Source organism: Jiella avicenniae (genome assembly GCF_021390325.1).
Classification (GTDB): domain Bacteria; phylum Pseudomonadota; class Alphaproteobacteria; order Rhizobiales; family Rhizobiaceae; genus Jiella; species Jiella avicenniae.
Genome location: NZ_JAJUWU010000011.1, coordinates 55574 through 113244, shown reverse-complemented (window position 1 = coordinate 113244; position 57671 = coordinate 55574). Strand labels below are relative to the sequence as shown.

Below are 57671 nucleotides of genomic sequence, written 5' to 3'. Positions count from 1 at the left end.
GAGGCACGGCGCCGCGGCATCCACACCGAGGTGGTGGACGCGGCCGGCGGCTTCTTCCGCCTCACCCATGGCGGACGCACGGTGCTCTGCCGCGAGAGCCTGTCCGAACTGACCAGTGCCGTCGCCATGTCGATCTGCGACGACAAGACGGTGACCCGGCGCATGGTCGAAGCCGCGGGTGTGACCGTCCCCGAGCAGATTTCCGGCGACAGCGACGGCGCCGCGCTCTCGGCCTTTCTCGAAAAGCACGGCCAGGTCGTCGTGAAGCCCGCCCGCGGCGAGCAGGGGCGCGGCATTTCCGTCGGCATCGAGACGCTCGAAGACACGAAGACCGCCATCGAGGCGGCGCGGCAGCATTCGCCGAACGTCCTGGTCGAGGCCTGCTTTGCCGGCGACGACCTGCGACTCATCGTCATCGACTACCGCCTCGTCGCCGCGGCGCTGAGGAAGCCGCCGGTGATCACCGGCGACGGCCACTCCAGCGTCAGGGACCTGATCGAGCATCTGTCGCGCCGCCGTTCGGCCGCGACGGGCGGCGAGAGCAAGGTGCCGATGGACGCGGAGACCGAGCGCTGCGTGCGCCAGTCCGGCTACGCCATGGACGATACGCTGCCGGAGGGTGAGCGGATCACGGTCCGGAAGACCGCGAACCTCCACACCGGCGGCACGATTCACGACGTCACCGGGGATATTCACCCGGCGCTGGTCCAGGCGGCTGTTGCCGCCGCGAGGGCAATTGAGATACCGGTGACGGGCATCGACCTGATGATCAAATCGCCGGCACTGCCGGACTACGTGTTCATCGAGGCGAACGAGCGGCCGGGCCTGGCAAATCACGAACCGCAACCGACGGCGGAGCGATTCGTCGATCTGCTGTTCCCGCTGTCCGTGCCATTTTCAGTGAGAGCGGCCCGCACCAACCAGCGGAGATCGCTGAAGGAGGGCTGAGTGCCGAGGCTTACGATCGATACCGCGTATCTGACCGAGCAGCTGAAGACGCTCCTGAAAATTCCCTCCCCGACGGGCTACACCGACACCGTCGTCCGGCACGTCGCCAAGGAACTCGAACGGCTCGGCCTGAAGGTCGAACTGACCCGGCGGGGCGCCATCTCGGCGCTGCGCCAGGGCTCGCGGCGCGCTTCTGCCCGAGCCGTCGTCAGCCATCTCGACACGCTCGGCGCCCAGGTGAAGCGGATCAAGGAGAACGGCCGGCTGGAACTCGTGCCGATCGGCCACTGGTCGGCGCGTTTCGCCGAGGGCGCGCGCTGCATGATCTTTTCCGATGCCGGCACCTATCGGGGCACCATCCTGCCGCTGAAGGCCTCCGGACACACCTATAACGAGGAAGTCGATACGCTCCCCGTCGGCTGGGATTACGTCGAGCTGCGGGTCGATGCGCTGTCGCGCGACGCCGCCGAGATGGCGAGGCTCGGCATCGAGGTCGGCGACACGGTGGCGATCGATCCGCAGCCGGAATTCCTCGACAACGGCTACATCGTCTCGCGCCATCTCGACAACAAGGCCGGGGTCGCGGTGATGCTGGCGGCGATCAAGGCCATGGAGGATTCCGGCGCATCCACCCCGGTCGATACCCATTGGCTCTTCACCATCGCCGAGGAGGTCGGCGTCGGCGCGGCGTCGATCCTGACGCCCGACATCGCCTCGATGATCGCCGTCGACAACGGCACCTCGGCGCCGGGACAGAACTCGGCCGAGTTCGGCGTCACCATCGGCATGGCCGACCAGACCGGACCGTTCGACTACCACCTGACGAAGAAGCTGGTGCGCATCTGCCAGGACGAGGACATCCGCTACCAGAAGGACATCTTCCGCTACTACCGGTCGGATTCCGCCTCGGCGCTCGAAGCCGGCCACGACGTCCGGACCGCCCTCATCACCTTCGGCGTCGACGCCTCCCACGGCTACGAGCGCATCCACATGCACGCGCTGCGCTCGCTGTCGGAGTTGATCACCGCCTACCTGACCTCGCCGGTCGAGATCGAGCGCGACCGCAACTTCCATGCCGGGCTGAAGGGCTTCACCCGCCAGCCGGACGTGGAAGCCGCGCAGGAACTGGCGAGCGACACCGACCCCGCCGAGTAGGCGGCTGGCAGAGGGGCCGTCCGCCATGAGCTTCGACGACGTCCTCGCCATCCCCGGGCGGCTGTTGTGGAACCTCCTCGTCCTTCTCGGCGAGCTTTCGGCCGATCTCGTCGTCGCCGCCAAGGCCCACCCGATTCTGGCGGCCGTCGTCCTCCTGGTCTTCCTCGTCGCCCTCGTCCTGTCGCGCGGCGACGTCCTTCTCGTCCTCGTTCTCGGCTTCATCGCCGTCGCGGCGCTGATCGGCGCCGATCCGGTGGCCGAACTCGACAAGCGTCAGGCCTTCGCCACCCTGTCGATGCTGGCGATGCTGCTCATCGGGCTCGCCATGCGTCGCCAGCGCCTCATGCGCGAAGCGCTGGAGGACGAGATCGCCGCGCGCGAGGAGACGGTCGAGGAGGCCCGCCGGGCCGGCTGGCAGGCCGGGCTGAAATACCGCCCCGGCGAAGACGACACGCCACGCCTCGGCCCGCCGGAGTGATTTCAGAGCCGCGATCCCGGCACTGCCCGCTGTTGCGACGTTTTCGAGGGGGCGAAGGGGAAGCGGATGCGGATCGAGAACAGGTCGCCCTCGACCGTCCGCTCGATGGAACCCCGCAATTCACCGCGGATCGTCATGTCGATGAGCCTCGTGCCGAAGCCGGATTTCGCGGCCGGGAGATCGGGCTTGTCACCGCCCGTCTCCAGCCAGTCGATGAGGAGATCGCTGCCGTCCTGCCGCCATGCCACCGTCAGTGAGCCGGCCGGATCCGACAGCGCGCCGTATTTCATCGCATTGGTGGCGATCTCGTGGAAGGTCAGGCCGAGCGCCTGCGCCACGGTTTCGTCGACCTTGATCGCCGGCCCGTCGAGCCGATAGTCGCCGTGGTCATCGCCGAAGACCTGGGCGAGTTCGGTGGCCAGGAGGTCGCGCAGCTCGGCCTCGCTCCATTGCGAGCGGGCGAGCATTTCCTGCGCGGCGGCCATCGCCTGCAGCCGGGCCGAATAGCTTTCGACGAAGTCGTCCAGGCTCGTGGCTCGTCGTGCGGTCTGCCGCGCGATCGACAGCATGCGGGCGATCGAGTTCTTGATCCGGTGGTTCATCTCGCGAAGGTGCATGTCCTTCTGCGCGAGGCTCCGCTCGCTTTCCCGGTTGAGCGCTGCGACGGCCTCGAGCCGCCGCGCCTGCACCAGGGTGAGCAAAGCGAGGGTCGAGGCGAGGAAGAGGACGAATGCGGCGAGAAGCGCCGCCGGATAGTTCGAGCCCAACCGCTCGAACCGTTCGCTCGGTGTGATTTTCAGGAGCCAGCTGCGACCGGCGACGTCGATCCGCCGCTCGACCGACAGATCGGGCCCGCCCGGCGGCGGCGTGTCGGCCGACGCGAAGATCAGGTTGTCCGGCGCCGCCGTGCCGTCGAAGACCTCGACGTGGATCGGCAGGAGCGGCTGATCGAACAGGGCGGCCGACAGCATGTCGCCGATCCGGAAGGGCGCATAGACGAAGCCCGGCGTCTCTCCCACCGGCCCCGCCCCGGCCGCCCCGGCCGGCGCCAGCGGCAGATAGATCAGGAAACCGAACTGCCGGTTCTCGTCGATCTCCTGGACGAGGCGCACCGGCGCGGAGGCCACCGCGCCGCCGCTCTCGGCCGCCGCGTCGATCGCCTGGCGGCGGGTGGCGTCGGAATACATGTCGAAGCCAAGCGCGACCCGGTTGCGCTCGTCCTGCGGTTCGAGCAGCACGATCGGCGTTCGCACCGCCTCGTCAGTCGCAGGCGGCCAGACCTTCACGGGCCGTCCGTAGCGGGCGGTGAGATCCTCGCCCAGCGCGGCCGCCTCGGTGGGCCGGATCGTCAGCGCGAGGCCGATCCCCTGGATGCCGTCGAAACGTTCGGCGAGGTCGAGGCCGCCGACATAGCGACGGAACGCCTCGACCGGAACCTCCGGGCCGGCGACGGCGACGAAGGAGCGCGCGGCATAGAGCAGCGACAGATGCAGCTCGAGCCGTGATGAGACGCGGCCGACGGCATCGTTGGTGATCCGCGCGAAACGGCGGCGGTCGGCATCCTCGCGCGACATCCAAAGCTGCCCCGCCAGCGACAGGCCGATGGCCGCCGCCAGGGAAAACACCACCACGGAGAGGATCCGCTTCCTCAAAGAATCGCCATGCCTCCGCGCCGCCCGCAAGACGCGAGGCGGCCCGAATCTCATAGGCGATCATGCACTTGAGCGAAACGTCGAATGCCCGTTTTCAAGGTCGCCGTGACCTTCTTGCCGGCTGTTTGGGTGGCTAAGGAATTACCGTACCGCCTCGCCGCCGCCGCGAAGGGCAGTCAGCGCGCCGGCGACGGCGGTGAGCAGCCAGCCGGCGATCAGCATCGTCCCGCCGGTCGGCGCGGCATTGGCGAACAGCGAGGCGCCGGTGGCCGCGCGGGTGGCGAGGTCGCCGGAGAACAACACGACCCCGACGATCAGCGCGGCGCCGGAAAGACCGAGCAGCCGCGGTGCGCGGGAGAGAACCGCCGCCAGCCCGAGCAGCGCCGGTGCGTGGATCAGCGCCATGGAGGCGGCGATCGCCACGAAGCGGTCGTCGCCGGCGACATGGGCGGCCAGCGCCGCACCCGCGACGCCGGCTGCGCCGAACAGTCCGGCAAAGACGATGAAAAGTCCCGAAAGCACGCGCACTCCGCTCGCCGACATCGCCGCCTCAGCCCCGCCGGCCGGATTCGATGCCCGGCGGCACGGTGTCCGTCGCCGGCGTGTCGGATTCCCGGGTGGTGACGGCCATGCGCGGCATCTCGTCGAGCACCGAGCCGGGCCACAGCCTGTAGCCGACGGCATAGGACGCCTTGGCGAGGAGATGCGCCGACAGCGGGGCCGTCAGAAGGAAGAAGGCGATGGCCGCGATCGCCCGGAGAGCTTCGGGCCCGGAGTGGGAGACCAGCGCGAGCGCCAGGAGCATCATGCCCGAGCCGACGGAGCCTGCCTTCGAGGCGGCGTGCATGCGGGTGTAGAGATCCGGCAGGCGCAGGATGCCGAAGGCCGCGACCGCGGCAAAGGCGGAGCCGGCGACGATCAACAGGCCGGCGAGAATGGAAAGGGTGGCTGCGATCATCGGCTCTTGCCCGTTTCGACCGTGTTGCCTCTGGCTGCGAAGGGATCGTCGTCCATCTCCGTCACGCCCTGGCGCTCCGTGTCGTCGCCGGTCTTGCCGCGGGCGAGGATGAAGCGGGCGAAGGCGACGGTCGCCAAGAAGCCGACCAGGCCGAGGGCGATCGCCAGGTCGACATAGAGGGTGAAGCCGGTATCGATGCCGATGACCGCGATGAAGCCGATGGCGACCGAGGTCAGCATGTCGAGGCCGAGCACCCGGTCCGGCAGCGTCGGGCCTCTGATGATCCGCACCACCGTGAGCAGGAAGGCCAGCCCCAGCAGCACCAGCGACAGGTCGAGGCAGACGTCGAGGAAGAATTCGGCGAAGTCGGGATAATTCATCGGAACGCCTCGAGGATCTTGCGTTCGAAGCCGTTGGCGATGTCGGCCCGCGCGCCTTCGGGATCGGAACAGTCGATCGCATGGACGTAGAGGGTCGAGCGATCCTCCGAGACGTCGACCGAAAGCGTTCCGGGCGTCAGGGTGATGAGGTTGGCGAGAAGCGTGATCTCGAAGTCCCGGTCGACCTTGAGGCGATAGGCGAAGATGCCGGGGGTGAGATCCATGTCCCGCGAGAGCACCATCGCCGCGACGCGCCATGCCGACATCAGCAATTCCTTCAGGAAGAGCAGAAACAGCGAAAAGATCCGGCCGAGGCGGCCGAAATAGCCGCTCGTGCCGATCTCCCGGCGGATCAGATAGAGCGAGGCGGCGCCGAGCAGGAAGCCGAAGACGAGATTGAGAAAGGTGAAGGAGCCGCTGACGACGGTCCAGGTCAGCGCCAGGACGATGTTGATCAGGAACATGATCACGATCCGCCTCCGAAGACCGAGCCGACATAGGCCGCGGGATCGACGATGCCGCGGGCCGCGACGTCGGTGAGTTCCGTCAGCCACTGCGGCAGGATGCCGGCCGCGACGACGAAGACCGCCAGCATCAGGAGGGGCAGGAGCGACACGAGCGGCGCGGGCTCGCCCTCCGCCCGGAAGACGGCGTTCTCGGCATCGGCTTCCGGCGCAGCGGGCGCATTGCGCCAGAAGGCCAGCGCGAAGACCCGCGCGCTCGCCACCGTCATCAGGAAGCCGGTGAGAAGGATGATCGCGCCCAGCACCGGCAGCCCCGCCTGAAACGCGCCTCGGACCAGAATGACCTTCGGCCAGAAGCCGGAGAAGGGCGGCAGCCCGGAGACGGCCAGAAGGAAGACCAGCATCAGCGCCGCCAGCGCCGGTCTCGACCGCCACAGCCCGCCCATCACCCGCAGCGACGAGGAGCCGGCGATCCGCGCCGCGGTGCCGGCGGCGAGATAGAGCGCGGTCATCACCATGATCGAGTGGACGGCGTAGAACACGGCGCCCGACAGCCCGACGACCTGGCTCGTCGATCCCGGCAGAAGAGCAGCCGCCTCACCCGCCGCGGCATCCGTCGCCGCCGCCCCCGCAGAGGTCGCGACCATGCCGGCCGCCGCCCCGCCGCCGGGCTCGGTCAGGGCGAGGCCGGCGAAGATCGTGCCGATGCCGGCGATGACGAAGTAGTTGAGCAGGCGCCGCAGGTCGCTCTGCGCCAGGGCACCGAAGGCTCCGACCAGCATGGTCAGCGCCGCCACCCAGGCGATCAGCGTCGCGAGATCGGCATGCTGGGGCGGAAACAGCATCAGAAGGACGCGGATCAGCGCATAGACGCCGACCTTGGTGAGAAGCCCGGCGAACAGCGCCGACACGACGAAGCGCGGCGTGTGGTAGGAGGCCGGCAGCCAGAAGTTCAACGGAAAGGCGGCCGCCTTCATGCCGAAGGCGACGAGATAGAGGACGGCGATGGTCAAAAGCGCGCCGTCGTTCTCGAACCGCCCGGCCTTTTCGGCGATGTCGGCCATGTTGAGCGTGCCAAAGAGGCCGTAGAGATAGCCTGTGGTGACGAGGAAGAGCGTCGTCGCGACGAGGTTGAGAAAGCAGTATTTGGTCGCGCCGTCGAGCTGCTCGTGCTCCGAACCGAGGATCAGAAGCCCGAAGGAGCCGATCAGCAGAACCTCGAACCAGACATAGAGGTTGAAGACGTCGCCGGTGAGGAAGGCGCCGGACACCCCGCCCATCATCAGGAACAGGAAGGGAAAGAATCCGTAGCGCCGCTCGGTCCGACTGATCGAAAAGGTCGCGTAGATCGACGACGCCAGCGCCACGAACCCGGCCGTGGTGACGAACAGGGCGCCCAGCATGTCGACGGTGAAGGCGATGCCGAAGGGCGGCTGCCAGTCGCCCATCATCATCGTCCGAGGGCCGTCCGCCGCGACCTTCAGGAGCAGGAGGACGTCGGCGGCAAACAGGAGGCAGAAGCCCGGAATGGCGACGAAGGGATGCCAGTCGACGCGCTTTCGTATCATCAGCAGCCCGGCGCCGAAGAGCAGGCACAGCGCGACCGGCGCGACGACGAGGAAGTCCGCCGCCTGATAGGCGCCGTGGACCATCGCCTCGGCCTTCAGTGTCGCAAGTTCGGAAGAAGGTGCGGCCATGTCGCGATCAGTATCCCAGCGGCGGTGGGCCGTCTTCCTCGGGCTCGGCGACACGCATCTGGTCGGTGTCGTCGGTTCCGAGGTCCTGATAGGCCCGATAGGCGAGCACCAGGAGGAAGGCGAAGAAGGAGAAGGAGATGACGATCGCCGTCAGGATCAGCGCCTGGGGCAGCGGGTTGGCGACGTCGGAAAGCGGCGCCTCGGCCCCCTCCGGCACCAGCGGCGGCGCGACGGAGGTAATGCGTCCGGCGTTGAAGATCAGGATGTTCACCGCATTCGACAGAAGCACGACGCCGAGCAGCATGCGGATGATGTGCTTCGACAGGATGAGGTAGAGCGAGACGGCGAAGAGGCAGCCGACGACGAGGCTGAGAACGGTTTCCATCAGTCGCTCTCCCGTTCCTCGAGGGCGAGCGCGATCGACGAGATGCCCCCGACCACCACCAGATAGACGCCGATGTCGAAGAGCATCGGCGTCGACAGGGCGACCTCCGTGCCGAAGAATTTCGGGAAGATCCACAGACCCGTCATGAAGCCGCTCTTCGCAAAGACCGAGAAGATGCCGGCGCAGACGGCGGCGAACAGCCCGGCCGCGGCGATCGCCATGGGATGGAAGCCGAGCGCCCGGCGGACCGCCGCGACGCCGCAGGCGATGCCGTAGATCGCGAAGGCCGAGGCCGCGATCAGCCCGCCGATGAAGCCGCCGCCCGGATCGTTGTGGCCGCGCAGAAGCACGAAGATCGAGAACAGCACCATCAGCGCGGTGAGGTAGGGCGCCGTGAAGCGGAAGATGATCGTCCTCATGGCGTCGCCTCCGTTGGATCGGGTTGCGCCAGACCCTTCCTGCCGACCCGGACGCGGATCAGCGCCAGGACGGCGAGCCCCGTCGTCATCACCACGGCGATCTCTCCCATCGTGTCGACCCCGCGGAAGTCGACGATGATGACGTTGACGATGTTGTGGCCGTGGGCGATCGCGTAGCTGTAGCGCTCGAAGAAATCGGACAGGAGCGGATCGAAGGGCCGCTGCACCACCGACAGGAGAAACAGGCCGAAGCCCGCCCCGCCCGCGGCCGCCAGCGCGGCGTCGGGCAGCTTCTCGCGCATCGGCCGATGGTCGGCCGGCGAGAGCTTCAGCCTCGTCATCACGAGGGCGAGGATCACCACCGACAGCGTCTCGACCATGAACTGGGTGAAGGACAGATCCGGCGCGCCGAGCAGCATGAAGAGAAGCGCGGTGCCGAAGCCCTGGATGCCGAGGGAGACGATCGCCGTCAGGCGGTTCTTGGCGACCACCACGGCGACGATGCCGACGAGGATGAGCGCCACGACGAGCCACTCGTAAAAGCGCAGCTCCGGCATCTGCGGCTCGGCCGGCAGCGCGCCGCCGAGGATCATCGGCGCGAACAGGGCGGCGGTGATCACCATCACCGTGACGGTCATGTAGTAGTCGAGGCGGCCCGACTGGACGCGGCTGGTGATCCAGAAGGAAAACCGCAACAGGCCCCGCATCGCCTGGTCGAAGCCGTGATCGGGCCCCCAGCCGATCGCCGCGAGGGCCCCGCCCGTCGCCGCGCGGATGGCGTTCGAGGCGAGATAGATCACGATGCCGAGGGCGATCGTCGCCAGCGACAGGACGAAGGCGAGGTTGAGATGCGGCACCCAGGAGATCTCGATCTGCGCCGGGGCGCCGATCGCCGCACTCGCCATCGGGATCGAGAAGAGCTGGTGATAGGTCTCGTAGAACAGCGCCCCGAGGAGGCCGAGCACGCCGAGGACGAGCGGACCGAGCCAGATCGTCGGCGAGCCCTCGTGCGGATGGTGGATCGTCTCGGGCAACTTGCCGACGAAGGGCTTCAGCGCGACGATGAAGGCGGCGGCGAACATCAGCGCGTTGCCGAGGATCGCGGCGGCCATCAGCATGACGTGCCAGGCGTCGCCGTGCTCCAGCGCGTGATAGATCTCCTCCTTGGCGAGGAAGCCGACGAAGGGCGTGATGCCGCCCATCGACAGCGCGCAGAGAAGCGCCGCGGCGAAGGTGATCGGCATGTGCCTCGCCAGTCCGCCGAGCTTGCCGATCTCGCGGGTATGGGCGCCATGATCGACCGAGCCGGCGACCATGAACAGCCCGCCCTTGAACAGCGAATGGGCGATCAGATAGAGCACCGCGCCGATCAGTGCGTATTCGGTCGAAACGCCGATCAGCATGACCAGCAGCCCCAGCGAGGAGACGGTCGTGTAGGCGAGCGTGATCTTGATGTCCGTGGCGCGGACCGCCAGCAGCGCCCCCATGACCAGGGTGACGGCGCCGAAGAGCGGCAGCACCGTCGTCCACAGCGCCGTGTCGCCGAGCGCCGGCTGCATGCGCAGGAGCAGGTAGACGCCCGCCTTCACCATGGTCGCCGAATGGAGATAGGCCGAGACCGGCGTCGGCGCCTCCATGGCGTTGGGCAGCCACACGTGAAACGGCATCTGCGCCGACTTGGTGAAGGCGCCGGCGAGCACGAGAACGAAGATCGGCAGGTAATACGGACCGACCCGCAGGGCGTCGCCGGCGGCGAGGATCTCGCTCATCGAATTGAAGCCGGCGAGTTCGCGGATCAGGATGAAGCCGGCGAGCAGCGCGAGGCCGCCGCCGCCGGTGATCGCCAGCGCCTGGATGGCGCCGCGCCGCGCCCTCTCCCGCTCGTGGTCGAAGCCGATCAGCAGGAAGGAGGTGATCGAGGTCAGCTCCCAATAGACGAACAGGGTCATCAGGTCGTCGGCGAGGACGAGGCCGAGCATCGAGCCCATGAACATCAGGATGAAGGAGAAGAACCGTCCCTGGTCGCGGTGGCCGGCGAGATAGCCGCCGGAATAGAGCACGATCAGCGTGCCGATGCCGGTGATGAGAAGCCCGAAGGTCGAGGCGAGGCCGTCGATGCGGAAGGAGAAGCGGACGTCGAAGGCCGGGATCCACTCGTAGCCGAAGGAGACGACGCCGCCGCTGGTGACGGTCGGCAGGAAGGAGAAGAGGATGGCGAAAGCCGCCGCCGGCGCCAGCGCCAGGATCCAGCCCGCATAGGCCCCGAAGATCCGCTTCAGGATCGGCGCGAGCGCTGCGGCGATGAATGGCAGGGCAAGGGCCAGGGTTCCTCCGGTCGTCGCCTCGATTTCCGCCATCCGCCGCCCTTGTCCTTCCCCCGCGCTGGTCCGGCGCCCCGACCCCCGAGGCCCCGTCCCACGTTCTATATTAACCGGCAAAGCCGGGGGCAAGGACGGTGGCGACGCCGAGCGTCCGGTTTCCAGCGCTGCGACGAGGCCGGACTTGCGAAGCGCCGGCGGACGGCTTACCTGCGGAGCGGGCTCGTTCCGCGATTTGCCGGCAATTCTGCAAGGGTTTCGTCACCAATCTCTCGGCGGCTGCTCGCGACGGGTCGGCGGCTTTGGCATGGTGTCGGAAAAATCGCGACGATTGCGGCGCGATCCGGCCCGCCCCGCCTTTTCGACGACACGCCTGGAAGCCTCTCGAATATGAAACGTTTCGCTCATCCCGCCGAACTTCCCAAGCCGCCGCTCCCCGAGCAGCGCCCATCGAGCGATACGCGTCACGGCCGCCAGCGGCACGATCCCTATGCCTGGCTGCGGGCGGAGAACTGGCAGGAGGTGTTCAAGGACACCGGACTTCTCGACCCGACGATCCGCGCCCATCTCGAAGCGGAAAACGATTATCAAAAAGTCGTCATGAGCGGGACGGACGCCCTGCGCGAGGCGCTGGTCAGGGAAATGCGCGGGCGAATCAAGGAAGACGATTCCTCCGTTCCCGCCCCCGACGGCCCCTACGCCTACGGCATCGCCTATGAGGCCGGCGCCGAACATCCCCGCTTCATCCGCGTGGCGCGCGAGGGCGGGCCCGAGGAGGTTCTGCTCGATGCGCAGATCGAGGCGGCGGGGCGGCCCTACTTCTCCCTCGGCGGCGCCAGCCACTCCGTCGACCATCGCTGGCTCGCCTATGCCTATGACGACAAGGGTTCGGAGTTCTACACGCTCAAGATCCGCGATCTTCAGAGCGGCGAGGACCTTCCCGACGTCGTCGAGGATACCGGCGGCGGCGGCGTCTGGTCGGCACGGTCGAACGGCGTCTTCTATACGCGGCTCGATTCCAACCACCGGCCGAGCCGGGTGTTCTTCCACAGGCTCGGCGACGGCCCGGCCGACGACGCGCTGATCTACGAGGAAACCGATCCGGGCTTCTTCATGGGCGTCGGCAAGACCCAGTCCGGCGAGTTCGTGGTCATCGACATCCACGACCACGAGACGTCGGAATGCTGGCTGATCCCCGCCGCCAACCCGGCCGCCGAGCCGCGGCTTCTCGCCGAGCGCGAGACCGGCGTCGAATACGACGTCGACGAGGGCGGCGGCCGCCTCTACATCCGGACCAATGCCGACGGCGCCCACGACTACAAGATCGTCACCGCGCCGGTCGACTCCGTCGGCCGCAGCGAGTGGGCCGACTACGTCCCGCACGAGGACGGCCGGCTGGTCCTCGACCACTTCGTCCTGAAGAACCACCTGATCTGGCTGGAGCGTCGCGACGGCCTGCCGCGCATCGTCGTCAAACGCCTTTCGGACGGCGAGGAACACGCCGTCGACTTCGCCGAGGAGGCCTATTCCCTCGGCCTGTCGGGCACCTACGAGTTCGAGACGACGGCGATCCGCTTCACCTATTCCTCGCCGACGACCCCGTCGCAGACCTATGAATACGACGTCGAGACGCGCGAGCGGACGCTTCTGAAGACCCAGGAGGTCCCCACCGGCCACGATCCCGCGCGCTACGTCACCCGGCGGATCTTCGCCGCGGCGAAGGACGGCGAGAGCGTGCCGGTCACGCTCCTCTATGCCAAGGATACCCCGCTCGACGGCTCGGCGCCCTGCCTCCTCTATGGCTACGGCTCCTACGGCATCACCATCCCCGCGAGCTTCGGCACCAACATCCTGTCGCTGGTGGATCGCGGCTACGTCTATGCCATCGCCCACATCCGCGGCGGCAAGGACAAGGGCTTCCGCTGGTACGACGCCGGCCGCCGGCGCAACAAGGCGAACACCTTCACCGACTTCATCGCCGCCGCCGACCACCTCGTCGCCGAGCACTTCACCTCGCACGACCGCATCGTCGCCGAAGGCGGCTCGGCCGGCGGCATGCTGATGGGCGCCGTCGCCAACATGGCGCCGGAAAAGTTCGGCGGCATCGTCGCCGTCGTTCCCTTCGTCGACGTCCTCAACACCATGCTCGACGACACATTGCCGCTGACCCCGCCGGAATGGCCGGAATGGGGCAATCCCGTCCTGTCGGGCGAGGACTACGAGGTGATCGCCTCCTACTCGCCCTACGACAACGTCAAGCCGCAGGCCTATCCGCCGATCCTCGTCCTCGCCGGTCTGACCGACCCGCGGGTGACCTATTGGGAGCCGGCGAAATGGGTGGCGCGCCTGCGCGAGATGAAGACCGACGACAATCCGGTGCTGCTGAGGACCAACATGGATTCGGGCCATGCCGGCGCCTCGGGACGGTTCTCGAAGCTCGAGGAGATCGCCTATGTCTACGCCTTCGCGCTCAGGCTGATGGGGATCGTGGAGTAGTCCGAGCTTCGCGACCGGCGGGTCGCTTGCCGTCGGATTGGTAGACCACGGCTTCCGAGGGAACTCGGTTCACGATCGTTGCCCGATGATGATCACGGCGCGCGGCCCCTGGGCGCCGTCTTCGCGTCGTGCAGACGACGCCATTCCCGCATGTAGAGATCGCGCTCCTCGACGAGATCGCGCAGATCGATCTGCGGCGGCCTCGACAAGAAGCCAGCCTCGAAGAGGTGTCGACAGCAGGCCTGGGAATCGATGAGATGCGGGCTCATCAGGCCGCTGGTCGCAGGCAGCGGGTTGAGGGCGGCGTAGACGTAGAAGCTCTCATGGGACCCGAGCGCCTGGTCGATCGCCGGGAATGTCAAAGGGATCGCCGCGCCCCGGCAGAGATAGGCCACTTTCGCCGCCCGGCGGCAGAAAAGGACGTTGTGCATCGCCGAGCCGGTACAGCCGACGATCTCCCGGGCATTGGCGAATGCTGCAATCTGCTCCGCAAGTGTCGCCCGGGTCGGGTCGAGGACCGCGAATCCGTCCTTGCGCAGCGCGTTCTGCACGGTGAGTTCGCCGAAGACGACTCCCACACCCTGTCCTCGAGAGACATAGAGCTTTTCCGGGCCGGTCTGTGCCGTCGACCGCTCCGCGAGATGCTGGAACGGCAGGGTGAATGTGCGATGGATTCCGCCCCGCTCCATGGCCGCGGCATCCGGGACGATCAGAGAGCGGACCCGGACGCCTTCAGAACCGTTGAGGAAGACGGGCTTGATGCCGAGCAGCGAGAAGAAGCGCTGCGCATACTCGGGAATCTCCCGATCGATCGTCTGGAAGAGAACCGGCCCTTTGAACCGATTCAGCGCGACCCACCAGAGACGCGCGGTGCTCTCGATCATGAAATGTCCGAAATGCGGAAGAACGTAGCCGCCATAGACGGCTTCGGCGCATTCGTCGGTGCTCGCGGGCGGCAGTTCGTCATAGCTGCGGACGATCTGCCGGGTTCCGCCGCCTGCGGACCGTGTCAGACCGGTTGCCGCGATCATTTTGCCATCCGCGCGATACGCTCCTGCAGCCATTTCGAGCGGCCACCTCGAGTCGATCCTCGCTGGCGGCACGAAACAGTCTTGGTAGACCGACACACCAGGCTCAGGGGCGGGCACCTCAGACCGGACGCGCTTTGACTCCTGCTCCGTGACTGCTCCCACGGCATGCCTGACAGGCGCGACCGGGCGCGCTCCCCCGCGCGACCTGCGGCGAAGGCGGGAGAGAAAAGAGGGAGGCACGAGAGCGCGCGACGAAGACCACATGGATCAGGCCAAGCAGATCTACGGAAATGGTGCAAGAGGCCGCTGATGACACGGCCCCGTCAGAAGGCGGCCTCCTGCGGCTGAGACGCGGATTGCCACATCGCAGGCCTTCTCGTGACGCTCAGATGCCACGCCGACCGGTGTCAGATTCCGCTGCCCGGCCGGTTCGCTACTTTCGGGTGGCCTACTGCACCTTCAGCCCCATCACCGCGAAGCGCTCGTTCTCGTCCGTCCAGACCCGGTCGAGCTCCCAGCCCCCTTCCTCGGCCAGCGCCGCCAGTCCCTCGACGTCGTATTTGCGCGAGTTTTCCGTGTGGATCGTCTCGCCCGCTTCCATCGAGAATGCGCGTCCGTCGACCGAAAACGTCACGGGCTCGCGGGCCACGAGATGCATCTCGATCGCCGACGTGGCATCGTTCCAGCGCGCCTCGTGGCCGAAGCTTTCGACCGGAACGTCGCCGCCGAGTTCGCGGTTGATCCGCGTCAGGATGTTGAGGTCGAAGGCCGCCGTGACGCCGGCCGCGTCGTCATAGGCGGCGATCAGCGTCGGGATGTCCTTCTTCAGGTCGCAGCCGAGGACGGCGGCGCCCTCCGGCCCGACATGCCGGCGCATGCGCTTGAGGAAGGCGAGCGCTTCGGCCCGGTCGAGATTGCCGATGGTGGAGCCGGGAAAGAAGCCGCCCCGGCGTCCGGCCTCCGGCAGGTCGCCGGGGAGGTCGAACTCCGCGGTGAAGTCGGCCGTCACCGGCTCCACCGCCAGATCGGGAAAGCGCTGCCGGATCCGATCCGCCGAAGCGGCGAGGAAATCGCCGGAGATGTCGATCGGAACGTAGAGGCCCGGCCGGTCCAGCGCTTCGAGCACGATCTCGGTCTTGATCCCGGCGCCGGCGCCATATTCGAGGATCACCGCCTCGGGCCCGAACAGATCGGCGATCGCGCCGGCATTGTCTTCGAGAATGCCGGTCTCGGTGCGGGTCGGGTAATATTCCGGCGCTTTCGTGATCTCCTCGAAGAGTTCGGAGCCGCGATCATCGTAGAGCCAGCGGGCCGGCAGGGTCTTCCGCGGCTTCGAGAGGCCGGCCAGCGCGTCGCGGCGGAAGGCCTCGCGCTGCAGCGCCTCGGTGTCGGTCTTGTCGAGCATCTCAGGCGTCCTCCGCCAGGCGCAGCCCGGAAAACTGCCAGCGGGCATCGGGCGGGAAGAAGTTGCGGTAGGTGGCGCGGATGTGGCCTTCCGGCGTGACGCAGGAGCCGCCGCGCAGCACGAACTGGCCGCACATGAACTTGCCATTGTATTCGCCGACGGCGCCCTCGACCGGCTTGAAGCGCGGATAGGGCGAGAACGGGCTGCGGGTCCATTCCCAGACGTCGCCGAACATCTGGCGCAGCGCGCCGTCGCGGGCGGGGCCGGCCGGCTTCGGTCGCAGGCGCCCGGAACCGGCGAAATTGCCCTCCATCGACAGGCCCGCCGCCGCGTTCTCCCATTCGAACTCGCTCGGCAGCCGCTTGCCGGCCCATGTGGCGAAGGCGTCCGCCTCGAAATAGGACAGATGCGTCACCGGCGCGTTGCGATCGACCGGCTGGGCGCCGCGCAGCGTCATCGTCCACCATTCGCCGTCGCGCTGGAACCAGTAGAAGGGCTGCTCCCACTTGTTGGCGAGAATGTCCGCCCAGCCGGCCGACAGCCACAGCAGCGGGTTGCGATAGCCGCCGTCCTCGATGAAGGCGATGAACTCGCCATTGGTGACGAGCCGGTCCGCCAGCCGATAGGGATCGAGCAGCGCCCGGTGGCGCGGACCTTCGGAATCGAAGGCGAAGCCCTGCCCGTCATGGCCGATCTCGACGATCCCGCCGTCGAAGGAGACGAAGCGCGCCTCGCCGGGCTCGCGCCCGACGCCGAGCGGCTGCGGGTCGCGGTAGGCCGGCTTCAGCGGGCTCTGGGCGAAGAGATGCAGGATGTCGGTGAGGAGAAGCTCCTGATGCTGCTGCTCGTGATGACAGCCGAGCTCGACGAGTTCCGCGACCTCGGGCGAGGCGCCGCGCTCGAGCAGCGTCTCGACAGCCGCGTCGACATGGTCGCGATAGTCGAAGACGGTGTCGAGATGCGGCCGGGTGATCATGCCGCGGCGCGGCCGCGGCTGGCGCTCGCCGATCGTCTCGTAATAGGAGTTGAAGAGGTAGTTGAAGCTCTCGTCGAAGACCTCGTAGCCGGGAAGATTCGGCTTCAGCACCATGGTCTCGAAGAACCAGGTCGTATGGGCGAGATGCCATTTCGCCGGGCTGGCGTCGGGCATCGACTGCACCGTCGCATCGGCATCCGACAGCGGCGCGCCCAGTTCGCGGCTGGTCGCGCGCACATGGCGATAGCGCTCCGCGACGGGCGAGGCCTTCGTCAGGGGGCGGGGGGAAAGTGTCGACATATCGGACCTCCTCGGTCGATGGCTGCGTCGATGTCAGACCGCCGAAGTGTTTCACTTCACTGACGATCGCGTGGCAGCGGCACTTAGCCCCGCGCCCCGTCAGGGCAACGACGTTCACAAATGTTCTATCGTCGGGAAATCGGTCGCGTGACCGGATCGCCGCGGCCCGCGGAGCGCGGGGGCGCAGACGGGAGGCCGAGCGCCGTCAGCCGAGACGGTAGAATTCTGCGGCCGTGCCGCCGAGGACGCGGGCCCGGTCGGCCACGGAGAGATGCGACAGCAGCGAAACCGCCGTCTCGTGCCAGGCCGCGTATTCGCATCGGAGGCGGCAGACCGGCCAGTCCGAGCCCCACATCACCCGCTCCGCCCCGAAGACCTCGATGACGTGGTCGGAATAATAGGCGAGGTCCTCCCGCCGCCAGTCGTCCCTGGCTTCGGTAACGAGGCCCGAGAGCTTGCAAAGGGCGCCGGTGGCGCTGGCGAGGCGGGCGATGCCGCGGGCCCATTCGTCGAAGGATTCGGGGCTTTCGTCGGTGATCGTCGGCTTCAGGCAATGATCGAGAACGACCCGCATGGAGGGATAGCGGGCGAGCAGCGCGGAGAAATATTCGACGTGCCGGGGAAAGCCGAGGGCGTCGAAGGTCAGATCGAGGTCGCAGATCGCCCGGAACGCCCAGTCGAGTTCCGGCCGCAGCATCCATCCGTCGTCGGCGATGTCCTGGATCATCGGCCGCAATCCGAGAAACTTGGGGTGAGCGGCCAAGCGCCTGAGCGTGTCGATCTCCTCCGGCCGCTCGAAGTCGATCCAGCCGACCACCCCGGCGACGTGCTCGCTCGCATCGGCGAGGCCGAGAAGATATTCGGTCTCCGCCGTCGTCGGCGCCGCCTGGACGAGGACCGTGCGCTCGACGCCGGTCGCCGCCAGCGCCGGGGCGAGATCGGCCGGAAGATAGGGCCGCGACAGCACCGGATCGCCCGGCGGAAGCCAGCCGTAATCGCCGCGGGCGGGATGCCAGAAATGCTGGTGGGCGTCGATCTTCGTCAGTGTTCGCCCCTTCGTTTCCTCGGGTCGCTCGGGCCGGGCGAAGCGCGCCGGGCCGCGGTGGTCGACCGGGCCGCGTCCCGTCTTGTCGCGGGTCCGGCCGATGCCTTTGTGCCGCCGGACAGGCGAAGATGCAAGCGAACCGCCGCTGCGGCGGTCGGTGCAGGGCGCGCGGGAGGGCGTGCCGCCGACGAAGGCGGCCGCTACGCGCCGCCGTCCGTGGCCGGCACTCCGGCGAGCTGCCGCCACTCGGCCACCGATGCGGCGGCGGAAAGGGCGAGAAGCCGCGTGTCGCCGGAGACCGTCGTCAGGTCGAACCCCCAGCCGACGGCGCGCGCCGCATAGGCCGGCGAGCCGCAATGCAGCCCGGCCCGGATGCCGTTCGCCCTGGCGACGGCGGCGACGTGCTTGATGCTGGCGACCAGATCCGGATCCTCGGGGTCGAAGCCCGGGGCGAGCCGGCCGTCGCTCGTGCCGAGCGCCAGATCCGAAGGCCCGACATAGAGCCCGTCGATGCCCGGCGTCGCGGCGATCGCCTCGACGTTCCTCAGCCCGCTCTTCGTCTCGATCATGGCGAAGGCCAGAACCTCTTCATTGGCCGAGACGCCGTAGCCCGGATGGGCGACGGCCGCCCGCGTCGGACCGAAGCTGCGGGTGCCGCGCGGCGGGTAGCGCATGAAGCTGGCGAATTCGGCCGCCTCCTCGGCCGTGTCGATCATCGGGCAGATGATCGCCATGGCGCCGGCATCGAGCGCCTTCATGACGATGCCCGGCTCGCGCCAGGGCACCCGCACGATCGGCGTCACGGCCGAGCCGCGCATCGCCTGGAGCATCGGCAGGGCGCCGGAATAGTCGAGAGCGCCGTGCTGGAGGTCGATCGTCAGGCTGTCATAGCCCTGCCCCGCCATGATCTCGGCGACGAAGGGGCTGGCGATCGACAGCCAGCCGTTCACCGCCGGCCGGCCCTCCGCCCAGAGTGCCTTCAACCGGTTCCTGACCATCGCCGCTCTCCCTCTGTGTTACGAACCACTGCCCGCCCGGGCCGGCAACGGCACATCCGCCGGCCGCCAGCTCCGGCGCGCACCCGCGAAGATGGCGCGGTCCTGCCCGAACCGCCAGCGCCATTTGCATCGAGAGTGCCGCGAGCCCGGAGATCGGCGGACGAAACGAAGCATGCGGACGGGCCGCGGACCGACATTCGGCGGCTTCATGGCTCGCCTCATCAAAACCTGTGAACGTCGAGCCGGTCTATCCGATGGAGCCGGAAACGTTCGACGATGTCGCGGGCAGGCCAGACGCGACCGCCTCCGCCAGCACCTCCACCGGATGCGGCAGCCGGCCCGCCCCCATCCGCTTCGCCTGACAGCGGCAGGAAAACCCCGTCGCGAGCGCGGTGCCGGGGGCATGGCGGGCCAATTTCGGCTGCCACGACATGGCGAAGAGCTTTTTCGACATCTCCGCATTCGGTGCTTCGTGGCCGAAGAAGCCGGACATGCCGCAGCAGCCGGTGTCCTCGGGATCGAGGTCGAGGCCGAGATGGCGAAAGATCGCGAGCCACCGGCCGGTGGAGGCGGGGTCGGCGGTCTTGCCGGTGCAGTGCTGGAAAAGGGCGAAGGAGGCGCTGCCTTGGCCCGTGCGCGGCGCGATCCGTCCCACCGCGATTTCGGAGGCCAGGAACGCCTCGACGGAAACCACCGGCGACGGGGCCTTTCGCAGTTCGCGATATTCGTCGGCATGGAGGCAGTTGACCGCCGGCTCGATGCCGACGAGCGGCATGCCGCTCGTCACGAGCTCGGCCTCGCGGGCCAGCGCCCTTCGCGCCGTCGCCTCGAAGCGATCGAGCTTTCCGAGGACGTGGAGCGCCTTGCCGTTCGCCTGCGCCGCGACGCGGTGGACGCGGTAGCCGAGGGTTTCGAAGAGGGTTTCTGCCGCCTCGACGACGCCCCCGTCCCAGGTCGCGGTGAAGGTGTCCTCGATCAGGACCACGCCCGGCCGGTCGTCGCGGTCGTCGAGCCGGCGGCGCTCGCCGCGTGCAGGGCGGATGGCGGGAAGATCGACGAGATCGAGCGCCCGAAGCAGCGGCGCCGCGAGGCCGAGGCCGGCATTGGCGAGGCCGGGGAGCGCGCGCATGGCCGGCGCGAATGTCTCCATCGCCGCCAGAAGACGATGCCGCATCGGGCGGCGATGGGTCTCGTGCCAGTCCGACAGGAAGCGCGCGCGCATCGACGGAATGTCGACCTTCACCGGGCATTGCGAGGCGCAGGCCTTGCAGGCGAGGCAGGTCCGAAGGCTCGCGTGGAGGGCCGTCGCGATCTCGCCGTCGGGTAATGCGCCGTCCTCTCGCAGCCAGGCGCGCATCAGCGCGGCACGGCCCTTGGGCGATTGCAGACGGTCGCCCGTCGCCTTGTAGGACGGGCACATGGCGTCGAAGGCGTCGCGGCCGAAGCACTGGCCGTTGCCGTTGCACTTCACCGCCTTTTCGAAGCCGCCCAGCCGCGCGGGCGGGATCGTCGCGTCCATCGGCCCGCGAAACGGCACGGTGTCGATCCGCTCCAGCTTCCGATCGGGCGAAGGCGCGGCGATCTTGCCGGGGTTGAGGCGGTCGTCCGGGTCGAAGGCAGCCTTGATCCGGCACATGGCGGCATAGAGCCGGTCCCCGAGGATCTGCGGCCCGTACTGGCCGCGAAAACCCTTGCCGTGCTCGCCCCAGATCAGCCCGCCATGGCGCTGGGCGAGCGCCGCGACGGCGTCCGAGACGGGCTTGAGCTTGGCCGCATCCTCCGGAATCCGCATGTCGAGCGCCGGGCGCACATGGACGCAGCCGACGTCGGCGTGGCCGAACATGCCGTAGGCGAGGCCGTGCGCGTCGAGAAGGGCGCGGAAGCCTTCGACGAAGTCCGGCAGGACCTGCGGCGGCACGGCGGCGTCTTCCACGAAGGCGGTGCCCTGCCGGCTCGGATCCATCCGGCCGAGAAGGCCGACGCATTTCGACCGCAGCGACCAGAGCTGGGCGATGATCCGGGGCTCGCGGACGATGGTCTGGGTGACCGCGCTCGAAGGCGCTTGCGGCAAGGCCTCCAGCCGGGCGAGCGCGGCGGCGAGTTCCGCCCCGCTCCCCGCCTCGACCTCGACGAAGTTGAGGCCTTTCACCTCGCGGCCCGGCGGCGTCGCCAGCGTGCCGGCGATGTCGGCCCAGATCGGGTCGTCCTTGGCGAGCGAGAGGATGCGGTCGTCGATGAACTCGACGGCGGAGGGGTCGGCCTCGACGAGACGGCCGACGTCCCGCAGCGCCGCGATCACGTCGTCATAGCCGACCACCATCAGCGCCCGGTGCGGCGGCTTCTTCAGAAGCTTCAGCGTCAGCCGCTTGGTGAGCGCGAGCGAGCCTTCCGAACCGGCGAGCACCTTGGAAAGCCGGAAGCGGCCGTCCGCGTCGTTGAGTTCCTTGAGGTTGTAGCCGGTGAGGCCCCGGTTCATCACCGGAAAGACCCGTTCGATCTCGTCCGCCTCGTCGCGGACGATGTCGCGAAGCAGCCGATGCAACCGGCCGGGCAAGTCCTGCCGCGCGCAGACGGCGTCCAGCGCTCGGGCATCCAGCGGTTCGGCCCGCCAGTTCGAGCCGTCGGAGAGAGCGACCTCCATCGCCGCGATGTGGTCGGAGGTGCGGCCGTAATGGCGCGACCCCTTGCCCGAAGCGTCGGTCGCCGTCATGCCGCCGAGCGTCGCGCGCGAGGCGGTCGAGACGGCGGGCGCGAAGAAGAGGCCGTGCGGGGCGGCCGCGCGGTTCAATTCGTCGAGGATCACGCCCGGCTGCACGACCGCAAGGCCGCGCTCGGGATCGATGCTCTCGATCGCGCGCAGATGGCGCGAGCAGTCGACGACGACATGGGTGGTCAGCGACTGGCCGTTGGTGCCGGTGCCGCCGCCGCGCGCGACGACGGGCGTTTTCGTCCGGGCCGAGGCGCGCAGGATGCGGTTGAGATCGTCCGGCTCCCGCGGGAAGAGAACGGCGGCGGGAAGCAGCTCGTAGACCGAATTGTCCGTTGCCATCACCGTGCGGGTGGCGGCGTTCGTCGCGACGTCGCCGGTATAGGCTTCGTCGCCGAGCGCGGCGAGGAAGGCGGAGAGGCCCCGTGCTTCGCGGGCGAGCGGCCGGGTCACCTGCAGGTTCGTCACGAGGGCCTCAAGGATTCGCCGCTTCGCGCGAGCGGCCGGAACGATTGCTCACCCTCGATTAGCATGTCGTCCGGAGGAAGAAACAGTCGGCCGCCACGTCATGTCGGAATGCGGCCAGTCGGATCGATCCTTCGCGGCCCGAGCGGGAAAGGCCTCACCTGACTCCCGATCGAGGCAATATCGGCAGACTGGTTGGTGCCCGCTTGACGCGGGAAGCCGCCTGGGCGCAGTCGGGGTAGGCCCATCGCCGCTCTCCGCGACGGCTCCGGGAATTCCTGAAGAAAGGACGCGACCATGCCCTCCAGACCGCTCGATCGGATCACTGCGGAAACCATGAAGAATTGCGGCGTCGAGACCGCGCTCGCCGTCGAAGGCGGCATGAAAGTCGTCTCGCCCGTTACCGGCGAGGTCGTCGCCACGCTGAAGGCGCATGACGTCGCCGAGACCGAAGCGGCCATCGCCAAGGCCGGCGAAGCCTTCCGCAAGTGGCGCATGGTCCCCGGCCCGCGCCGCGGCGAGCTGGTGCGGCTCTTTGCCGAAGAGTTGCGCAACTCCAAGGACGATCTCGGCCGCATGGTTTCGATCGAGGCCGGCAAGTCGCCGTCCGAAGGCCTCGGCGAAGTGCAGGAAATGATCGACATCTGCGACTTCGCGGTCGGCCTGTCGCGCCAGCTCTACGGCCTCACCATCGCGACCGAGCGCCCTGGCCACCGGATGATGGAAACCTGGCACCCGCTCGGCGTCGTCGGCATCGTCACCGCCTTCAACTTCCCCTGCGCGCCCTGGTGCTGGAACTCGGCGCTCGCCCTCGTCTGCGGCGATCCGGTGATCTGGAAGCCGTCGGAAAAGACGCCGCTGACGGCGCTCGCCTGCCAGGCCGTCTTCGAGCGCGCGCTCGTCCGCTTCGGCGCGGATGCCCCGGATGGTCTCTCCCAGGTGCTGATCGGCGGCCCGGATGTGGGAGACGCGCTGGTGACGAGCGAAAAGGTCGCGCTGATCTCGGCCACCGGCTCGACCCGCATGGGCCGGATCGTCGGTCCGAAGGTCGCCGCCCGCTTCGGCAAGTGCATCCTCGAACTCGGCGGCAACAACGCCGGCATCGTCTGCCCGTCGGCCGATCTCGACATGGCTCTGCGGGCGATCGCCTTCGGCGCCATGGGCACCGCCGGCCAGCGCTGCACCACCATGCGCCGCCTCTTCGTCCACGAATCCGTCTACGACCAGCTCGTGCCGGCGCTGAAGAAGGCCTATGCCTCCGTCACCGTCGGAAATCCGCTGGAGGGTCAGGCGCTCGTCGGCCCGCTGATCGACGAGGCCGCATACGACGGCATGGTCGCGGCCCTCGGCGAGGTGAAGGATCTCGGCGGCGTCGTGCATGGCGGCGAGCGCGTCTCGGTCGGTCCCGACACCGCCTATTACGTCAAGCCGGCCATCGTCGAAATGCCGAGCCAGCAGGGTCCGGTGCTGCGCGAAACCTTCGCGCCGATCCTCTATGTGATGAAATATTCCGACTTCGACGCGGTGCTGGAGCTGCACAACGACGTCGGCGGCGGCCTCTCCTCCTCGATCTTCACGACCGACCTTCGCGAGATGGAGGTCTTCCTTTCGGCACGCGGCTCGGACTGCGGCATCGCCAACGTCAACATCGGCACCTCGGGCGCCGAGATCGGCGGGGCCTTCGGCGGCGAGAAGGAGACCGGCGGCGGCCGCGAGAGCGGTTCGGACGCCTGGCGCGCCTACATGCGCCGCGCCACCAACACCATCAACTACTCCAAGGACCTGCCGCTCGCCCAGGGCGTCAGCTTCGACATCGGCTGATCATGCTGGAGAACCCGAAATCGACCTTCCGGCCCGCCGAGCGTATCGCGTCGCTCGGCGTGTCGGAAATCCTCGCCATCGGCGCCGAGGCCCAACGACTGCGCGCCGCAGGCCGGGACGTCATCATCCTCGGCGCGGGCGAGCCGGATTTCGACACGCCCGACCACGTCAAACAGGCGGCCACGGCCGCCATGGCGGCGGGCGAGACGAAATATACGCCCCTGCCCGGCCACTTCCGCGTCTCCTACGCCACCTCCCGCGCCGAACTCGAAGAAGCGATCGGCCGTATCGAAGCCGGATGCGGGACGCTGACGTGGGCGACGACACCGTCCTGAAGGCCCTCTCGCGGCGGCCGGAGTCGGTCTCGGGCGAACCACCGCAAACGTCCTCATCCGATCGATGCCGCGCGGGCCGAGATGCCAGTGCTCGATCGGGCGGCCGGGATCGACGACGACCTCGGGATGGGTGATGAAAAACAACTCGCTCATGGCCAGGCGAAAATCGCGTCTCTTAGCTCTGCCGGATCGATGGCGGTACGATTCGATCGTGTGTGGAAGGATCTGCAGATTTGCCGATACGCCGCGGTCATGGCGAGTTGGTGGCTTTCGACATCACCGATTCCCCTTTCGGGCAACCATGACGGGAACGCGCATGGGCGTCGTCATCCGGGAGCCGGCGGCGTGCGATCCGGCCAGAAGCGGATGCCGGCTTTCGCGAGCCCGCCTCCGAGCGCCGCGACGGTGCCGTCGGCCCGCCAGCATGCGGCGCCGGTCATCGAACCGTCCTCGGAAAATTCGATCGCGTTCATTCCGCCGCCGACATGCGGCATCGGCTTGATCACGTGGCCGCGCCCGGCGAGCGCGGCTTCGAGCGGGCGAAGCGCCGGCTCGATCTCCAGCTCCTGGCCCTCGGTCCAGATCCGCGGCGCTTCGATGGCGCTCTGGAGATCCATCCGGTGGTCGATGAGATTGACGATCGCCTGAAAGGCCGAGGGGAAGATCCTGAGGCCACCGGGCAGGCCGAGCGCCCAGCGCAGCCGGCCTTCCTTCAGGATCATCATCGGCGCCATCGAGGTCGGCACGCGTTTTCCCGGCATCACCGACAGGGCCTTGCCGGGATGCGGGTCGAAATTCATCATGTAGTTGTTGGGGATGATGCCGGTGCCGGGCACGACGAACTTGGCGCCGAACAGCCCGTTGATCGTATGGGTGGCGCTGACGACGAAGCCGTCCCTGTCGGCGACGGTGACATGCGTCGTGTCGGCGGATTCGCGGCCGGCTGCCGGCGTCGTCGCCGGTCCGCCCTGCCGGCGCAGCCGCGCCTGGCAGAGCCGGGCATAGTCCTTGGAAATCAGCTTTTCGACGTCGATGTCGACGAAATCCGGATCGCCGCTCGCCGCCCGCCGATCCTCGAAGCCGATGCGGATCGCCTCGGCGATCAGATGCAGGCTTTCCAGCGTGCCGAAGCCCATCCCCGCGACGTCGTGGGGCTCGATGAGGTTGAGCATCTCGGCGATATGGACGCCGGACGAGGCCGGCGGCGGCGGCCCGACGATCTGGTGGCCGCGATAGCTGCCGGTGATCGCCTCGCGCTCGCGCGGCCGGTAGTTTCGCAGATCATCGAGGGTCAGCCAGCCGGCATCCTCGCCGCCGGTGGCGATGCGCTCGGCGAGCGCCGCGCCGAGTTCGCCGCCATGCAGCGCCGCCGCCCCCTCCTTCGCGACGAGCTTCAGCGTCTCGGCGAAGTCGCCCTGCACGAGCCGCTCGCCCGGTGAGAGCGGCGCACCGCCCGGCATCAGCAGCGCCGCGATCGGCTGGTCGCGGGAAAGGTCCGCGGCGTGTTCGCCGATCGCCCCGGCGAGATAATGGGTGATGGCGAAGCCGCGTTCGGCGATGCGGATCGCCGGCGCGACGACGTCGGCGAGCGGCAGCCGGCCGAAGCGGCGATGCGCATCGCACCAGCCGGCGAGATTGCCGGGCGCCGCCACCGCCGACGGGCCGAGGGCGCTGCGCCGGTCCTTCGTTTCCATATGGTCCGGCGGCGTGTCGGAGACCGGCGTGTAGATCTCCGGATGCGCCGCCGCGGGTGCATGGGCGAGCGCGTCGACGACGTGGTGGCGCCCGTCGGGCTCGCGCAGATGCATGATGCCGCCGCCGGCGATCCCGACCATCATCGGCTCGGCGACGCAGAGCGCGAAGAGCGCGCCGACCGCCGCATCGACGGCGGTGCCGCCGGCCGCGAGGATCTCGAAGCCCGCCGCGGTGCCGAGCGGATGGTTGGTGACGACCATGCCGCCCGATCCCGTCGCCGGCGTCTTGCTGGTCGAGAACAGACGATCACTCATGGGCAGGCAACCTTCGATGGATGGACGGAAGAGGAGGTTCCGGCGCGCGCCGGCGCCCTCATGACGGCAGCACCGCCATCAACTGCGGGATCGGCCGCAAGTGCCGCTGCAGGATGGCCAGCGCCTCCTCCGCGTCATGGGCGGAGAGCGCGTCGAGGAGTTCGCGATGTTCCCTGTCGATCAGGTCGGAATCGCCGAACTTCATCTGCAGCGACAGCATGCTGGCGCGGCCGAGGCTGGCATGCAGCCCCTCATAGGCCTTGGTGAGGACGCCGTTGCCGGCGGTCTCGACGATGCCGTGATGAAACTGCGTGTTGATCTCGACACTCGACAGGAGATCGTCGGGCGCGGCCGCCTCGCGGGTCTCGCAGATCGCGTAGAGCCGGGCGGGAATCGCCCGCCGGTCCTCGCAGATGCGCCGGATGGCGTGGCTCTCGATCATTCGGCGGACCTCCAGCAGGTCGCGCAGCTCCGAGCCGAGCAGCGGCCGGACCATGGCGCCGCGGCGAGGATGGATCTCGACGAAGCCTTCCGCCGCGAGTCGCGTCAGCGCCTCGCGCACCGGGGTGCGGGAGAGGCCGGTCAGATCGCAGGCCTGGCCCTCTTCGATGAAGCCGCCCGGCGGAAAGTCGCCGCCCAAAATTCCGGCGCGGATCGCCAGATAAGCACGCTGGCCTGCGGGTCTGGCAGCCGGCTCCCCCCTGCTCTCGCCCCGCCTCGCCGCCATCGTGGCCCTTTCGAACGCCCGTGTCGCCATATCGACCATTTGCTCATTCGTTGGTCAGTTGCCCGCCCTGCCCAGATTTTATCGGATGGGGGATTGCGGAGCGAACCCGACTGATGTGTTATACGCCAAGTATACACGAACGGGGCAGGACATAAATGGGCGAGGCAAGCTGGCGTATCGGCGTCGATTCCGGCGGCACCTTCACCGACGTGTGCCTGTTCGACGAGGTTTCCGGCGCGGTGCATGTCTGGAAAGTCTCCTCGACCCCGGACGATCCCAGCCGCGGCATCTTCGAGGGTGTCAGCCAGGGCATCGCGGAATCGGCCGGTGCGGCGGGTTCGCCCGCAGGCCCGATCGCCTATCTCGGCCATGGCACGACGGTCGCGACGAACGCCCTGATCACCCATCGCGGCGCCAGGGTCGGACTGATCACCACCGGCGGCTTTCGCGACCTCCTCGAGATCGGTCGCCAGAAGCGCCCCGACCTCTACGATCTCTTCGCCGAGAAGCCGCCGGTGCTGGTGCCGCGGTTCCTCCGCCGCGAGGTCGGCGAGCGGATCCTCCACACCGGCGCGGTCGAGACGCCGCTCGACGAGGCGGCGGTGCGCAGGGCCGCGAAAGCCTTCGCGCAGGAAGGCGTCACGGCGGTCGCCATCGCCTTTCTCTACGCCTTCGCCAATCCCGAGCACGAGCAGGCCGCCAAGGCGATCGTCGCCGAGGAGCTGCCCGACGCCTTCATCTGCGCGAGCCACGAGATCGCTCCGGAATTCCGCGAGTTCGAGCGGCTCTCCACGGCGACGGTCAACGCCTATCTCGGCCCGATCATGCAGCGCTACATCCGCCGGCTGACGACACGTCTCGCCGAACTCGGTCTCGCCGTCGCGCCGCATCTCACCCAGTCGAACGGCGGCGTCGTCGGCTTCGAGGCGGCGGCCGAGACACCGGTGCGCGCGGTGCTTTCCGGCCCGTCGACCGGCGTCGTCGCCGCCGAGGCGATCGGCAGCCGCTCGGGCCATCCGGACATCATCACCTTCGACATGGGCGGCACCTCCACCGACGTCGCGCTGATGACCGGCGGCAAGATCGCCGAGACCAACGAGAGCGTCGTCCACGGCTATCCGATCAAGGCGCCGATGCTCGACATCCACACCGTCGGCGCGGGCGGCGGCTCGATCGCCGCCATCGACAGCGGCGGCCTCCTGAAGGTCGGACCGCAGAGCGCCGGTGCCGATCCGGGGCCGGTCTGCTACGGCCGCGGCGCGACCGAGCCGACCGTCACCGACGCCAACATCGTCCTCCAAGTCCTCAACCCCACCCACCTCCTCGACGGGCGGATGGAGGTGCGGCGCGACCTCGCCGTCGAGGCCATCGGCAAGCTCGCCGAAGAGCTCGGCCTCGACGTGATGGAGACCGCCCAGGGGATCATCTCGGTGGTCACAGCCAACATGGCGCGGGCGATCCGGGTGATTTCCGTCCAGAAGGGCTACGACCCGCGCGACTACGCGCTGATGGCCTTCGGCGGCGCCGGCCCGCTGCATGCGGTGCGGCTGGCCGCGGAGCTCGACATCGCAAGGGTCGTCGTGCCGCGCAATCCCGGCATCCTCTGCGCCATGGGACTGCTGCTGACCGACCTTCGCGCCGACTTCTCCACGACCCGGCTGGTGCCCCTCGATGCGGCGCGGATCGGGGCGATCCGCGAGGCCGCGGCTGCGGTCGGGGCCGAGACCGAGCGCTGGTTCGAAGCCGAGAAGATCGCCCCCGAGGCCCGCCGCGCCAGACGAAGCGTCGATCTGCGCTACGAGGGCCAGAACTACGAACTGACCGTGCCGCTGCCCGCCGGCGAGATCACCGAAGCGAGCCTCGAGGCGCTGAAGGAGGAGTTCACCGCCGCCCACATCCGCATGTACGGCTTTGCGGCCGAGGGCGAGCGCATCCTCTGCGTCACCTTCCGGGCCGAGGCGCTCGGCCTCGTCCCCAAGGCCGAGCTGCCGGTTCGCCCGCTCGGCCCCGCAGACGCCTCCGGCGCGATCACCGGGCGGCGCGACATCTGGTTCCCCGAGACCGGTGGCTTCACCGACAGCGCGGTCTACGCCCGCACGGCGCTCCGCCCCGGCATGGCGTTCTCCGGCCCGGCCATCGTCGAGCAGATGGACACGACCACGCTGGTGCCGCCCGGGGTGAGCGTCACCGTCGACGGTCTCGACAACCTCATCCTGGAGCTGCCGCGATGACGCGCGAATCCGAAGCCGTCGATCCGATCACCGTCGAGGTGATCGGCGCGGCGCTCTCCTCGATCGTCGAGGAGACCGGCGAGGCGCTGGTGCGGGCCTCCTATTCGACCAACATCAAGGAGCGGCGCGACTGCTCCACCGCGCTGTTCGACCGCGACGGCAAGACGCTCTGCCAGGCCGAGCACATCCCGGTCCATCTCGGCAGCTTCCTCGACTTCATCCCGATGGTGCTCGCCGAACACGCGCCCGCCGAGATGCGGCCGGGCGACGTCTTCGTCGGCAACGACGCCTACAAGGGCGGCGGCACCCATCTGCCGGACATCGTCCTCGCCGAACCGATCTTCATCGACGGCGATCTCGTCGCCTGGACGGTCAACCTCGCCCACCACTCGGACTTCGTCGACCGCGCCCACGCCCACATCTACCAGGAGGGCCTGCGCATCCCGCCGATCCGGCTCTACCGGGCGGGCGAACTCCAGAAGGACGTGCAGGAGCTGATCCTCCTCAACTGCCAGGTCCCCAGAGAAAGGCTGTCGGACCTGCGCGCCCAGATGGCGGCGAACCGGGTCGGCGTCAGGCGCTTCACCGAACTCTGCTTGAAGCACGGCGTGTCGACGGTGCTGGAATCCGGCAAGGCGCTGCTCGATTATGCCGAGCGCAAGATGCGGGCGGGCATCGCCGCCCTGCCCGACGGGTCCTGGCGCTTCGAGGACGTCTTCGACACGCTCGACTTCGACGATCCGATCCCCCTGGCGGTGACGGTGACCATCGCGGGCGACGAGATCGCCCTCGCCTTCGAAGCGCCGCCGCAGGTGCGCTCGGGCATCAACATGACCCGTACCGCGCTGCTTGCGACGGTCTACTACATCGTCAAATCGGTGGTCGATCCGACCGTCCTGCCGAATGCCGGCCTCGCCCGACCGATCCGGGTCGAGGCGCCGGTCGGCAGCTTGCTCAACTGCAGCCATCCGGCAGCGGTCAACGGCCGCGTCCAGACCTGCCAGCGGGTCGCCGACCTGATTCTCGGGGCGCTGGCGCAGGCGGCACCGAAGAAGGTTTCGGCCTGCACGAACTCCACCTGTTCGGTCGCGGTCTTCTCCGGCACGCGCCAGAGCGGGCCGGACGCCGGCAGCTACTGGGTCTATCTCGAAACCATCGGCGGCGGCGGCGGCGCCCGGCCCGATGCCGACGGTCTCGACGGCATCCACGTCCATGCGACCAACACATCGAACCTGCCGGTCGAGGCGCTGGAGGTCGAATATCCGCTGATCCTCGAGCGCTACGAACTCGTCGACGGCTCCGGCGGCGCCGGCACCCGGCGCGGCGGCATGGGGCTGCGCCGGGTCTATCGGGCGACCGAGGACTGCCTCGTGCGCGTCGACATCTCGCGCATCCATTCGCGAAGCTGGGGGCTGTTCGGCGGCGAGCCCGGCGGCGGCGCGAGCTTCGCGCTGTCGCCGGGCGCCGCCCCCTTCGAGCGCGGCCTTGGAACGTTGCGCGCCGGCGAATGGCTCGAAATCGTCACCCCCGGCGGCGGCGGCTACGGTCCGGCGCGCGAGCGCAAAGCCGCAGATCTCGCGTCAGACCAGCGCGACGACCTCATCGCCGCGGAGTGACCGGGCGGCGACATCGACATCCCACGGCCCACCGACAGGCGGCCACGAGCACGGAGACAGCGAAATGACCATGCGTTTGACCCGCCGAAGCTTCCTTGCCACGAGTGCCGCCGGCGCCGCCCTGACGTTCGTCGGGCCGAGGACCCTGCGCGCCCAGACCAACGGCACGCTGCGCTTCGGCCTTTCCGCCTATCCGCCGAGCTTCGACGCCTGGGCGTCGTCCGGCTCGGCCGCCGGCACGGTCAAGCTGATGATGCATCGCGGCCTTCTCGGCTTCGGGCCCGACGGCAAGATGCGCGGCGAACTCGCCGAGAGCTTCTCGGTCGACGACGACGGCGTCTGGACCTTCAAGCTGCGCGACGCCAAGTGGCACGACGGTTCGCCCGTCACCGCCGAGGACGTCGCCTGGAACGTCGCGGAAGCCGCCAAGCCGGATTCCACCGCCTATTTCCGCGGCGAGTTCCAGTCGATCGTCAAGGTCGAGACGCCCGACGACAAGACCGTCCGGATGATCACCAAGGAGCCCTCGGCCGTCCTGCCGGGCTGGTTCGCCCATTTCAACATGCCGATGATCAAGAAGGGCGAAGCGCCGGACACCACGATGGGCGCCGGCCCGTTCAAGCTGGAGAAGACCGACCGCGGCGTCTCTTTGAGCCTCGTCGCCTTCGACGGCTACTACAAGGAAGGCCTGCCGAAGCTCGCCGGCGTCCAGGCGATCGTCTATGCCGACGAGAACCTGCGCGTCGCCGCCCTCGACGCCGGCGACGTCGATCTCATCGAATACGTGCCCTGGCAGGCGATGGAGCAGATCGAGGCGAACGACCGGCTGACCCTCGACGCCGTCGACGGGCCGTTCATGTATCTGACCTTCAACGCCGAGCACCCGCCCTTCGACGATCCGAAGGTGCGCCGCGCCATCGCCCATGCGATCAAGCGGGAGGACATCGTCGCCGCCGCCTTCTACGGCCGCGGCGGGCCGCTCGAACATCTGCCGCTGGCGGAAGGCTCGGAATACTACAACGCCGATCTCGCCAACGGCTGGAACTACGATCCGGACAAGGCCATGGCGCTTCTCGCCGAGGCGGGCCACCCGGACGGCTTCGAATGCAGCCTGCTGGCGACCTCCCAATACGGCATGCACCAGAGCACCGCCGAGGTCTGCCAGGCCTATCTGTCGATGGTCGGCATCAATGTCCGGCTCGACCTGCCGGAATGGGCGACCCGGGTCCAGAAGGGCAATCAGGGCCAGTACGACATGGCGGTGATGGGCACCACCGCCTCCAACAACGATCCCGACGGCATGACCCAGTTGGTCGACGGTTCGCTGCCGGCGAGCTTCGTGCGCAGCTACGGGCTGAAGACCCCGAAGCTGACCGAACTCCTCGCCAAGGGCCGCCAGACTTTCGACGAGGCCGAGCGCAAGGCGATCTACCACGAGATGGAGAAACAGGCGATCGAGGAGACGCCGATCGTCGGTCTCGCATGGCGGTCCCAGGGCTTCGCGATGAAGAAGACCGTCACCGGCTTCACCAACATGCCGGGACAGCTCTGCTTCTATTCGCCCGAGACGCTCGAAGAGACGGCGCTCGGCTGAGGGCCCGCCGATGCTCCGCTACATCACCTATCGGAGCCTCGTCGCGGTGTTCCTCGTCTGGATCGTCGTCACGCTGGTGTTCCTGCTCCTGCACCTCGTGCCGGGCGATCCGGCCGAGGTCCTGCTGAGCCAGGGCTCGACGGCGGCCGATCCGCAGGCGGTGGCCAATCTCAGGCAGCGGCTCGGCCTCGACGATCCGCTCTGGCTGCAATACGCCCACCACATCGGCGGCATCCTGACGGGCGACCTCGGCACCTCCTTCCGGGACGGCGCGCCCGTCGCCGGCCAGATCGTCCAGCGGCTGCCCCGCACCCTCGAGGTGATCGTCACGGCGGCGCTGATCGCGGTGCTCTTCGGGGTCCCCGCCGGGACGCTGGCGGCGGTGCGGGCCGGCGGATGGATCGACAACGTCATCTCGTTTCTCTCCTCGCTGGCGCTTTCGACCCCGGTCTTCGTGGTCGGTTCGGTGGTGATCCTGATCTTCGCCCAGGAACTCCGGCTCGTTCCCGCCGGCGGCTACGTGCCTTTCGCCGTCGACCCGGCCCGCCACGTCCTGCTGCTGCTGATGCCGGCGGGAACGGTGGCGCTCGCGCTGTGGGCGGTCGTCGCGCGGATGTCCCGCGGCTCGGTGCTCGACGTCCTCGAACGGGACTATGTCCGCACCGCCCGGGCGAAGGGGCTGAAACGCCGCAGGATCCTGCGGCGCCACGTCGTGCGCAACGCGATGATCCCGGTGCTGACCGTCCTCGGCCTCGAAATGGGCACGCTGATCGGCGGCACGGTGCTGGTCGAGTTCGTCTTCAACTGGCCGGGACTGTCGGGCTATCTCGTCAGCGCCGTCGATGCCCGCGACTATCCCGAGGTGGTCGGCATCGTCATGGTGATCTCGATCCTCTTCGTCTTCCTCAACCTCGTCGTCGACATCGTCTATGCGGTGCTCGATCCCCGCATCAGCCTCTCCCGGTGAGCCGATGCGCAAGCTGATCCTGCCCGTCTCGATCCTCGCCGTCATCCTGGCCCTGGTCGTCCTCGCGCCGGTGCTGCCACTCGCAGACGAGCGGGCGATGGACATTCCCCACCGCTTCGCCGGCCCGTCGATGGCGCACTGGCTCGGCCAGGACGAGTTCGGCCGCGACGTCCTCACCCGGCTGATCTACGGCGCCCGCGCCTCGCTTTCGATCGCCATCGGCTCGGCCCTGGCCGCCGCCCTGATCGGCACGGCGCTCGGGCTTCTCGGCGGCTATTTCCGCGGCATCGTCGAGATCTTCACCGTCCGCGCCGCCGAGATCGTCCTCTGCCTGCCGCCGCTCCTCCTGGCGCTCCTCGTCGTGACGATCTTCGGCGCCGGCTTCTGGCCGCTGATCCTGGCGCTGACCCTCCTCTACACGCCGAACTACGCCCGGGTGGTCTATGCCGCGACGCTGCAGGTGCGCGCTCTCGATTTCGTCACCGCCCAGCGGGCGCTCGGCACCCATCCGCTGCAGATCGTCGTGCGGACGATGCTGCCCAACGTGCTGCCGCCGCTGGTCGTGCAGATCTCGCTGGTGATCGCCTCCGCCATCGTCATCGAGAGCGGCCTCAGCTTTCTCGGCCTCGGCGTCGTTCCGCCGACGCCGTCCTGGGGGCTGATGATCCGCGCGGCCCGCGGCGCCATGGAGCAGGCGCCGCTCCTGCTTCTGTGGCCGTCGGTGGCGCTCGCCGGCACGATCCTGACCTTCAACCTCCTCTGCGACCGGCTGCAGAGCGTGCTCGACCCCCGCGCCGTGCCGGCCGGCGGCGCGATCTGGCTGCGGCGGCGAAGGACCGCCCCGCCGGCGCCGCGCACCGCCCCCGACGAGGACGCGCGAAACGACGCGCCCGCCGATCTCCTGTCGATCGCCGGCCTCACCATCGCGCTGGACAGGCCGGGCGGCATCGGCTCGGGCATGGAACTGGTGCGCGGCGTCGGTTTCGCCGTTCGCACCGGCGAGACGCTCGCTCTGGTCGGCGAGAGCGGCTCCGGCAAGACGCTGACCAGCCTCGCCGTCACCGGCCTTCTTCCCGACGTTCTCGGCGTCACCGGCGGCACGGCCACCTATCGGCGCCGCGACGGCGCGGTGGTCGACCTCCTCGCCCAAGACGAGGACGGCCACCGGCGCCTGCGCGGCGACGAGATCTCCATGGTCTTCCAGGACGCCAGCGCCGCGCTCAACCCCGTCCACCGCATCGGCGACCAGTTGACCGAGGTGATCCTCGCCCACCGGGCCATCGGCCGGGCGGCGGCGAAACGGGAAGCGGTCGAGCTTCTCGGCCGGGTCGGCATTCCCGATGCCGAGCGCCGGGCCCGCGCCTATCCGCACGAACTCTCCGGCGGCCAGCGCCAGCGCGCGATGATCGCGATCGCCGTCGCCAACCAGCCGAAGCTCCTCCTCGCCGACGAGCCGACGACGGCGCTCGACCCGACGATCCAGGCCCAGATCCTGGCGCTGATCGCCGGTCTGAAGCGCGACAATCCCGAGATGGGCGTCGTCTTCGTCACCCACAATCTCGCCGTCGTCGCCGAGATCGCCGACCGGGTCTGCGTCATGTATGCCGGCGAAGTGGTCGAGGAGGGGCCGGTCGCGACAGTCTTCGCCCGCCCCCGCCATCCCTATACCGCCGCCCTGATCGGCTCGGTCCCCGAGGGCGATGCCGAGCGCCTCGTCGCCATCCCGGGCACGGTGCCCGCTCCCGGCCACATGCCGCCCGGCTGCTCCTTCGCGCCGCGCTGCGACCATGCCGTCGCGGCCTGCCGCGAGGCGCCGCCGCCGGAGTTTTCGCCGGAGCCGGGCCGTCGCACCCGCTGCCTGCGCTTCGAGGAGGTCACATGACCGGCACGCCGCTCGTCGAGGCCGATCGCCTGTCGTGCAACTTTCCGATGCGCACCGGCCTGTTCGGCCGGCACAGGGACGTCTGGGCCGTCCGCGACGTCTCGCTCGCCGTGGAAAAAGGCGAGACCGTCGGCGTCGTCGGCGAATCCGGCTGCGGCAAGTCCACTCTCGGGCGCATGGTGCTCGGGCTCGAAAGCCCCAGCGCCGGGGCGATCCGCTTCGAGGGCCGCGACCTGTCGACCGTCGCCGGCGCCGAACGGCGAAAGCTGGCGCGGCGGATGCAGATGGTCTTCCAGGACCCGTTCGGCTCCCTCGATCCGCGCCGCAGCGTCGGCGCCCAGATCGCCGACGGCCTGCGCGTCCACAACATCGTTCCGGCAAGCGAGATCCGCGCCGAGGTCGCCCGGCTGATCGACGTGGTCGGCCTGCAGAAGAACGCGGCCGCCCGCCGACCGCACGAATTTTCCGGCGGCCAGCGCCAGCGCATCGCCGTCGCCCGGGCGCTGGCGACGCGGCCGGACTTCATCGTCGCCGACGAGCCGGTCTCGGCCCTCGACGTGTCGATCCAGGCCCAGGTGGTGAACCTCCTCGCCGATCTCAGGCGCGATCTCGGCCTCACCATGCTGTTCATCGCCCACGACCTCCACGTCGTCCGCCATCTCTCGACCCGCGCCGTGGTGATGTATCTCGGCCGCATCGTCGAGGAAGGCCCGTCGGACAAGGTCTTCGGCTCGCCCGCCCATCCCTATACCCGCGCGCTTCTGGCCGCGACGCCGTCGATCTCCTCCGCCCGCAAGGCAGACGAGGAGGGCGTCCTTTCCGGCGAATTGCCGAGCCCCGCCAACCCGCCGTCGGGCTGTGCCTTCCGCACGCGCTGCCCGCTCGCCTCGGACGAATGCGCCGCGGCCGTTCCCGACCTCGCCCCCTACGAGCCCGGCTGGAAGGTGCGCTGCATCAAGGCCGGGCCGAGCCACCGAACAGGAGACCCGACATGACCCGACCCGTCGCGATGATCACCGGCGCCAATCGCGGCATCGGTCTGGCGATCGCCCGCGAACTCGCCGGCCGGGGCTACCGGCTTTCCCTCGGCCTGCGCGATCCTTCGACGCTGCCGGAAGAGCTGAAGGCGGCCGATCCGATCCTCACGGTCTATGACGCCGGCGACCCGGCTGCGGCGCGCCGCTTCGTCGAAGCGACGCTCGAGGCTGCCGGCCGCATCGACGTTCTCGTCAACAATGCCGGCATCTCCCGCGACCTGAAGCTGATGCCCGAACCGCCACAGGACGACGCCGAGATGGAGGAAGCGCTCGACGCGCTTCTCGAGATCAACGTCAAGGCGCCGTTCCGGCTCACCCGCGCCGCCCTTCCCGCCCTCTGCCGCGCCGGCAATGGCCGCATCGTCACCCTCGCGTCGCTCTCGGGCAAACGGGTCCTCGGCCTCGGCGCCGGCTACCAGATGACCAAGCATGCCGCCGTCGCGCTCTCCCATGCGGCGCGCCGCGCCGGCTGGGACCAGGGGGTCCGGGCCTGCGCCGTCTGCCCGGGCTTCGTCGCCACCGACATGACGAGCCATCACGACGAGCTGCCCCGCCACGAGATCACCCAGCCGGAAGACCTCGCGCGCCTCGTCGCCGAGGTGGTGACGCTGCCGAACAGCGCGAGCGTCGCCGAGCTTCACGTCAACTGGCGCTACGAACCGGGGCTCTGAGCCTCGCACCGCACATTCCAGCATCCAGGACCCACCGATGACCGACAAGATCCGGATCGCCCATCTGACCTCCCAGGAAGCCCGGGAAGAGCTGACCGCAGACGCCGTGGTGCTGCTTCCCATGGGCTCGCTGGAGGATCAGGGCATCCACGCCCCGATGGGCGACTACATGGCCGCCGAGCTGATGGCAGACGAAATGGCAAAGGCCGCCCGTGCCGAAGGGCTGAAGGTCTTCACCGCACCGGTCATTCCCTTCGGCGGCAAGGACTATTTCGAATCCTCCCATGGCGGCATCTCGATTTCCCATGCCACCCTGGTCGCCATTCTCGACGACATGTTCGCCTGCCTCGATCGCCACGGCATCAAGAAGCTGATGATCGTCAACGGCCATGGCGGCAACGTCCCGGCGATCACCGAGGTGGCGCTGCGCTGGCGTCAGAAGGCCGGGCTGTTCGTGCCCTCGATGTATCTGTGGAAGGTCTCCTACGGCCTCCTGCCGGAAATCCTCGGCAAGGAGACTGCGGCAAAGAGTTCCGGCCATGGCGGCGACCCGCTGACCTCGGTCGGCCTGCACTTCTACCCCGATCTCCTTCGCCCCGATCTGATGCGCCCGGCGCCGACCGGCGCGAAGGTCAAGGGCATGGAGGTCTCGGGCTTTTCCTCGGTGCGTTATGCCGGCGCCGACATCCAGGTGCCGATCGAGGCGCTCGAGGCGACCGGGACCGGCGTCTATGGCTGCGATCCGCAGCTTGCCAGCGCCGAGACCGGCAGGGCGCTGACCGAAAAGCTCGTCGCCATCGGCGTCGGGCTGATCCGCGACCACGTCGCCCCCGGCCTTCACGACTGAGACGACCACCCGCCGGAGCGCCCCGCTCCTTTCCCGAAGAAGCAGACAGAGGACAGCCATGAAAACCCTGACGAGAGTGACCCTTGCCCTGGCGATCGGGCTTTCGCTCGCCTCCGGCGCCGCCGCCGAGACCTGGCGGATGGCCACCAAGATGCCGGTGGACAGCCCGGAAGGCAAAGTGTTCCAGCACTTTGCCGACCTCACCGAGAAATACACGGGCGGCGCGCTGACCATCCAGGTCTATCCGAACGAGCAGCTCGGCAAGGAAGACGCCGTTCTGGAACAGCTGCAGGCCGGCATCGTCCAGATCTATGCCGAGGGCTTCGGATACATGAAGAAGTGGGAACCCTCGCTCGGTTGGCTGTCGGCGCCCTTCGTCTTCGACGATTACGATCACTGGCGCCGCTTCATGCAGTCGGACACGGTCAAGGGCTGGTTCGACGAGGCGCGCGAGCAGGCCGGCGTGATGCCGCTCGGCGACCCGACCGCCGTCCTGCGCGGCCCCTACCGGGTGATGGTCTCCAACGTGCCGATCAAGTCGGCCGCCGGGATCGAGGGCCTGAAGCTGCGCATGCACGAGAACAAGGTGGCGATCGAGGCCTGGGACCATCTCGGCGCCGAGGTCATCACCCTGCCCTGGACCGAGGTCTATCAGGGCATCTCCAAGAACATCGTCCAGGCCGTCAACTCGCCGGTGGCGCTGGTGGAATCCATGCGCTTCAACGAGGTCGCCCCCTACATCACCCGCAACGACGAATACTGGCAGTCGGTCGGCTTCATGGTCAACGAAGGGGCCTACGAGGCGCTCGGCGAGGAGGAACGCGCGGGCCTTCTGAAGGCCTATGCCGAGGCCGGGGAGTATTCCCGCAAGCTGATGTTCGACACCGCCGACGAATCCATCGCCCGGATGGAAAAGGCCGGCGCGACCTTCACCACCATGGACACCTCGCCGCTGGTGAAGAAGATGCAGGGCTTCTACGAGGCCAAGGCGAAGAGCGGCGAGCTGCCGCAGGCCTTTCTCGACGCCGTCGAGGAAACCCGGGCGAAGCCCGAATGACGCCGCAGGAATACGTTCCGGAGAGCCCGCTGCAGCGGGCTCTTCACCGGGCCGACCTTGCCGTCTGGTCGCTCGGCGGCGTCTTCGGCCTCCTCGCCAATTTCTGCCTGCTGGTCATGCTGCTCTTGACGGCGACGACCATCGTGCTGCGCCCGTTCGACCTGTCCTTCTACTGGATCTGGCCGTGGACGATGGTGTTCTTCATCTGGCTGAGCTTCTTCGGCTTCTTCGCCATGTACGTCCGGCTGAAGGACGTGCGCGTCGACTTCCTGGCCGCCCGCTTCGGGCCGGCGGGCATGGCGGCGACGCGGATCGTCTCCGACGTCGCCACCCTCGTCGTCGTCGTCGTCATCCTGTGGCAGCTCCCGGCCGTTCTCGCCACCTCGCGCGGCGTCTTTGACGGCGCGATTCTCCCGCAAGGAGCCGAACTGCCGCGCCAGGCCCTGTCCATCCCGCTCTTCGTCTCCGCCTTTCTCATCCTCCTCGCCGCGCTTCTCGACGTCGCCAAGCTTTTCGCCGGAATGCCGGAGAACGTCGCCGAAAGCCACCCGGAAAGCTGACGGACATGGCCTACATCCTCTTCGGCGCCTTCATCGGCCTGATCCTTCTCAGGGTCCCCATATCGATCGCCATCGGCATGGCGACGGTGCTGACCTTCCTGACCTCGGATTTCTCCAACGCGCTGCAGATCATTCCCCAGCAGATGCTGGAGGGGGTGAACAAGGCCTCGCTGACCGCCGTCCCGTTCTTCATCATGGCCGGCAATCTGATGAACGCGACGGGCGTGACGGAGCGCATCTTCGCCTTCGCCAATGCCCTCGTCGGGCACATGAAGGCGGGGCTCGCACAGGTGAACGTCCTGTCCTCGATGATCTTCGCCGGGATCTCCGGCGCCGCCGTCGCCGACTGCGCCGGGCTCGGGGCGATCGAGATCAAGGCCATGCGCGAAAGCGGCTACAAGGCCGATTTCGCCGCCGCGATCACCGTCGCCTCCTCGGTGATCGGGCCGCTCATCCCGCCCTCGGTCGGCCTCGTCATCTATGCCTTCCTCGCCCAGGTCTCGATCGAGCGGATGTTCCTCGCCGGCCTCGTGCCGGGGATCCTCGTCGGCGTCGCGCTGATGATCTACGTGCGGCTGAGGGCGAGCTACGAGGATTTCCCGACCCAGCCCCGCGCCACGGTCTCCGAGATCGTCGCCACCACCCGCCACGGCTTCCTGGCGCTCGTCGCGCCGGCGATCATCCTCGGCTCGATCATGTGGGGCTTCGTCACCGCGACGGAGGCCGGCGTCCTCGCCTGCGTCTACTGCATCGCCCTCGGCCTGTGGTACCGCGAGCTGACCTTCGCCGGCTTCTGGAAGGCGCTGTCCGACACCGCCATGATGACCGCGGTGATCATGATCATCATCGCCTTCTCGATCGCCATGGGCTGGCTGCTCGCCATCGACCGGGTGCCCCAGCAGCTCGCCGACGCGACCTTCGCCCTCACCGACGACAAGTCCGTCTTCCTCGCCTTGCTCCTGGTCTTCATCATCCTCGTCGGCTGCGTCGTCGAGGGGGTGCCGGCCAAGCTGATCCTGGTGCCGACGCTGCTGCCGCTGATCGACGGCTACGGCATCGACCGGGTGCATTTCGGCATCATCATCCAGCTCGGACTCCTGATCGGCATCGCCACCCCGCCGATGGGCATCGGCCTCTACATCGTCTCGGAGGTCGGCCGGGTGCGCTTCGAGAAGGTGACGATGGCGGTCCTGCCGATGCTCTTGCCGCTCTTCGCCGTCCTCGTCCTGATCACCTACCTGCCGCAGATCGTCACCTTCCTGCCGGATCTGGTCCTCGGCCCTCAAAACTGAAGCAATCGGAAGACATGTCATGACCAACCTGACCTACAAGCTGAACCCGATGCCGGAGAAGATCGCGCCGGAAAAGCTCGAGCGCCTCGCCAGGCTGGAGACCGCGACGATCGGACATTTCTATCATTTCGGCTTCGCCAGCCCGGCGATCCAGCCGGTGCTTTCCGGCAAGGTGGTCGCCGCGACGGTCGCGACCCTCGCCATTCCCGGCCTCGACTCGACCCTGCTGCATCACTGCCTGTCGAGCGTCGGGCCGGGCTATTTCCTCGCCGTCGACCGGCTGGGGGACAGGAAATACGCCTGCTGGGGCGGCGGCGTCACCCGCATGGCGGCGATGATGGGCCTCGCCGGCGGCTGCGTCGACGGTCCGCACACCGACACCGCCGAGGTGGTCGAGCAGGACTTTCCCATGTGGTCGCGCGGCCCCTCGCCGGTCACGACCCGGCTCTACGATTCCGGGGGCGGCTTCAACGTGCCGGTGTCGATCGGCGGTGCGGCGGTGCTGCCGGGCTATGCGGTGCTCGCCGACGACAGCGGCGTCCTGTTCATCGCGCCGGAGGATCTCGACGCGGTGATCGCCGAGGGCGAGGCGAAGACCGAGCGCGGCCGGGTGAACGAGGCGCGGATCACGGGGGGCGTCCATCTCGGCGAGATGTCCGGCGCCAGCCGGATGGTCGAGGCGAAGCTTCAGGGCTGAGCCGACCGGCCATCCCACCCATGCAGACATCCGGAGGAAATCGATGAACGTCGCCGTCTATCTGCCGGACCTCGCCAAGACCCGCTGGTGGTGCGAGACCCTGTCCGCGCTGCTGCCCGGCTGGACCATCCGGTCGCTGGTCGAGATCGAGGACCGCGATGCGGTCGCCTATGCCGTCGTCTGGCGGCCGCGCACCGGCGATCTCGCACGGTTTCCCAATCTCAAGGCGATCGTCTCGGTCGGCGCCGGCATCGATCATGTGCTGGCCGACGCCGAGCTGCCGAAGGACGTGCCGATCATCCGCACCGTCGGGCCAGACCTCACCCAGCGCATGCGCGAATACGTGGCGCTGCACGTGCTGCGCCATCACCGCGACATGCCGCGGCAGCTCCAGGCGCAAGCCGAGCGGGACTGGCACGCGATCGTCGTTCCGGTCGCGCCGAACCGCAAGGTCGGGGTCATGGGCCTCGGCAATCTCGGCGCCGAGGCGGCGCGCACTTTGGCCGGCCTCGGCTTTGCGACGCGCGGCTGGTCGCGCAACCCCAAGAGCGTCGAAGGCGTCGAAACCTTCAGCGGCGAGGCGGGCTTCGCCCCGTTCCTCGACGGACTGGAGATCCTGGTGAACCTCCTGCCCTTGACGGGCGAGACGGCGGGCATCCTCGATGCCAGGCTGCTCGGGCAGCTCGCCCCGGGCGCCTGCGTGATCAACTGCGCGCGGGGGCCGCATCTCGTCGACGAAGATCTCCTCGCGGCGCTGGAATCGGGCCAGATCAAGCAGGCGACGCTCGACGTCTTCCACGTCGAGCCGCTGCCGGCCGACCATGTGTTCTGGACGCATCCGGCGATCACCATCACGCCGCACATCGCCTCGCAGATCGACGCGGCGACCGGCGGCCGGCTGATCGCGGCCAATCTCGAGCTGTTCGAAGCCGGCGAACCGGTGCCCGACCTCGCCGACGCCGGACGAGGCTACTGATCGGACGGCGGCGGCGTCGCGATCACCGCCGCGAAAACCCCGGTCCGACGTCGCTCTTTCTGCCGATCCGGAACCGGGGCGGGACCGAAGCGTCAGAAGATCCCGTTGGCCTTCTGGACCTCGCGGACATAGGCGACGATGTCCTGAATCTGGCGCGGCGTGACACCCTCGACCGGCGGCATGTTGCCGAACGGCCAGTGATGGGCTCGCGCTCCCTGCGTCGCGGCGATCAGGAAAGCCTGGTCGCCGTGATGGTTCGGTTCGTAGATCCGGTGGATCAGCGGCGGTCCCTGTTCGGTCCCGCCGCCGTTTTCGCCGTGGCAGGCGGCGCAGTTCTCGGCGAACAGCTTCTGCCCGTGGGAGGCCTGGGCCGAAAGGTCCGGAACGGTCACGTCGACGACGTGGTCCGCAGCTCCCGCCCCCGGAGAGGCCGCCCTCCACATCAGAAAGCCGCCGACCGCCACGATCACGGCGGTCACGGCGATTGTCGTCTTGCCGGGCTTCATCGTCGTCTCCTCATGCCGTCTCGAACCGGGTCGTCATTCCCGCCGCCGCATGGTCGGGCATGGCTTGCGGCCGGGGCGGGTCGTTGCGGATGCGCGTCACGGCAGTCCGCCCCCGCCTCAAAGCGGGCGGGCGGTTCGTCCCCGTCGCCCGCCACGCCGTCGATGTCGTTCATTTCCCGGAGACGACGAGCGGGCCGTGCATGCCGCTCTCGTAATGGCCGGGGATCAGGCAGGCGAATTCGAACTGGCCCGCCTCGCCGAAGGTCCAGACGATCTCGCCGCTCTCGCCCGGCTGAAGCCGCACGGCGTTCGGATCGGCGTGCGCCATCTCCGGGGACTGCTCCATGAGCGCCTTGTGCTCCTGGATCTCGTCCGTCCCGTCCATGACGAATTCGTGCTCGGTCTCGCCGTCGTTGGTGATGGCGAGCCGGACCGTTTCGCCGGCGCGGACCTCGATGCGGGAAGGCTCGAAGGTCATCGCGCCGTCGTCCGTCTCGCGCATCGAGACCACGATCGTTTCCTCGACCTTCGCGGCGTCGCCGGGCTCGCCGATCGCCATCTCGTCGTGATGACCCATGCCTTCCATGTGGCCCATCTGTTCCTGGTGTCCCATGTTTTTCTGGTGGCCGCCGTCATGGTCGCCCGCGGCGTAGGCCGAAAGGGGCAGCGCCGCGATGGCGAGTGTGGCGGCAAGCGTTCTCAGGGTCGTCATTGAGTTCTCCATTGACCGTGATTGTTTTCGTGTCGTGGGGCTCCGTTGCCCGCCAGTCGCGGCATCGGGCCCCTCGCGCATCTTCGTTTCCGTGAACGGCCGCCCGTTTCGAAGGAGCCGAACTGGCCCGAGACGGGTGCGGCCTGTCCGGCCCGAAGACCGGGCGAGAGGCACCCCGCAATGGCGATCACCGGATCGCCGGGTGGCGGACGGGGCGCGACATGGCGCGCATAGGGCCGGACCGGTTCCGAAACCGCGACGGATGCGGCGGGTCTCGGGAAGACCGCACGGCGGGATCGTCATGCCCGCCATCAAGGCGGCCGGCATGATCGCGCCTAAGGCGGCGCGTGAGGTTAGACGCGTGGAGGGCGTTCGAGAGCCGGAAGCGCGAGGCTCGCCAGATGGTCGATCGTGACCGAATAAGCCACCGACCGGACGATCCCCACCGAACTTTCCGGCGCGGCGACGTCGGGCAGCGCCATGACGCAATGAATGCCGCAGTCGATCTGGAGCGCGTGGTCGTGCGCGGTCGACGCCGCATGGCCGTCGCAGGACGCGCCCTGCGCGCAGGCGGGTCCGTGGCCGTCGTGGGTCTGGAAATGCGACATCGACGGAGCGTCCGCCATGCCGGCCATCGCCGACATGGGGAACGACGCACCCCAAAACACCACGACGACGGCGATCAGCCGTATCGCGAGGTACAGAGGGGAAGCCGAACCGGTCATGCGCGACCTCATATCAGGCTTTGGGGGCACATCACAATCGCAGTACGCCAGACGGCTGGGCGATCGCTCGAAGCCGGCCCGGGCTGGCGGTTGGCCTGATCTCCCCCCTTGCGGGGGAGATGCCGGCAGGCAGAGGGGGGTGACCTCGCTCCGGACTGCGGGAGAGTGGCGCTAGACCCCCCTCCGGGTTGCCAACCATCTCCCCGGCAAGGGGGGAGATCGAAGCGTCACCGACGGCACTTGCCTTCGAGCGATCGCTCTGCCGCCCGCATGGACACGGCTTGACCTTCCAGTAACTGGAAGCACTATCTCGACGCCATCTCCGGCAGGACATCGACTCATGGCTCCCCACGAACACTCCCATCACGGCGTCGCATCGCACGATCATTCGGGGCACGGCCAGCCGCGGCCCGACGCGGGCGAAACCGCCACCGACCCGGTCTGCGGCATGTCGGTCGCGATCGGACCGGAAGCGCGTTCGCGCACGTCCGGCGGCAAGACCTTCTATTTCTGCTCCGACGGCTGCCGGTCGAAATTCGACGCCGACCCGTGGTTCTACGCTTCCGGCAACGCGGCGAAGGTCGGCAAACGCGAGGCGGCGGGCACGCAGTGGACCTGCCCGATGCATCCCCAGATCGTGCGGGACGAACCGGGAGACTGCCCGATCTGCGGCATGGCGCTCGAGCCGATCCTGCCGTCGGATGAGCCAAGCGACGAATTGACCGACTTCACCAGACGCATGTGGATCAGCGCGGCCGCCGCGATACCGCTGGTGATTTTGACCATGGGCGAATTGGTCGGCCTGCCCGTTCGCGACTGGCTGGGCCATCAGATCGCGGTCTATCTCGAATTCCTGCTCGCCACGCCCATCGTGCTGTGGGCGGCACTGCCCTTCTTCCAGCGCGGATGGAACTCGATCACCAACCGTTCGCCGAACATGTGGACGCTGATCTCCCTCGGCGTCGGCTCCGCCTACGTCTACTCGCTCGTCGCAACCTTTCTGCCCGGCATTTTCCCCGAGCAGTACCGCATGGGTGGCATGGTCGGCACCTATTACGAGGCCTCCGTGGTCATCGTGGCGCTGATCTTCGTCGGCCAGGTGCTCGAACTGCGCGCTCGCGAGCGGACCGGCGACGCGATCCGGGCGCTGATGGACCTCGCACCGAAAATGGCCCGGCGCATCCTTCCGGACGGTTCGGAATACGACGCGCCGCTCGAGAACGTCGTCGAGGGCGATCTCCTGCGCGTCCGCCCCGGCGACAGCGTGCCGGTCGACGCCGAAGTCGTCGAGGGCCGCTCGTCCGTCGACGAGAGCATGATCACCGGCGAGCCCCTGCCCGTCGAGAAGACCGAGGGGGACCGGGTGACCGGCGGAACCATCAACAAGAACGGGACGCTGGCGATCCGTGCCTCGGCCGTCGGATCCGACACGGTGCTTTCGCAGATCATCGGCATGGTGGCCGGTGCGCGGCAGTCGCGCGCGCCGATCCAGGGCCTGGCCGATCGCGTTTCGCAGATCTTCGTGCCGACGGTCGTCGGGATCGCTCTCTTGGCCTTCCTCGTCTGGCTCTTCGTCGGACCGAGCCCCGCCTTCGTCTTCGCGATCGCATCCGCGGTGTCGGTCCTCATCATCGCCTGCCCCTGCGCGCTCGGGCTGGCGACGCCGATCTCGATCACGACGGCGGCGGGGCGGGGCGCGCAGGCGGGCGTTCTCATCAAGGATGCCGAAGCGCTGGAACGCATGGCCCGGGTCGACACGCTGATCGTCGACAAGACCGGAACCCTCACCGAGGGCAAGCCGAAACTCACCGACGTGGTTCCCCTCGCGGACATCTCAGAAGACGAGGTTCTCGCTCTCGCCGCCGCGCTGGAGCGCGGCTCCGAACATCCCCTCGCCGAGGCGATCGTCGAAGGCGCGGAGGCGCGGGGGATCACGGTCGACAAGGCGACGGAATTCGACGCCGTGACCGGCAAGGGCGTCGTCGGAAAAGTCGGCAGCCGGTCGGTGGCGCTCGGCAACACGGCCATGATGCAGGAAATCGGCGGCGCGGCAAAGGGCGGCGAGGCGGAGGCCGATCAGTTGCGCGCCGACGGCAAGACCGCCATGTTCGTCGCCGTCGACGGGACGCTGGCAGGCATCGTCGCCGTCGCCGACCCGATCAAGGCGACGACCGCAGGCGCGATCCGCGATCTTCACGAGCAGGGCCTTCGCGTCATCATGGCGACCGGCGACAACCAGCGCACGGCCGAGGCCGTCGCGGCCAGGCTCGGCATCGACGACGTGCGGGCGGGCGTTCTGCCGGAGGGCAAGAAGGCCTTCGTCGACGAATTGCGCGCGGCAGGCCATTCGGTCGCCATGGCCGGCGACGGCGTGAACGACGCGCCGGCCCTGGCTGCCGCCGACGTCGGCATCGCCATGGGCACCGGCGCGGACGTCGCCGTCGAGAGCGCCGGTCTGACGCTCCTCGGCGGTGATCTGACGGGCATCGTGCGGGCCCGGAAGCTCGCCAGGGCGACGCTTCGCAACATCAAGCAGAACCTGTTCTTCGCCTTCGTCTACAACATGGCCGGGGTGCCGATCGCAGCGGGCGTCCTCTATCCGGTGTTCGGCCTGCTTCTGTCCCCGATGATCGCGGCGGCCGCCATGTCGCTGTCGTCGGTTTCGGTGATCGCCAACGCGCTGAGACTGCGGCGGATAGAACTCTGACGCGGCGGCTCGGTTCGTCCGAACGGCCTGATCGGCTCCTTCTCCCACCGGTCGGGAAACGAAACCGGCGGGCGGCCGGACACCCAGGTATCCGCGCTCTCGGCGCAACCGGACGGGCAGAAAAGGCCGCCGGCTGGAGCAAGATGACATGAGCTTCGCTCATCCTCCGCTCCATCTTCCCGTTTGCGCATCATCTCTTCCGAAAACCGGTTCCCACTTTTCGGGATCACGCTCTAACGCCCGCCGATTTCCGCAGCGCTCGCCGGCAGGGGCTTCACGGGAGACTGCGGCCGCAACCGTCCTGCGGCCGATACGTCCCCCGTCTCGCCGGCGAGGAGCTCCGCCGCGGCGGCGCCGCAGTAGCGGCCCTGGCAGCGGCCCATTCCGACGCGCGAGAATGCCTTGGCCCGGTTGATCTCGGCCGCGCCGGTCCGCTGCAGGCTGGCGCGGTATTCGCCGACGGTGACCGCCTCGCAGCGGCAGAGGATAGCGTCGTCGGGCCTGTCGCGACACGCCTCCGCGGGCCAGGGGAAGGCGCGCGCCAGCCCTCGGGAGAACCGGTCGAGCCGCCGGCGACGCCGCAGGAGGGGACGGAAACGGTCGTCGTCGATCGGTCGCCCGATGTCGGCAAGGAGCGCGGCGGCCGCCAGCCGGCCGGCAGCCTCCGCACCGTCGGCTCCCAGAATGCGCGTGCCGTCGCCGGCGAGATAGACGTCGGGCCGGCTCGACCGGCCCATCGGATCGATCGTCGGAGCCCATTGCCGCCAGACGGGATCGAAGCTCATCCGGCAGCCGGCGAGCTGCGCGAGCTGCGTTTCCGAGCGCAGATGCCAGCCGAGGGCGACGGCTCTGGCCTCCAGACGCCGGGCGCTTCCGTCGGCGCCGCGCCACCCGATTGCGACGACGCCGTTGTCGTCGCCGAGGATCTCCTCCGGCCGGACGCCCTGGTGAACGGCGACGCCCAACCGCCGCAGCCCCAGCCGCAGGGCGATGCCGCGGGCCAGAAAGGCCGGCCGCGCGGCGAGCAGCGGCAGCGCGGCGATCTGGTCCGAAAGCCGGGACGTATCGAGCACCGCGGCGACCTCGGCACCGGCTTTGGCATACTGATGGGCGACGAGGAGCAGCAACGGCCCCGATCCGAGGAAGACGACCGGCGCGCCGATCGAGACCCCTTGCGCCTTCAGCGCGATCTGGGCGGCGCCCAGCGTGAAGACGCCCGGCCGCGTCCAGCCGGGGACGGGCATGACCCGGTCGACGGCCCCCGTCGCGAGGACGAGCCGGTCGAAGGGCAGGATCTCGGCCTCGTCGCCGCAGCGCAGGAACAATCGGTTCCCGCTCAGCCCCCAGACGGTGGTTCCGGGCCGGTGGTCGATTCGGCCTGCCAAAGCGTCGAAGCCGGCATGCACGGCTTTCGCCTTGCCGGCATCGGGTCCGTAGAGGGTCTCGGCCGAGCGCGTGAAGCCGGGCGGCGGACGGCGGTAGATCTGCCCGCCGGCGGCCCTCGCCTCGTCGATGACGGTCGGCCTGAGGCCGGCTGCGGCGAGCGCTTCGGCCGCGCGGCATCCGGCCGGGCCGGCGCCCACGATCACGACGCGCTCGTCGGCCATCTCGTCTCCTCCGGAGGCGTCGTGCGCAGCGCCATGCCTTCGGCCACCACGGTATCGCAGGCGCGCAGCCGCCCGCCCTCCTCCGTCCAGACCCAGCAGTCCTGGCACGCGGCCATGAGGCAGAAGCCGGCTCGCGGACCGTCGCCGAATTCCGACGGGCGAAGGCTGCCGGCGTTCGTCAGGATGGCGGTCAAAACGGTGTCGCCCGCGAGCGCCTCGGCCTTGCGGCCGTCGAGGCGGAAGCGGACGGGCGGCCGTCCGGTCTCGGCCAGCCGGACGAAGCGCGGGCGGCTCATCCGGCGGCATCTGCGACGTTCGGGACCTGCGGAAAGCGCTCGCGCACCCGCCGATAGGCTTCCGCGACGTCGATCCGCGCCTCCGCCGACCGACGCGCGGCGAAGATCTGCGTCTTGACGAAGAAGCGCCAATGCACCGGCAGGGCCATCAGGATCGCGGTCAGCGCGTCGTAGGCCTCCGCGGTCCACTCGCATTCGTAGCCCTCGCGCTCGGGGCCGTAGTGGAAGTGCGGCACCGGCTCCGGCCGTTTTCGCCCGGCCCGCAGCGCCGTCGTCGCGGCCTCGTCCAGCCGGCCGTCCCTCAACACCACGCCGTAGTCGTTGCGGGCGGCCGTCTCGCCGACGCTGCCCCGCGCGACGTCGAGGGCGACGCGCCATGGCTCGCGGTCATGGGGATCGCCGCGCCCGCCGCCGCCGGCCGAATGGATCGACAGGACGTCGCCGGGCTCGAGGACGGCGACATCGGTGTTGCCGAGGCGCCGTTCGTTGGCGGCGCCCGGATTGACCACCATGTCCGACAGGCCTGCCGCACGCCCGCCGAGCACTCCCCATGGCCGGAAGAACGAGCGGTCCCGGTTGCGGGCGGTGATGCGCGTATCCGGCGCGAACACTTTGAACGCCATCTCGGTCGCCAGTCCCCCGCGCCAGCGGCCGGCGCCGCCGCTGTCGGGCTTCAGGCCGTAGCGCACGAACTGGATCGGCGTTTCCGCCTCGGTGATCTCGATCGGCGTGTTCTTCAGATAGGCCGCGTCGGCTCCAGAGCCGTTGGAGCCGTCGCGGTGCGGCATCGCCCCGCCGCCGCCGACCACGGGGTTCACGGCGGCGATGACCGTGCGCCGGCGCCGCTCGTCAGTGGTCATGACGTTGACGATGCAGTTGTTGCCGGCCGGCGCCGCCGGCATCTTGTCCGGCAGGGCCTGGGAGAAGGCGCCGAAGATCACCGAGCGCAGCCGGGCGCAGGTCAGGCTGCGCATGCCGACGGCGGCCGGGAATTGCGGGTTGAGGACGGTGCCCTCCGGCGCGATGCAGGTGAAGGGCCGCGTCAGGCCCTGGTTCAGGAGGATGCCCGGCTTCAGCGTGTAGAGCACGTAATAGATGCCGACGAGGAGAATGGTGTGGCGGGGATCGCCGCCGGACGGCACGTTGAGGCTGGAGGTGAGCTGCGGATCGGAACCGGTGAAGTCGAGGACGGCCTCGTCGCCGTCGATCGTCAGCGTCAGATGGAGCCGGCAGGGATTGCCCTCGACGCTGTCCTCGTCGGCATAGTCGGAAAAGACGTAGCGCCCGTCGGGCACGTCCGCGAGAACGCCGCGCGCCTGCGCCTCGGCATAGTCGAGAAGGCCGGCGAGGCCCTCGCGGAACGCGGAAATGCCGAACTTCTCGACCATCGCCAGGACCTTCCGCTCGCCGGTGGCCAACGCCCCGACCAACGCCTTGATGTCGCCGACGTTGAGGTCGGGCTTGCGCACGTTGGTCGTCATGATGGCGAGGATCTGTTCGTCGAACACCCCCTCCCGCATCAGCTTCATCGGCGGGAACCGCAGCCCCTCCTGATGGATCTCGGTGAGGGAGCGCGACAGCGAGGCCGGCACCGCGCCGCCCATGTCGGTGTTGTGGATGTGGCCGGCGGCCCAGGCGACGATTTCGCCTTCGTGAAACACCGGCTTCCACAGGTGGGTATCCGGCGCATGCGTGGCCAGATAGCCGCTATAGGGATCGTTGGTGAAGGCGACGTCGCCGGGCCGGTAGTCGTCGACCATGGCGATCGCCCGGCCACAGGTGAGGCCCGAATACCACGTCGCGCCGAGATCCAGCGGGACGGCGACGGTGCGGCCCTGCGGATCGAGCAGCATCACCGTGAAGTCCTGGGTTTCCTTGACGAAGGCCGAATGCGCCGTGCGAAACAGCGTGCGCGCCATGTTCTCGGCCGCGGCGCGGCCGTGATTGGCGAGGACCTGCAGGGTGACCGCATCGAACATGGGAAGATCACTCCGCCGCTTCGAGATGGATGTTGAGGAAGGCGTCGACCCGAGCCGCCAACCCGGCCGGAATGGCCAGCGTCGTGTCTTCCTGGGACACGACGGCGGGTCCTGAAAACGTCGCGCCCGCCGGAAGGTCGTCGCGCAGGTACAACGGGACGGTCTGCCGTTCGCCGGCGAGGAAGACCGCGACGTCGCGCGCCGCCCGGGCCGACTGATCGTGGATCGGGGCGGCCGGAAACGCGACCGGATCGCTCTCGCCGATCGCGACCAGTCGCAGATTGACGATCTCGACCGCGCCGGACGGGTCGTCGAAGTCGTAGACCTCGAGATGCCGCCGGTGAAACGCGGCCGTGAGCGCTTCGACGTCGCCGCCTTCGATCCAGCGCCGCTCGATCGGCACCTCGATCTCGAAGGACTGGCCGCCATAGCGCATGTCGGCCAGGATCTCCGTGCGGATCCGCCCGGCAAATCCCTGGCCGTCGCGCAACCAGGCCTCGCCCTCCGCCGTCAATTCGTCGAGGCAGCGGGCAAGGGCCGGCATGGCCGCGCCGTTGCAGGCGGAAAACACCGTCCGGATGAAGTCGCCCTTGAGATCGGCGACGAGCCCGCCCAGCGCGCTGACGACGCCCGGCCGGCGCGGTGCGACGATGCGCGAAACGCCGATCTCGCGGGCGAGGAAACAGCCGAGCATCGGCCCGCCCCCGCCGAAGGGCATCAGCGTGAAATCGCGGAGATCGACGCCGGCGCGCGAAGCGAGTTTCTCGGCCTCGACGAACATTTCCGACACCGCCACCTCAAGGATCGCCTCGGCCACCGCCTCGACGCTGCGGGAGAGCCGCCGGGCGAGCGGCTCGACGGCGGCGCGCGCCGACTCGCGATCGATCGACAACTGTCCGTAGGCCATCGGCGCCTGGCCGAGGATGCCGAGCACGGCCATCGCGTCGGTGATCGTCGCCTCGTTGCCGCCACGGCCGTAGCATGCCGGCCCGGGCACGGAACCGGCGCTTTCCGGTCCGACCTTGAGGACGCCGAATTCGTCGACCCTGGCGATCGAGCCGCCGCCGATGCCGATCGAACTGACGGAGACGGAGGGGATGTAGAGCGGGAATTCGCCGACCGCCTCGCCGGTGCCGAATTGCGGCTCGCCGTCGACGATCAGGGCGAGGTCGGCCGAGGTGCCGCCGATGTCGAGGGTCAGGACGTCGCGCAACCCCGCCTGACGCGCGAGATGGGCCGCGCCGATGACGCCGGAGGCCGTGCCCGACAACAGCATGTTGATGCAGGCGGTCTTGCCCTCGGCAGCGTTCATCAGCCCGCCGTTCGACTTGGTCAAGAGCGGCCGCGCCGGAATGCGGCGCGAGGCGAGCGCGGCTTGAAGGCCGGCGAGATAGCCGGCCACCCGCGGGTGGACGTAGCCGTTGAGGATCGTCGTCACCGAGCGCTCGTATTCGCGGATCACCGGCCACACGTCGCAGGACGCGAAGACGAAGAGGTCCGGCGCCAGTCGTCGAAGTTCCTGGCGCACCGCCCGCTCATGGGCCGGCGCGACGTAGGAATGCAGCAGCGACACGATGAAGCCTTCGGCGCCTTTGGCGCGGGCGGCGGCGACGATCGGGCCGAGTTCGCCCGCGTCGATGGCCGCCGCCTGGCTGCCGTCGGCGAGCATCCGGCCGGAGATGCCGAAGATCATGTCCCGCGTCACCAGGGGCTCGGGCTGGGCACAGAAGAGCGAGTACATGTCGGGCAGCCGCAACCGGGCGAGTTCGACCACGTCCTCGAAACCGGCGTTGGTGATCAGGGCGAGCCGCGCACCCTTGCGCTGGATGACGGTGTTGATGCCGACGGTGGTCCCGTGGACGAAGGCTTCGATCGCCTCCGGCACGACGCCCCCGGTCTCGGCCAAGCGGTCGAGGCCGGTCAGGAGCTCGCGGCCGGGGTCGTCCGGCGTGGTCAGGACCTTCAGCGTGACCAGCCGCTGCGTCTCCTGTTCGAGGGCGCAGAAGTCGATGAAGGTTCCGCCGATGTCGACGCCGATCTTCCAGGCCATGGGCACCGCCTCTTCGTTTCGTGCGCCCAGCATGCCGCCGGCCTCACCCCGGCGTCTAAGTCGGATGCGCGCGAGGTGAATAAGCCCGGCTTATGGGGCGGCGCCGAGATGGGCCGCGCAGACCGCCAGCAGGTGATCGCGCAGATGCGCCGACGCCGACGAGAGCGCCCGGTCGGCGCGGGTGAGGATCGCGACGGGCAGGTGGAAGTCGGCGGCAAAGGGCAACGCCGCGACGCCGGAAAACTGTTTCCACGGCAGAAGACCGTCGACCAGCGCGATGCCGAGCCCCTGCCGAACGAAGCCCACGGCCGAGAGCGAGACGTCGATCTCGATGTCCGGCCGGTAGGCGAGCCCCGCCGCCGCGGTCATCCGGGCGAGTTCGCGGCCCGGGCGCGTGTCTTGGCGATAGGAGATCAGCGGAAAGTCGCCGATGGCGGTGATGTCGACGCTCTTGCGGCCCGAAAGGGCGTGGCCGACCGGCATCAGGCAGACGATCCCGGCCCGGCCGAGGGTTTCGACGGCGAGCCCCGGCCGGGCGCCGTCGTCCATGGCGACGGCGAGTTCGGCGTCGCCGCGGAGCACCATGGCGACCAGGGACTCGACCGGCGCGATCATCGAGCGGACCGTGACTTCCGGCCGGTCGGCGCGAAACCGCTGCAGCACGGCCGGGATCAGGCCGATCGCCGGTGGCGGAGAGGCCGCGAGGCGGACCAGGCCGACACGCCCCCTGCTCATGTCGAAGGTTCGGCGACGCAGCGCCTCCAGACCGGCGAAGACCTGCTCCGCCTCGGGATGCAGCTCCTCTGCCGCGAGCGTCGGCACGAGCCGGCCCTTCACCCGCTCGAACAGGCGAAAGCCCAGTTCGTCCTCGGTATGCAGCAGCACCTGGCTCAGCGCCGGCTGCGATATGTTGAGGGCCTTCGCCGCCCCCGTCACCGTGCCGGCGCGCATGACCGCGCAAAAGACCTCGAGCTGGCGTGCCCGCATCCTAGCCCTTCCCTTCCTGCCCATAGGGCGCTCTTATGACCATGACCGCAAGTGCGATTGGACAGCCGGCCCGCCCAGGCCGAAACTCTTCGCCTCGACGCCAAGCGAAAGGAACCACATGCGGGTCGTCATCGTCGGCGGTGGGTTGATGGGCGCGGCGGCGGCGTTTTTCCTCGCCCGGCGGGGCGTTGCGGTCACGCTGCTCGAACGCGGCCGCGTCGGCCACGCCGCGACCAATGCCAGTTTCGGCAATATCCGCCGCCAGGGCCGATATCTGCCGCAGATGCCGCTGGCGCATCGCTCGCGCGCGCTCTGGGGCGAAGCCGCCGGGCTGCTCGGCGAGGACGTCGAGTTCCGCGCGACGGGCCACGTGCGCCTTGCCTTCGATGCGGAGGCCATGGCCGACATGGAGGCCTTCGCCCGCGACGCGGAGCCCTTCGGCCTGTCGCTGGAACTCCTCGGCCCGAACGAACTGCGCAGCCGTTTTCCCTGGGCGGGACCGGCGGCGATCGGCGCCTCGCTCTCGCCCGAGGACGGCTCGGCCAATCCGCGGCTGGTGGCGCCGGCCTTTGCGAGGGCCGCCGCTCGCCTCGGTGCCGAGGTCGTCGAGGAGAGCGAGGTGATGGCGATCCGCAAGGACGACGGGGGCCTAGCGGTCGAGACGGCGCGCGGAACCGTCGCGACCGACGCCGTCCTCAACGCGGCCGGTGCCTGGGGCGCCCGGCTCGCCGAAGCCGTCGGCGAGCCGGTGCCACTGGAAGCCTGCGGGCCGCAGATGGGAGTGACCGAGCCTTTGCCCCACCGCATCCTGCCGGTCGTCGGCATCTGGTCGCGGGTGAAGGCGGAAGGCGTCTATTTCCGCCAGGTGGAACGGGGCAACATCGTCTTCGGCGGCGGCAACCGCGAAGCCGTCGCGCTCGATCCCGGCCACGCCACGGTCGATCCCGCCAACACGCTCGCCCAGTTGCCGCAACTCGCGCGCCTCTGCCCGGCGATCGCCAAGGTCCAGGTCATCCGGACGTGGTCCGGCTGCGAGGGCTATACCGGCGACATGCTGCCGGTGATGGGACCGAGCCGGACCACGCCCGGCCTCTTCCACGCCTTCGGCTTTTGCGGCCACGGCTTCCAGCTCGGCCCCGGCGTCGGCGACGTGATGGCCGAGCTGATCGCCACCGGCCGCACCGAAACGCCGATCGAGCCCTTCTCCATCGCCCGCTTCGCCGCCGCCTGATGCCGCCGGGAAAGCACGCCGGCGTGGCCGCTCGTCGAACCCGTCCATCAGAAGTCGGAGACCTCTCCCCACGCGCCGCGGCCGAAGCGCGACAGCGCATAGTGCCGATGCTGCAGCGTCGGCCGATCGCCGGCGACGAGGTCGGCGATGAGCCGCCCGGCCCCCGGGCCGATCCCGAAGCCGTGGCCGGAAAAGCCGGCCGCGAGCAGAAAGCCCTCCGGTCCCGCCGCCGGATCGATGACCGGCACGCCGTCCGGCGTCGAGTCGATATAGCCCGCCCAGGCCGCCTGAACCGGGATCGACGTCAGCTCGGGAATCAGCCGGCGTGCCCGTTCGAGGATCAGCTCGATCGCTTTTCGGGAAGGCCGCGGATCGAGCGCGCGCATCCTCTCCATCGGCGTCGGCCGGTCGAGCGCCCAGCGCCGCAGCGTCTCGTGCCCCGCCTTGAGCGCCGAGAGATCGCCCGGCGCGAGCACCCGCCAGCGCTTGGCGAACATCGGCAGGAAGCTGCGGGCGAAGCGAAGCTGCTGAAACGTCGGGTCGACGCTCGCCAGGCCGGAAACGGCCAGCGTGCAGCCGCCGTCGCCACGCCGGGTCACCGACACCTCTGCCGTATGCAGCGCGTCGGGAATGGTCCTGGCGCCGGGCATGAGCGACAGGATCGACGAGCGCACCGAGGACTGCGGAAAGACGATGCCGAGCTGCCGGCAGAAGGACGACGCCCAGGCGCCGCCGGCGAGCACGACCCGGGGGGTTCGGATCGTGCCGTTTTCGGTTACGACCGCGGAGACCCTGCCGGCTTCCGTCTCGAGCCCGCGCGCCGCGCAGAACTGATGGACCGTGCCGCCATGGGCGATCACGCCCCCGGCGATCGTCGGTGCCGCCCGGGAGGGATCGGCGATGCCGTCGCTCGGCGAGAAGACGCCGCCCTTCCAGGGCTTGCCGGTGGCCGCGCCGCGTTCGCCCGCCTCGGCGGCGCCCAGCATGTGGGTCACGACGCCCTCGCCCGCCGCGAAATCGCGCCATTTCGCCCAGCCGGCGATCTCCGCCTCGTCGTCGGAGAGATAGAGCAGGCCGCAGCGCCGGAAGCCGAGATCCCGGCCGAGTTCGGACTGGATCTCCTCCCACAGCGCGAGGCTCTGCGTCGCCATCGGCAGTTCGCGGCCATCGCGGTTCTGCTGCCGGCACCAGCCCCAGTTCCGGCTCGACTGCTCGGCGCCGATCCGGCCCTTTTCGAGAAGCGCCACTTTCAGGCCGCCCCGCGCCAGGAAATACGCCGCACAGACCCCGACGATGCCGCCACCGACGACGACGACGTCGGCTGCCGCGGGCAAAGTCCCGGAGGACGCGATGGTGACCAAGGGGGCGGGCATGTCTCACTCCTGACGCTGGCCGCAATCTAGCCCCGGCGGCGCGTGAGGGGTCGGTCGATCGGCGCGGCGGTTCGGCATGATCTGCCGCGTTCGGCGCAGGGAGCGGCAGTTCATTTTCGGGTGTCTCCTCCGATGGCGGCTTGCCAGTGGGACGGAGTCGGATCAAGCTGGCGGAATAATCTGCCGTAAGCCTCGCAGCGGAGACGACATGCTCACCACCGGTACGCGGATGAAGCTCGACATGATCGACGTGAAGATCCTGTGCGAGCTCCAGAAGAACGGGCGCATCACCAACGTCGAACTCGCCGAACTGGTGAACCTGTCTCCGAGCCCCTGCCTGACGCGGATGAAGCGGCTGCAGGCGGCGGGCTACATCACCGGCTATTCCGCCCAGATCGACATCGCCAAACTCGGCGAGATCCTGACGGTCTTCACCGAAGTGACGCTGAAGAACCACCGCCATGTGGATTTCGACCGGTTCCAGGCCGCCGTCAGGAAGATCGACGCCTGCGTCGAATGCCATCTGGTCTCGGGCGGCTACGATTATCTCCTGAAGTTCATCACCGCCGGGATCGTCCACTACCAGACGATCATCGAGAACCTGATCGATCAGGACGTCGGCATCGACAAGTATTTCAGCTTCGTGGTCATCAAGTCGCCCTTCATCAAGAACCACCTGCCGCTGAACAACCTGTTCGGCGAGAAGCTTTCGGCCTGACGACGGTCGCAAGGGCCGTCCCGGTCAGCGCCCGGCCTCGGCGCCGGGGGACGCGCGCTCCCGGTCCAGCCCGTCCAGCCACCCCGTGTCGAGCTGCGGAACCGAGGCGATCAGGAGCTTCGAATAGGGATGCTCGGCGCCCGACTTCATGCGCGAGGTCGGCATCTCCTCGACCTTCTCGCCC

At 68.8% G+C, this 57671-nt stretch carries 48 protein-coding genes and 1 pseudogene (2 of these 49 running past the window's edge); 22 read left to right on the top strand and 27 right to left on the bottom strand.

Annotation, left to right across the window (positions count from 1 at the left end):
- The 3 genes in view from ngg to LZD57_RS13000 are tightly spaced (at most 25 nt apart) and all read left to right on the top strand, a layout consistent with a single transcriptional unit that may run on beyond the window.
- Window positions 1-948: the 3' portion of an N-acetylglutaminylglutamine synthetase gene (gene ngg / locus LZD57_RS13010; protein WP_233719906.1), read on the top strand. 846 nt of this gene lie to the left of the window's left edge; 948 of the gene's 1794 nt are visible here — the last part of the coding sequence; its start codon lies beyond the left edge, outside the window; it ends in the stop codon at window positions 946-948.
- On the top strand, window positions 949-2103 hold the full coding sequence (locus tag LZD57_RS13005; RefSeq protein ID WP_233719905.1) for an osmoprotectant NAGGN system M42 family peptidase: 1155 nt from the start codon (window positions 949-951) through the stop codon (window positions 2101-2103).
- Between the two features lie 25 nt (window positions 2104-2128).
- Window positions 2129-2581, top strand: a complete 453-nt coding sequence (locus tag LZD57_RS13000; protein ID WP_233719904.1) for a hypothetical protein — start codon at window positions 2129-2131, stop codon at window positions 2579-2581.
- 2 nt (window positions 2582-2583) lie between these two features.
- On the opposite strand, the gene LZD57_RS12995 is transcribed toward LZD57_RS13000, so the two are convergent.
- The 9 genes from LZD57_RS12995 to LZD57_RS12955 all read right to left on the bottom strand — a co-directional run bounded on the left by LZD57_RS12995 (window position 2584) and on the right by LZD57_RS12955 (window position 10893).
- Window positions 2584-4212 carry a CHASE domain-containing protein gene (locus tag LZD57_RS12995; protein WP_233719903.1) on the bottom strand — a complete coding sequence of 543 codons (1629 nt, stop codon included), beginning with the start codon at window positions 4210-4212 and terminating at the stop codon, window positions 2584-2586.
- 162 nt (window positions 4213-4374) lie between these two features.
- The gene (locus LZD57_RS12990) at window positions 4375-4755 is read right to left on the bottom strand and encodes a DUF423 domain-containing protein (protein ID WP_420844803.1); all 381 of its coding nucleotides are present in this window, start codon (window positions 4753-4755) and stop codon (window positions 4375-4377) included.
- Window positions 4756-4783: 28 nt separating this feature from the next.
- A complete protein-coding gene (gene mnhG, locus LZD57_RS12985) occupies window positions 4784-5191 on the bottom strand; it encodes a monovalent cation/H(+) antiporter subunit G (protein WP_233719901.1) in 408 nt (135 codons plus the stop codon).
- The gene (locus tag LZD57_RS12980; RefSeq protein WP_233719900.1) at window positions 5188-5571 is read right to left on the bottom strand and encodes a cation:proton antiporter; all 384 of its coding nucleotides are present in this window, start codon (window positions 5569-5571) and stop codon (window positions 5188-5190) included. The genes mnhG and LZD57_RS12980 overlap by 4 nt, the downstream gene beginning before the upstream one ends.
- Window positions 5568-6041: a Na+/H+ antiporter subunit E gene (locus LZD57_RS12975; protein ID WP_233719899.1), complete on the bottom strand. Its 474-nt coding sequence runs from the start codon at window positions 6039-6041 to the stop codon at window positions 5568-5570. Before LZD57_RS12975 ends, LZD57_RS12980 begins: the two co-directional genes overlap by 4 nt.
- Window positions 6038-7732, bottom strand: a complete 1695-nt coding sequence (locus LZD57_RS12970; RefSeq protein ID WP_233719898.1) for a proton-conducting transporter transmembrane domain-containing protein — start codon at window positions 7730-7732, stop codon at window positions 6038-6040. Before LZD57_RS12970 ends, LZD57_RS12975 begins: the two co-directional genes overlap by 4 nt.
- A gap of 7 nt (window positions 7733-7739) precedes the next feature.
- The gene (locus tag LZD57_RS12965) at window positions 7740-8117 is read right to left on the bottom strand and encodes a Na+/H+ antiporter subunit C (RefSeq protein WP_233719897.1); all 378 of its coding nucleotides are present in this window, start codon (window positions 8115-8117) and stop codon (window positions 7740-7742) included.
- Window positions 8117-8536: a Na(+)/H(+) antiporter subunit B gene (locus LZD57_RS12960; RefSeq protein ID WP_233719896.1), complete on the bottom strand. Its 420-nt coding sequence runs from the start codon at window positions 8534-8536 to the stop codon at window positions 8117-8119. Before LZD57_RS12960 ends, LZD57_RS12965 begins: the two co-directional genes overlap by 1 nt.
- Window positions 8533-10893, bottom strand: a complete 2361-nt coding sequence (locus tag LZD57_RS12955; RefSeq protein ID WP_233719895.1) for a putative monovalent cation/H+ antiporter subunit A — start codon at window positions 10891-10893, stop codon at window positions 8533-8535. The genes LZD57_RS12960 and LZD57_RS12955 overlap by 4 nt, the downstream gene beginning before the upstream one ends.
- A gap of 351 nt (window positions 10894-11244) precedes the next feature.
- Between LZD57_RS12955 and LZD57_RS12950 the strand changes: the two genes are divergently transcribed.
- Window positions 11245-13350 carry a S9 family peptidase gene (locus LZD57_RS12950; RefSeq protein WP_233719894.1) on the top strand — a complete coding sequence of 702 codons (2106 nt, stop codon included), beginning with the start codon at window positions 11245-11247 and terminating at the stop codon, window positions 13348-13350.
- 92 nt (window positions 13351-13442) lie between these two features.
- On the opposite strand, the gene LZD57_RS12945 is transcribed toward LZD57_RS12950, so the two are convergent.
- The 6 genes from LZD57_RS12945 to LZD57_RS12920 all read right to left on the bottom strand — a co-directional run bounded on the left by LZD57_RS12945 (window position 13443) and on the right by LZD57_RS12920 (window position 22280).
- Window positions 13443-14381, bottom strand: a complete 939-nt coding sequence (locus tag LZD57_RS12945) for a glycosyltransferase family 61 protein (protein ID WP_233719893.1) — start codon at window positions 14379-14381, stop codon at window positions 13443-13445.
- 448 nt (window positions 14382-14829) lie between these two features.
- Window positions 14830-15786: an L-histidine N(alpha)-methyltransferase gene (gene egtD, locus LZD57_RS12940; RefSeq protein WP_233719892.1), complete on the bottom strand. Its 957-nt coding sequence runs from the start codon at window positions 15784-15786 to the stop codon at window positions 14830-14832.
- 1 nt (window position 15787) lies between these two features.
- Complete coding sequence (egtB, locus tag LZD57_RS12935) at window positions 15788-17062, bottom strand: ergothioneine biosynthesis protein EgtB (RefSeq protein WP_233719891.1); 1275 nt, start codon at window positions 17060-17062, stop codon at window positions 15788-15790.
- Between the two features lie 205 nt (window positions 17063-17267).
- Window positions 17268-18353, bottom strand: coding sequence for an amidohydrolase family protein (locus LZD57_RS12930; protein ID WP_233719890.1), 1086 nt, complete (start codon window positions 18351-18353; stop codon window positions 17268-17270).
- Window positions 18308-19105 (bottom strand): HpcH/HpaI aldolase family protein, encoded by a 798-nt coding sequence (locus LZD57_RS12925; RefSeq protein WP_233719889.1) that lies wholly within the window; start codon window positions 19103-19105, stop codon window positions 18308-18310. Before LZD57_RS12925 ends, LZD57_RS12930 begins: the two co-directional genes overlap by 46 nt.
- 247 nt (window positions 19106-19352) lie before the next feature.
- Entirely contained in the window at window positions 19353-22280 is a 2928-nt protein-coding gene (locus tag LZD57_RS12920) for an FAD-binding and (Fe-S)-binding domain-containing protein (RefSeq protein WP_233719888.1), read from the bottom strand.
- Between the two features lie 333 nt (window positions 22281-22613).
- On the opposite strand from LZD57_RS12920, the gene amaB reads away from it, so the two are divergent.
- Both amaB and LZD57_RS12910 read left to right on the top strand, forming a co-directional pair.
- Entirely contained in the window at window positions 22614-24098 is a 1485-nt protein-coding gene (amaB, locus tag LZD57_RS12915; RefSeq protein ID WP_233719925.1) for an L-piperidine-6-carboxylate dehydrogenase, read from the top strand.
- A gap of 2 nt (window positions 24099-24100) precedes the next feature.
- Window positions 24101-24328 (top strand): annotated as a pseudogene (locus tag LZD57_RS12910) (aspartate transaminase); the annotation flags it as partial.
- A gap of 431 nt (window positions 24329-24759) precedes the next feature.
- On the opposite strand, the gene ggt reads toward LZD57_RS12910, so the two are convergent.
- Both ggt and LZD57_RS12900 read right to left on the bottom strand, forming a co-directional pair.
- Window positions 24760-26442: a gamma-glutamyltransferase gene (ggt, locus tag LZD57_RS12905; protein ID WP_233719887.1), complete on the bottom strand. Its 1683-nt coding sequence runs from the start codon at window positions 26440-26442 to the stop codon at window positions 24760-24762.
- Window positions 26443-26500: 58 nt separating this feature from the next.
- Window positions 26501-27208 carry a GntR family transcriptional regulator gene (locus LZD57_RS12900; protein WP_233719886.1) on the bottom strand — a complete coding sequence of 236 codons (708 nt, stop codon included), beginning with the start codon at window positions 27206-27208 and terminating at the stop codon, window positions 26501-26503.
- A 116-nt stretch (window positions 27209-27324) separates the two neighbouring features.
- Here LZD57_RS12900 and LZD57_RS12895 point away from each other — a divergent pair, with 116 nt between their 5' ends.
- From LZD57_RS12895 to LZD57_RS12835, 13 genes are all read left to right on the top strand, one after another.
- On the top strand, window positions 27325-29400 hold the full coding sequence (locus LZD57_RS12895; protein WP_233719885.1) for a hydantoinase/oxoprolinase family protein: 2076 nt from the start codon (window positions 27325-27327) through the stop codon (window positions 29398-29400).
- Window positions 29397-31016, top strand: a complete 1620-nt coding sequence (locus tag LZD57_RS12890; protein WP_233719884.1) for a hydantoinase B/oxoprolinase family protein — start codon at window positions 29397-29399, stop codon at window positions 31014-31016. Before LZD57_RS12895 ends, LZD57_RS12890 begins: the two co-directional genes overlap by 4 nt.
- A gap of 64 nt (window positions 31017-31080) precedes the next feature.
- Complete coding sequence (locus LZD57_RS12885; protein WP_233719883.1) at window positions 31081-32610, top strand: ABC transporter substrate-binding protein; 1530 nt, start codon at window positions 31081-31083, stop codon at window positions 32608-32610.
- Between the two features lie 10 nt (window positions 32611-32620).
- Window positions 32621-33577 (top strand): ABC transporter permease, encoded by a 957-nt coding sequence (locus LZD57_RS12880; RefSeq protein ID WP_233719882.1) that lies wholly within the window; start codon window positions 32621-32623, stop codon window positions 33575-33577.
- A 4-nt stretch (window positions 33578-33581) separates the two neighbouring features.
- Complete coding sequence (locus tag LZD57_RS12875) at window positions 33582-35459, top strand: dipeptide/oligopeptide/nickel ABC transporter permease/ATP-binding protein (protein ID WP_233719881.1); 1878 nt, start codon at window positions 33582-33584, stop codon at window positions 35457-35459.
- Window positions 35456-36454, top strand: a complete 999-nt coding sequence (locus LZD57_RS12870) for an ABC transporter ATP-binding protein (protein ID WP_233719880.1) — start codon at window positions 35456-35458, stop codon at window positions 36452-36454. The genes LZD57_RS12875 and LZD57_RS12870 overlap by 4 nt, the downstream gene beginning before the upstream one ends.
- Window positions 36451-37167 carry an SDR family NAD(P)-dependent oxidoreductase gene (locus LZD57_RS12865; protein WP_233719879.1) on the top strand — a complete coding sequence of 239 codons (717 nt, stop codon included), beginning with the start codon at window positions 36451-36453 and terminating at the stop codon, window positions 37165-37167. Before LZD57_RS12870 ends, LZD57_RS12865 begins: the two co-directional genes overlap by 4 nt.
- Before the next feature lie 37 nt (window positions 37168-37204).
- A complete protein-coding gene (locus tag LZD57_RS12860; RefSeq protein WP_233719878.1) occupies window positions 37205-38014 on the top strand; it encodes a creatininase family protein in 810 nt (269 codons plus the stop codon).
- 58 nt (window positions 38015-38072) lie between these two features.
- The gene (locus LZD57_RS12855; protein ID WP_233719877.1) at window positions 38073-39071 is read left to right on the top strand and encodes a TRAP transporter substrate-binding protein; all 999 of its coding nucleotides are present in this window, start codon (window positions 38073-38075) and stop codon (window positions 39069-39071) included.
- Window positions 39068-39631, top strand: coding sequence for a TRAP transporter small permease subunit (locus tag LZD57_RS12850; RefSeq protein WP_233719876.1), 564 nt, complete (start codon window positions 39068-39070; stop codon window positions 39629-39631). The genes LZD57_RS12855 and LZD57_RS12850 overlap by 4 nt, the downstream gene beginning before the upstream one ends.
- Window positions 39632-39636: 5 nt before the next feature.
- Window positions 39637-40923, top strand: a complete 1287-nt coding sequence (locus LZD57_RS12845; protein ID WP_233719875.1) for a TRAP transporter large permease — start codon at window positions 39637-39639, stop codon at window positions 40921-40923.
- 19 nt (window positions 40924-40942) lie between these two features.
- The gene (locus tag LZD57_RS12840; protein ID WP_233719874.1) at window positions 40943-41620 is read left to right on the top strand and encodes an RraA family protein; all 678 of its coding nucleotides are present in this window, start codon (window positions 40943-40945) and stop codon (window positions 41618-41620) included.
- Window positions 41621-41663: 43 nt separating this feature from the next.
- On the top strand, window positions 41664-42596 hold the full coding sequence (locus tag LZD57_RS12835; protein WP_233719873.1) for a 2-hydroxyacid dehydrogenase: 933 nt from the start codon (window positions 41664-41666) through the stop codon (window positions 42594-42596).
- A gap of 92 nt (window positions 42597-42688) precedes the next feature.
- Here the strand turns inward: LZD57_RS12835 and LZD57_RS12830 are convergent, their stop codons facing one another.
- The 3 genes from LZD57_RS12830 to LZD57_RS12820 form a co-directional block, all read right to left on the bottom strand.
- Window positions 42689-43102, bottom strand: coding sequence for a c-type cytochrome (locus LZD57_RS12830; protein ID WP_233719872.1), 414 nt, complete (start codon window positions 43100-43102; stop codon window positions 42689-42691).
- Window positions 43103-43271: 169 nt separating this feature from the next.
- On the bottom strand, window positions 43272-43805 hold the full coding sequence (locus LZD57_RS12825) for a cupredoxin domain-containing protein (RefSeq protein WP_420844804.1): 534 nt from the start codon (window positions 43803-43805) through the stop codon (window positions 43272-43274).
- 362 nt (window positions 43806-44167) lie between these two features.
- On the bottom strand, window positions 44168-44539 hold the full coding sequence (locus tag LZD57_RS12820; protein WP_233719871.1) for a hypothetical protein: 372 nt from the start codon (window positions 44537-44539) through the stop codon (window positions 44168-44170).
- A 340-nt stretch (window positions 44540-44879) separates the two neighbouring features.
- Here LZD57_RS12820 and LZD57_RS12815 point away from each other — a divergent pair, with 340 nt between their 5' ends.
- A complete protein-coding gene (locus tag LZD57_RS12815; protein WP_233719870.1) occupies window positions 44880-47246 on the top strand; it encodes a heavy metal translocating P-type ATPase in 2367 nt (788 codons plus the stop codon).
- A gap of 233 nt (window positions 47247-47479) precedes the next feature.
- On the opposite strand, the gene LZD57_RS12810 is transcribed toward LZD57_RS12815, so the two are convergent.
- From LZD57_RS12810 to LZD57_RS12790, 5 genes are all read right to left on the bottom strand, one after another.
- Complete coding sequence (locus LZD57_RS12810; protein WP_233719869.1) at window positions 47480-48853, bottom strand: FAD/NAD(P)-dependent oxidoreductase; 1374 nt, start codon at window positions 48851-48853, stop codon at window positions 47480-47482.
- Window positions 48832-49149, bottom strand: coding sequence for a (2Fe-2S)-binding protein (locus LZD57_RS12805; protein ID WP_233719868.1), 318 nt, complete (start codon window positions 49147-49149; stop codon window positions 48832-48834). The genes LZD57_RS12810 and LZD57_RS12805 overlap by 22 nt, the downstream gene beginning before the upstream one ends.
- A complete protein-coding gene (locus LZD57_RS12800) occupies window positions 49146-51128 on the bottom strand; it encodes a hydantoinase B/oxoprolinase family protein (protein ID WP_233719867.1) in 1983 nt (660 codons plus the stop codon). The genes LZD57_RS12805 and LZD57_RS12800 overlap by 4 nt, the downstream gene beginning before the upstream one ends.
- A gap of 7 nt (window positions 51129-51135) precedes the next feature.
- Complete coding sequence (locus tag LZD57_RS12795) at window positions 51136-53178, bottom strand: hydantoinase/oxoprolinase family protein (protein WP_233719866.1); 2043 nt, start codon at window positions 53176-53178, stop codon at window positions 51136-51138.
- Between the two features lie 90 nt (window positions 53179-53268).
- Entirely contained in the window at window positions 53269-54165 is an 897-nt protein-coding gene (locus LZD57_RS12790; RefSeq protein WP_233719865.1) for a LysR family transcriptional regulator, read from the bottom strand.
- A gap of 118 nt (window positions 54166-54283) precedes the next feature.
- Between LZD57_RS12790 and LZD57_RS12785 the strand changes: the two genes are divergently transcribed.
- The gene (locus LZD57_RS12785) at window positions 54284-55396 is read left to right on the top strand and encodes an NAD(P)/FAD-dependent oxidoreductase (protein WP_233719864.1); all 1113 of its coding nucleotides are present in this window, start codon (window positions 54284-54286) and stop codon (window positions 55394-55396) included.
- A gap of 47 nt (window positions 55397-55443) precedes the next feature.
- Here the strand turns inward: LZD57_RS12785 and LZD57_RS12780 are convergent, their stop codons facing one another.
- Window positions 55444-56769 (bottom strand): NAD(P)/FAD-dependent oxidoreductase, encoded by a 1326-nt coding sequence (locus tag LZD57_RS12780; protein ID WP_233719863.1) that lies wholly within the window; start codon window positions 56767-56769, stop codon window positions 55444-55446.
- Window positions 56770-56998: 229 nt separating this feature from the next.
- On the opposite strand from LZD57_RS12780, the gene LZD57_RS12775 reads away from it, so the two are divergent.
- Window positions 56999-57487: an Lrp/AsnC family transcriptional regulator gene (locus LZD57_RS12775; RefSeq protein WP_233719923.1), complete on the top strand. Its 489-nt coding sequence runs from the start codon at window positions 56999-57001 to the stop codon at window positions 57485-57487.
- 24 nt (window positions 57488-57511) lie between these two features.
- On the opposite strand, the gene LZD57_RS12770 is transcribed toward LZD57_RS12775, so the two are convergent.
- Window positions 57512-57671 carry the end of an ABC transporter ATP-binding protein gene (locus LZD57_RS12770; protein WP_233719862.1) on the bottom strand. It continues 1502 nt past the right edge of the window, so only the last 160 of its 1662 coding nucleotides appear in the window; its start codon lies beyond the right edge, outside the window; it ends in the stop codon at window positions 57512-57514.

Coding starts and splice junctions, on each gene's coding strand:
- LZD57_RS12855 (WP_233719877.1), top strand. CDS start 38,073: ATGAAAACCCTGACGAGAGTGACCCTTGCCCTGGCGATCGGGCTTTCG.
- LZD57_RS12800 (WP_233719867.1), bottom strand. CDS start 51,128: ATGTTCGATGCGGTCACCCTGCAGGTCCTCGCCAATCACGGCCGCGCC.
- LZD57_RS12835 (WP_233719873.1), top strand. CDS start 41,664: ATGAACGTCGCCGTCTATCTGCCGGACCTCGCCAAGACCCGCTGGTGG.
- LZD57_RS12970 (WP_233719898.1), bottom strand. CDS start 7,732: ATGGCCGCACCTTCTTCCGAACTTGCGACACTGAAGGCCGAGGCGATG.
- LZD57_RS12900 (WP_233719886.1), bottom strand. CDS start 27,208: ATGGTCGATATGGCGACACGGGCGTTCGAAAGGGCCACGATGGCGGCG.
- egtB (WP_233719891.1), bottom strand. CDS start 17,062: ATGTCGACACTTTCCCCCCGCCCCCTGACGAAGGCCTCGCCCGTCGCG.
- LZD57_RS12785 (WP_233719864.1), top strand. CDS start 54,284: ATGCGGGTCGTCATCGTCGGCGGTGGGTTGATGGGCGCGGCGGCGGCG.
- LZD57_RS12805 (WP_233719868.1), bottom strand. CDS start 49,149: ATGAGCCGCCCGCGCTTCGTCCGGCTGGCCGAGACCGGACGGCCGCCC.
- LZD57_RS12885 (WP_233719883.1), top strand. CDS start 31,081: ATGACCATGCGTTTGACCCGCCGAAGCTTCCTTGCCACGAGTGCCGCC.
- mnhG (WP_233719901.1), bottom strand. CDS start 5,191: ATGATCGCAGCCACCCTTTCCATTCTCGCCGGCCTGTTGATCGTCGCC.
- LZD57_RS12860 (WP_233719878.1), top strand. CDS start 37,205: ATGACCGACAAGATCCGGATCGCCCATCTGACCTCCCAGGAAGCCCGG.
- LZD57_RS12795 (WP_233719866.1), bottom strand. CDS start 53,178: ATGGCCTGGAAGATCGGCGTCGACATCGGCGGAACCTTCATCGACTTC.
- LZD57_RS12820 (WP_233719871.1), bottom strand. CDS start 44,539: ATGACCGGTTCGGCTTCCCCTCTGTACCTCGCGATACGGCTGATCGCC.
- LZD57_RS12980 (WP_233719900.1), bottom strand. CDS start 5,571: ATGAATTATCCCGACTTCGCCGAATTCTTCCTCGACGTCTGCCTCGAC.
- LZD57_RS12870 (WP_233719880.1), top strand. CDS start 35,456: ATGACCGGCACGCCGCTCGTCGAGGCCGATCGCCTGTCGTGCAACTTT.
- egtD (WP_233719892.1), bottom strand. CDS start 15,786: ATGCTCGACAAGACCGACACCGAGGCGCTGCAGCGCGAGGCCTTCCGC.
- LZD57_RS12875 (WP_233719881.1), top strand. CDS start 33,582: ATGCGCAAGCTGATCCTGCCCGTCTCGATCCTCGCCGTCATCCTGGCC.
- LZD57_RS12780 (WP_233719863.1), bottom strand. CDS start 56,769: ATGCCCGCCCCCTTGGTCACCATCGCGTCCTCCGGGACTTTGCCCGCG.
- amaB (WP_233719925.1), top strand. CDS start 22,614: ATGAAGAATTGCGGCGTCGAGACCGCGCTCGCCGTCGAAGGCGGCATG.
- LZD57_RS12945 (WP_233719893.1), bottom strand. CDS start 14,381: ATGATCGCGGCAACCGGTCTGACACGGTCCGCAGGCGGCGGAACCCGG.
- ggt (WP_233719887.1), bottom strand. CDS start 26,442: ATGAGTGATCGTCTGTTCTCGACCAGCAAGACGCCGGCGACGGGATCG.
- LZD57_RS12950 (WP_233719894.1), top strand. CDS start 11,245: ATGAAACGTTTCGCTCATCCCGCCGAACTTCCCAAGCCGCCGCTCCCC.
- LZD57_RS12830 (WP_233719872.1), bottom strand. CDS start 43,102: ATGAAGCCCGGCAAGACGACAATCGCCGTGACCGCCGTGATCGTGGCG.
- LZD57_RS12810 (WP_233719869.1), bottom strand. CDS start 48,853: ATGGCCGACGAGCGCGTCGTGATCGTGGGCGCCGGCCCGGCCGGATGC.
- LZD57_RS12895 (WP_233719885.1), top strand. CDS start 27,325: ATGGGCGAGGCAAGCTGGCGTATCGGCGTCGATTCCGGCGGCACCTTC.
- LZD57_RS13000 (WP_233719904.1), top strand. CDS start 2,129: ATGAGCTTCGACGACGTCCTCGCCATCCCCGGGCGGCTGTTGTGGAAC.
- LZD57_RS12880 (WP_233719882.1), top strand. CDS start 32,621: ATGCTCCGCTACATCACCTATCGGAGCCTCGTCGCGGTGTTCCTCGTC.
- LZD57_RS12790 (WP_233719865.1), bottom strand. CDS start 54,165: ATGCGGGCACGCCAGCTCGAGGTCTTTTGCGCGGTCATGCGCGCCGGC.
- LZD57_RS12850 (WP_233719876.1), top strand. CDS start 39,068: ATGACGCCGCAGGAATACGTTCCGGAGAGCCCGCTGCAGCGGGCTCTT.
- LZD57_RS12815 (WP_233719870.1), top strand. CDS start 44,880: ATGGCTCCCCACGAACACTCCCATCACGGCGTCGCATCGCACGATCAT.
- LZD57_RS12965 (WP_233719897.1), bottom strand. CDS start 8,117: ATGGAAACCGTTCTCAGCCTCGTCGTCGGCTGCCTCTTCGCCGTCTCG.
- LZD57_RS12955 (WP_233719895.1), bottom strand. CDS start 10,893: ATGGCGGAAATCGAGGCGACGACCGGAGGAACCCTGGCCCTTGCCCTG.
- LZD57_RS12890 (WP_233719884.1), top strand. CDS start 29,397: ATGACGCGCGAATCCGAAGCCGTCGATCCGATCACCGTCGAGGTGATC.
- LZD57_RS12775 (WP_233719923.1), top strand. CDS start 56,999: ATGAAGCTCGACATGATCGACGTGAAGATCCTGTGCGAGCTCCAGAAG.
- LZD57_RS12840 (WP_233719874.1), top strand. CDS start 40,943: ATGACCAACCTGACCTACAAGCTGAACCCGATGCCGGAGAAGATCGCG.
- LZD57_RS12845 (WP_233719875.1), top strand. CDS start 39,637: ATGGCCTACATCCTCTTCGGCGCCTTCATCGGCCTGATCCTTCTCAGG.
- LZD57_RS12960 (WP_233719896.1), bottom strand. CDS start 8,536: ATGAGGACGATCATCTTCCGCTTCACGGCGCCCTACCTCACCGCGCTG.
- LZD57_RS12865 (WP_233719879.1), top strand. CDS start 36,451: ATGACCCGACCCGTCGCGATGATCACCGGCGCCAATCGCGGCATCGGT.
- LZD57_RS12925 (WP_233719889.1), bottom strand. CDS start 19,105: ATGGTCAGGAACCGGTTGAAGGCACTCTGGGCGGAGGGCCGGCCGGCG.